This is a genomic window from Okeanomitos corallinicola TIOX110 (assembly GCF_038050375.1).
Classification (GTDB): domain Bacteria; phylum Cyanobacteriota; class Cyanobacteriia; order Cyanobacteriales; family Nostocaceae; genus Okeanomitos; species Okeanomitos corallinicola.
In genome coordinates this window covers 5074243-5131913 of the sequence record NZ_CP150886.1, presented here as the reverse complement: position 1 = coordinate 5131913, position 57671 = coordinate 5074243, and the positions used below count along the sequence as shown (strand labels likewise).

General features: G+C 37.1%; 53 protein-coding genes (2 of these 53 only partly in view). 31 read left to right on the top strand and 22 right to left on the bottom strand.

Annotation, left to right across the window (positions count from 1 at the left end):
• The 3 genes from WJM97_RS22755 to WJM97_RS22745 form a co-directional block, all read left to right on the top strand.
• A protein-coding gene (locus tag WJM97_RS22755) for a ribonuclease R family protein (RefSeq protein ID WP_353931025.1) crosses the window boundary here: on the top strand, positions 1–1782 show its 3' portion. 573 nt of this gene lie to the left of the window's left edge; the window shows 1782 of its 2355 coding nt (coding positions 574–2355); its start codon lies beyond the left edge, outside the window; the stop codon is at positions 1780–1782.
• Between the two features lie 14 nt (positions 1783–1796).
• A complete protein-coding gene (locus tag WJM97_RS22750) occupies positions 1797–2417 on the top strand; it encodes a flavin prenyltransferase UbiX (RefSeq protein WP_353931024.1) in 621 nt (206 codons plus the stop codon).
• Positions 2418–2563: 146 nt separating this feature from the next.
• Positions 2564–3250, top strand: a complete 687-nt coding sequence (locus WJM97_RS22745) for a LapA family protein (protein WP_353931023.1) — start codon at positions 2564–2566, stop codon at positions 3248–3250.
• A gap of 67 nt (positions 3251–3317) precedes the next feature.
• Here the strand turns inward: WJM97_RS22745 and WJM97_RS22740 are convergent, their stop codons facing one another.
• Together WJM97_RS22740 and WJM97_RS22735 are read right to left on the bottom strand one after the other, a co-directional pair.
• On the bottom strand, positions 3318–4556 hold the full coding sequence (locus WJM97_RS22740; RefSeq protein ID WP_353931022.1) for a transposase: 1239 nt from the start codon (positions 4554–4556) through the stop codon (positions 3318–3320).
• 140 nt (positions 4557–4696) lie between these two features.
• Complete coding sequence (locus tag WJM97_RS22735) at positions 4697–4951, bottom strand: hypothetical protein (RefSeq protein ID WP_353933255.1); 255 nt, start codon at positions 4949–4951, stop codon at positions 4697–4699.
• 402 nt (positions 4952–5353) lie between these two features.
• Here WJM97_RS22735 and WJM97_RS22730 point away from each other — a divergent pair, with 402 nt between their 5' ends.
• The 8 genes from WJM97_RS22730 (at position 5354) to WJM97_RS22695 (ending at position 17177) form a co-directional block, all read left to right on the top strand.
• Complete coding sequence (locus WJM97_RS22730; RefSeq protein WP_353931021.1) at positions 5354–6925, top strand: NB-ARC domain-containing protein; 1572 nt, start codon at positions 5354–5356, stop codon at positions 6923–6925.
• A 62-nt stretch (positions 6926–6987) separates the two neighbouring features.
• On the top strand, positions 6988–7542 hold the full coding sequence (locus WJM97_RS22725; RefSeq protein ID WP_353931020.1) for a shikimate kinase: 555 nt from the start codon (positions 6988–6990) through the stop codon (positions 7540–7542).
• 194 nt (positions 7543–7736) lie between these two features.
• Positions 7737–8627, top strand: a complete 891-nt coding sequence (argB, locus tag WJM97_RS22720; RefSeq protein WP_353931019.1) for an acetylglutamate kinase — start codon at positions 7737–7739, stop codon at positions 8625–8627.
• A gap of 77 nt (positions 8628–8704) precedes the next feature.
• The gene (locus tag WJM97_RS22715; protein ID WP_353931018.1) at positions 8705–9223 is read left to right on the top strand and encodes a hypothetical protein; all 519 of its coding nucleotides are present in this window, start codon (positions 8705–8707) and stop codon (positions 9221–9223) included.
• A 150-nt stretch (positions 9224–9373) separates the two neighbouring features.
• On the top strand, positions 9374–10123 hold the full coding sequence (locus WJM97_RS22710) for a DUF3153 domain-containing protein (RefSeq protein ID WP_353931017.1): 750 nt from the start codon (positions 9374–9376) through the stop codon (positions 10121–10123).
• Between the two features lie 170 nt (positions 10124–10293).
• On the top strand, positions 10294–11181 hold the full coding sequence (locus WJM97_RS22705; protein ID WP_353931016.1) for a lysophospholipase: 888 nt from the start codon (positions 10294–10296) through the stop codon (positions 11179–11181).
• Positions 11182–11739: 558 nt separating this feature from the next.
• On the top strand, positions 11740–11949 hold the full coding sequence (locus WJM97_RS22700; protein ID WP_353931015.1) for a PEP-CTERM sorting domain-containing protein: 210 nt from the start codon (positions 11740–11742) through the stop codon (positions 11947–11949).
• A gap of 242 nt (positions 11950–12191) precedes the next feature.
• Positions 12192–17177, top strand: a complete 4986-nt coding sequence (locus WJM97_RS22695) for an SdrD B-like domain-containing protein (RefSeq protein WP_353931014.1) — start codon at positions 12192–12194, stop codon at positions 17175–17177.
• Positions 17178–17635: 458 nt separating this feature from the next.
• Here the strand turns inward: WJM97_RS22695 and WJM97_RS22690 are convergent, their stop codons facing one another.
• Positions 17636–18007: a DUF2237 domain-containing protein gene (locus tag WJM97_RS22690; RefSeq protein WP_353931013.1), complete on the bottom strand. Its 372-nt coding sequence runs from the start codon at positions 18005–18007 to the stop codon at positions 17636–17638.
• 26 nt (positions 18008–18033) lie between these two features.
• On the bottom strand, positions 18034–19005 hold the full coding sequence (gene glsA, locus WJM97_RS22685; RefSeq protein WP_353933245.1) for a glutaminase A: 972 nt from the start codon (positions 19003–19005) through the stop codon (positions 18034–18036).
• A gap of 780 nt (positions 19006–19785) precedes the next feature.
• On the opposite strand from glsA, the gene WJM97_RS22680 reads away from it, so the two are divergent.
• From WJM97_RS22680 to WJM97_RS22665, 4 genes are all read left to right on the top strand, one after another.
• Entirely contained in the window at positions 19786–20859 is a 1074-nt protein-coding gene (locus WJM97_RS22680; protein ID WP_353931012.1) for a septal ring lytic transglycosylase RlpA family protein, read from the top strand.
• A 174-nt stretch (positions 20860–21033) separates the two neighbouring features.
• Positions 21034–22653 (top strand): bifunctional pantoate--beta-alanine ligase/(d)CMP kinase, encoded by a 1620-nt coding sequence (locus WJM97_RS22675; RefSeq protein WP_353931011.1) that lies wholly within the window; start codon positions 21034–21036, stop codon positions 22651–22653.
• A 675-nt stretch (positions 22654–23328) separates the two neighbouring features.
• Positions 23329–23928, top strand: coding sequence for a superoxide dismutase (locus WJM97_RS22670; protein ID WP_353931010.1), 600 nt, complete (start codon positions 23329–23331; stop codon positions 23926–23928).
• Positions 23929–24121: 193 nt separating this feature from the next.
• Positions 24122–25828: an ABC-F family ATP-binding cassette domain-containing protein gene (locus WJM97_RS22665; RefSeq protein ID WP_353931009.1), complete on the top strand. Its 1707-nt coding sequence runs from the start codon at positions 24122–24124 to the stop codon at positions 25826–25828.
• Positions 25829–26107: 279 nt separating this feature from the next.
• Here the strand turns inward: WJM97_RS22665 and WJM97_RS22660 are convergent, their stop codons facing one another.
• Together WJM97_RS22660 and WJM97_RS22655 are read right to left on the bottom strand one after the other, a co-directional pair.
• A complete protein-coding gene (locus tag WJM97_RS22660) occupies positions 26108–26500 on the bottom strand; it encodes a PIN domain nuclease (RefSeq protein WP_353931008.1) in 393 nt (130 codons plus the stop codon).
• The gene (locus tag WJM97_RS22655; protein WP_353931007.1) at positions 26500–26808 is read right to left on the bottom strand and encodes a hypothetical protein; all 309 of its coding nucleotides are present in this window, start codon (positions 26806–26808) and stop codon (positions 26500–26502) included. The genes WJM97_RS22660 and WJM97_RS22655 overlap by 1 nt, the downstream gene beginning before the upstream one ends.
• Before the next feature lie 285 nt (positions 26809–27093).
• Here WJM97_RS22655 and WJM97_RS22650 point away from each other — a divergent pair, with 285 nt between their 5' ends.
• From WJM97_RS22650 to WJM97_RS22615, 8 genes are all read left to right on the top strand, one after another.
• Positions 27094–27390 carry a hypothetical protein gene (locus WJM97_RS22650; RefSeq protein WP_353931006.1) on the top strand — a complete coding sequence of 99 codons (297 nt, stop codon included), beginning with the start codon at positions 27094–27096 and terminating at the stop codon, positions 27388–27390.
• 35 nt (positions 27391–27425) lie between these two features.
• Positions 27426–27827 (top strand): type II toxin-antitoxin system VapC family toxin, encoded by a 402-nt coding sequence (locus WJM97_RS22645; protein ID WP_353931005.1) that lies wholly within the window; start codon positions 27426–27428, stop codon positions 27825–27827.
• A 36-nt stretch (positions 27828–27863) separates the two neighbouring features.
• Positions 27864–28973: an ATP-binding protein gene (locus WJM97_RS22640; RefSeq protein ID WP_353931004.1), complete on the top strand. Its 1110-nt coding sequence runs from the start codon at positions 27864–27866 to the stop codon at positions 28971–28973.
• Positions 28970–29713: a hypothetical protein gene (locus tag WJM97_RS22635; protein ID WP_353931003.1), complete on the top strand. Its 744-nt coding sequence runs from the start codon at positions 28970–28972 to the stop codon at positions 29711–29713. The genes WJM97_RS22640 and WJM97_RS22635 overlap by 4 nt, the downstream gene beginning before the upstream one ends.
• Positions 29714–29861: 148 nt before the next feature.
• The gene (gpmI, locus tag WJM97_RS22630; RefSeq protein WP_353931002.1) at positions 29862–31460 is read left to right on the top strand and encodes a 2,3-bisphosphoglycerate-independent phosphoglycerate mutase; all 1599 of its coding nucleotides are present in this window, start codon (positions 29862–29864) and stop codon (positions 31458–31460) included.
• Between the two features lie 136 nt (positions 31461–31596).
• Positions 31597–31830 carry a preprotein translocase subunit SecG gene (gene secG, locus WJM97_RS22625; protein ID WP_353931001.1) on the top strand — a complete coding sequence of 78 codons (234 nt, stop codon included), beginning with the start codon at positions 31597–31599 and terminating at the stop codon, positions 31828–31830.
• Positions 31831–31836: 6 nt separating this feature from the next.
• Complete coding sequence (locus WJM97_RS22620) at positions 31837–32637, top strand: matrixin family metalloprotease (RefSeq protein ID WP_353931000.1); 801 nt, start codon at positions 31837–31839, stop codon at positions 32635–32637.
• A gap of 53 nt (positions 32638–32690) precedes the next feature.
• Entirely contained in the window at positions 32691–33371 is a 681-nt protein-coding gene (locus WJM97_RS22615; protein ID WP_353930999.1) for a Uma2 family endonuclease, read from the top strand.
• A gap of 272 nt (positions 33372–33643) precedes the next feature.
• Here WJM97_RS22615 and WJM97_RS22610 read toward each other — a convergent pair whose 3' ends face one another.
• From WJM97_RS22610 to WJM97_RS22580, 7 genes are all read right to left on the bottom strand, one after another.
• A complete protein-coding gene (locus WJM97_RS22610) occupies positions 33644–34798 on the bottom strand; it encodes a glycosyltransferase family 4 protein (protein WP_353930998.1) in 1155 nt (384 codons plus the stop codon).
• 339 nt (positions 34799–35137) lie between these two features.
• Entirely contained in the window at positions 35138–35263 is a 126-nt protein-coding gene (locus WJM97_RS22605) for a hypothetical protein (protein ID WP_353930997.1), read from the bottom strand.
• A complete protein-coding gene (locus WJM97_RS22600) occupies positions 35256–36887 on the bottom strand; it encodes an MFS transporter (protein ID WP_353930996.1) in 1632 nt (543 codons plus the stop codon). The genes WJM97_RS22605 and WJM97_RS22600 overlap by 8 nt, the downstream gene beginning before the upstream one ends.
• Positions 36871–37788, bottom strand: coding sequence for a DNA repair protein RecO (gene recO / locus WJM97_RS22595; protein WP_353930995.1), 918 nt, complete (start codon positions 37786–37788; stop codon positions 36871–36873). The genes WJM97_RS22600 and recO overlap by 17 nt, the downstream gene beginning before the upstream one ends.
• Before the next feature lie 59 nt (positions 37789–37847).
• Complete coding sequence (gene deoC / locus WJM97_RS22590; protein WP_353933244.1) at positions 37848–38540, bottom strand: deoxyribose-phosphate aldolase; 693 nt, start codon at positions 38538–38540, stop codon at positions 37848–37850.
• Between the two features lie 224 nt (positions 38541–38764).
• Positions 38765–39889: a DNA cytosine methyltransferase gene (locus WJM97_RS22585; RefSeq protein ID WP_353930994.1), complete on the bottom strand. Its 1125-nt coding sequence runs from the start codon at positions 39887–39889 to the stop codon at positions 38765–38767.
• Between the two features lie 222 nt (positions 39890–40111).
• A complete protein-coding gene (locus WJM97_RS22580; RefSeq protein ID WP_353930993.1) occupies positions 40112–40336 on the bottom strand; it encodes a hypothetical protein in 225 nt (74 codons plus the stop codon).
• Between the two features lie 362 nt (positions 40337–40698).
• Here WJM97_RS22580 and WJM97_RS22575 point away from each other — a divergent pair, with 362 nt between their 5' ends.
• The 3 genes from WJM97_RS22575 to WJM97_RS22565 all read left to right on the top strand — a co-directional run bounded on the left by WJM97_RS22575 (position 40699) and on the right by WJM97_RS22565 (position 43897).
• A complete protein-coding gene (locus tag WJM97_RS22575; protein ID WP_353930992.1) occupies positions 40699–41757 on the top strand; it encodes a hypothetical protein in 1059 nt (352 codons plus the stop codon).
• Positions 41754–42734: a MoxR family ATPase gene (locus tag WJM97_RS22570; RefSeq protein WP_353930991.1), complete on the top strand. Its 981-nt coding sequence runs from the start codon at positions 41754–41756 to the stop codon at positions 42732–42734. The genes WJM97_RS22575 and WJM97_RS22570 overlap by 4 nt, the downstream gene beginning before the upstream one ends.
• Positions 42735–42814: 80 nt before the next feature.
• The gene (locus WJM97_RS22565; protein ID WP_353930990.1) at positions 42815–43897 is read left to right on the top strand and encodes a hypothetical protein; all 1083 of its coding nucleotides are present in this window, start codon (positions 42815–42817) and stop codon (positions 43895–43897) included.
• A 197-nt stretch (positions 43898–44094) separates the two neighbouring features.
• On the opposite strand, the gene WJM97_RS22560 is transcribed toward WJM97_RS22565, so the two are convergent.
• The 4 genes from WJM97_RS22560 to WJM97_RS22545 all read right to left on the bottom strand — a co-directional run bounded on the left by WJM97_RS22560 (position 44095) and on the right by WJM97_RS22545 (position 47420).
• Positions 44095–44445 (bottom strand): hypothetical protein, encoded by a 351-nt coding sequence (locus WJM97_RS22560; RefSeq protein ID WP_353930989.1) that lies wholly within the window; start codon positions 44443–44445, stop codon positions 44095–44097.
• A 27-nt stretch (positions 44446–44472) separates the two neighbouring features.
• Positions 44473–44802, bottom strand: a complete 330-nt coding sequence (locus WJM97_RS22555) for a papain fold toxin domain-containing protein (protein ID WP_353933243.1) — start codon at positions 44800–44802, stop codon at positions 44473–44475.
• Positions 44803–44956: 154 nt separating this feature from the next.
• On the bottom strand, positions 44957–46000 hold the full coding sequence (locus tag WJM97_RS22550; RefSeq protein WP_353930988.1) for a GUN4 domain-containing protein: 1044 nt from the start codon (positions 45998–46000) through the stop codon (positions 44957–44959).
• A gap of 136 nt (positions 46001–46136) precedes the next feature.
• A complete protein-coding gene (locus WJM97_RS22545; RefSeq protein WP_353930987.1) occupies positions 46137–47420 on the bottom strand; it encodes an ankyrin repeat domain-containing protein in 1284 nt (427 codons plus the stop codon).
• A gap of 154 nt (positions 47421–47574) precedes the next feature.
• Here WJM97_RS22545 and WJM97_RS22540 point away from each other — a divergent pair, with 154 nt between their 5' ends.
• On the top strand, positions 47575–48045 hold the full coding sequence (locus tag WJM97_RS22540) for a DUF4079 domain-containing protein (protein ID WP_353930986.1): 471 nt from the start codon (positions 47575–47577) through the stop codon (positions 48043–48045).
• A 69-nt stretch (positions 48046–48114) separates the two neighbouring features.
• On the opposite strand, the gene WJM97_RS22535 is transcribed toward WJM97_RS22540, so the two are convergent.
• Positions 48115–48780 (bottom strand): DUF1997 domain-containing protein, encoded by a 666-nt coding sequence (locus WJM97_RS22535; protein ID WP_353930985.1) that lies wholly within the window; start codon positions 48778–48780, stop codon positions 48115–48117.
• Positions 48781–48960: 180 nt separating this feature from the next.
• Between WJM97_RS22535 and WJM97_RS22530 the strand changes: the two genes are divergently transcribed.
• The 3 genes from WJM97_RS22530 (at position 48961) to WJM97_RS22520 (ending at position 52924) form a co-directional block, all read left to right on the top strand.
• Complete coding sequence (locus WJM97_RS22530) at positions 48961–49620, top strand: NAD(P)H-binding protein (protein WP_353933242.1); 660 nt, start codon at positions 48961–48963, stop codon at positions 49618–49620.
• Between the two features lie 105 nt (positions 49621–49725).
• A complete protein-coding gene (locus tag WJM97_RS22525; RefSeq protein WP_353930984.1) occupies positions 49726–50403 on the top strand; it encodes a glycoside hydrolase family protein in 678 nt (225 codons plus the stop codon).
• Positions 50404–50563: 160 nt separating this feature from the next.
• Positions 50564–52924, top strand: coding sequence for a hypothetical protein (locus WJM97_RS22520; RefSeq protein WP_353930983.1), 2361 nt, complete (start codon positions 50564–50566; stop codon positions 52922–52924).
• Between the two features lie 14 nt (positions 52925–52938).
• On the opposite strand, the gene WJM97_RS22515 is transcribed toward WJM97_RS22520, so the two are convergent.
• Positions 52939–53130, bottom strand: coding sequence for a hypothetical protein (locus WJM97_RS22515; protein ID WP_353930982.1), 192 nt, complete (start codon positions 53128–53130; stop codon positions 52939–52941).
• Between the two features lie 274 nt (positions 53131–53404).
• Between WJM97_RS22515 and thrC the strand changes: the two genes are divergently transcribed.
• The gene (thrC, locus tag WJM97_RS22510) at positions 53405–54496 is read left to right on the top strand and encodes a threonine synthase (RefSeq protein WP_353930981.1); all 1092 of its coding nucleotides are present in this window, start codon (positions 53405–53407) and stop codon (positions 54494–54496) included.
• 5 nt (positions 54497–54501) lie between these two features.
• Here the strand turns inward: thrC and WJM97_RS22505 are convergent, their stop codons facing one another.
• The 3 genes in view from WJM97_RS22505 to WJM97_RS22495 are tightly spaced (at most 11 nt apart) and all read right to left on the bottom strand, a layout consistent with a single transcriptional unit that may run on beyond the window.
• A complete protein-coding gene (locus tag WJM97_RS22505) occupies positions 54502–55047 on the bottom strand; it encodes a hypothetical protein (RefSeq protein ID WP_353930980.1) in 546 nt (181 codons plus the stop codon).
• A 7-nt stretch (positions 55048–55054) separates the two neighbouring features.
• Entirely contained in the window at positions 55055–56263 is a 1209-nt protein-coding gene (locus WJM97_RS22500; RefSeq protein WP_353930979.1) for an XRE family transcriptional regulator, read from the bottom strand.
• Between the two features lie 11 nt (positions 56264–56274).
• Positions 56275–57671: the 3' portion of a 7-cyano-7-deazaguanine synthase gene (locus WJM97_RS22495; protein ID WP_353930978.1), read on the bottom strand. The gene runs 43 nt beyond the window's last position; 1397 of the gene's 1440 nt are visible here — the last part of the coding sequence; its start codon lies off the right edge, out of view; the stop codon is at positions 56275–56277.

The window sequence follows — 57671 nt, the reverse complement described above, 5'->3', positions numbered from 1 at the left end:
TTGGGGCAGGTAGTACAAATTCTGGGTAGTGATGCTGAAGCTGCGGCAGATATAGATTTGGTAACTTGTAAACATGATCTAGCTCGGACTTTCTCCGAAAATGTACTGGATGCCGCTGCTAAATTACCAAAAAGGTTACTGAAAGCAGATTTGAAAAGCCGCGAAGATTTACGGAATTTGTTTACCCTAACCATAGAAGGGGTAAATGGTGATGATCGAGTGGTGGAAAATGCTTTTAGCTTGGAAAAACACTCCAACCAACCTTGGCAACTCATTGTTCATGTTACAGATTTATCTCACTACATCCAAGCAGATGAGATATTAGATCGGGAAGCACTTAAACGGGGTAGATCAGTATATCTGGGGGATTTGATTCTACCTATGTTACCTGATGCTGTGGGAGAACGTTGTTCTTTAGTCCCAGGTAGCGATCGCCTAGCTTTATCCTTTGTCATTACCATTGATCCCAAACTCGGAGAAGTGATTGAGTGGGAAATTAAACCCAGTGTGATCAATGTAGACACAAGGGTTAGCAAAGATCAAGCAGAAGCAATTCTTAAAGGTGAATCTTCAAAAGCATCAGCCGAAACTATCGAAATATTAAATGATTTAGCTAGTTTATCCACAGCCGCTAAACAAGCCCGTCTATCCCGTGGTAGCTTGCAGTTAAATTTACCACCAAGCCAAAACCCTTACAATGACGAGGGAATTATGGGGGCTGTGGTACTAGATGACTCATCCGTGCGATCTTTCCTAACGGAATTTATTTTGTTAGTCAATGAGTTAATGGCTGATCATCTCAGCAGTTTGGGAATTCCTGCTATTTGGCGAGTTCAAGGTACACCCGATCCTGAAGACGTTCAGGAAATGCTGAAACTGGCAATTAATTTAGGTGTAGAGTTGACACTTGATCCAGAATTAGACATCCAACCCCTAGATTATCAACAACTCACCACTGTCTTTTCTGAATCATCATCTGAACAAGTTCTCACTTATCTTTTACAAGACACTCTTAAACCGGCTTTATACAGCACTGTTAAAGGATCTCACTTTGGATTAGCACTACCACAATACACTCACGGTAGTTCACCTTTACGCCGTTATCCAGATTTACTCATACAAAGGGTATATCATATTCTCCTAGAATACGGACGCGATCGCCGCACCACCCGTGTAAAAGAGCGTGTCAACCTGCGCCATTCTGCTTCTCATCTGGAAATTAACTGGAATGTTCTACCACCAGAACTACAACAGGAATTGCAAAGCGATTTAACTCGGATGCTCATTCAAATTAACGATAGAGAAAAAGAAGTTCAAGAAGCTGAAGCTGATTTAGCCGGATTGCAAAAAGCCCAACTAATGAAACAGCGGATCGGTCAAATCTTCCCTGGTGTCATTACAGGGGTTCAGTCCTACGGTTTCTTTGTGGAAATAGAAGTTCCGGCCACAGAATCAGAAATTGGCTCACAACTAACTACACCTTTACGGGTAGAAGGATTAGTACACGTTAGTTCCCTTAAAGATGACTGGTATGAATATCGTGCTAGACAGCAAGCTTTATTTGGGCGCAAAAATCGCGCTTCCTATCGTTTAGGCGATCGCGTATCTGTACAAGTAAAAAGCGTAGACTACTATCGTCAGCAAATTGACCTAGTAACTGTTGGCGCAGATGGCATGATGAAAGGCATGGGAGTGAATACAGAAAATGAAGATACCTCAGATATGTATTTATCAAATCGCATTCCATCTTTTGAAGTAGATTCATATAGTGAGGAAGAGTAAACCCAATTAATTTTGTGTCCAATAACAACAAACCACTTATTTTAGGCGTATCAGGCGCATCCGGCCTGATCTACGCCGTTCGCGCTCTTAAATTTCTTTTGGCAGCAGATTATAAAATAGAACTGGTGGCTTCTAAATCAACTTACATGGTTTGGCAAGCAGAACAAAATATCCGTATGCCATCAGAACCCTTAGCCCAAGAAGAATTTTGGCGCACTCAAGCAGCAGTACCCCAACTAGGCCAACTACGTTGTCATCCTTGGGGTGATGTCGGTGCTGGTATTGCCAGCGGTTCTTTTAAAACTTTGGGGATGATAATCATGCCCTGTAGTATGAGTACAGTCGCTAAACTAGCTGGAGGCTTGAGTTCAGACCTACTAGAACGGTCAGCAGATGTACAAATCAAAGAAGGGCGTAAATTAGTAATCGTTCCCAGAGAAACCCCTTTTAGCCTGATTCATCTCAGGAATTTAACCACCTTAGCCGAAACAGGAGTGAGAGTTGTTCCCGCTATCCCCGCTTGGTATCACAACCCCCAAACTATTGAAGACTTAGTGGATTTTGTCGTTGCTCGTGCTTTAGATCAATTAGATATTGACTGTATCCCAATCCAACGCTGGGAAGGACATATTTAAATCAGTTATAGCAATGGACAAGATGGTTAGGAAATTAAGCAGAACTAAAACTTAGACACTGAAAGACTTATAGCTCTGTCACCTGTCACCTGTTACCGTAGCGTAGCACCTGTCACCTGTTACCTGTTACCTATTCACTGATCAAAATGCCTGGAATTCGCTTAACTTTATTAGCAGTGGTGCTGGTAGGACTAATAATTTTATTAGTTCAAAACTTATCTCCTGCACTCCCGTTAGTATTTTTGGGGATGCGGACACGACCATTACCACTAGCTTTATGGATTTTACTGAGTATTACTGCTGGTGGTTTAACCTCTTTTTTGGTTTCTATCCTATTTAAACTTACTAATAATCTTTCTGTTCCTGCACAATCATCATCTACCTCATTTAAGTCAACCGCAAAACCACCCCGTGTTAACAGGAATACCAGAGCAGAAAATATCCCTAGTTCTTCCAGTTCACAAGCATCTGTGGGTAAAAATGATGATGGTGAAGATGATGATTTTGATGATTGGGATCTGGATGATAATCAAGCAGATGACTGGGATTTTGAGGAAACAAGACAGGTAACACAACCACAAACTACCCCAGACAAAACAACATCTAAAAATTCTGCCCGCTCGGACTCAGTTTATTCCTACAATTCCCAAACACCCAAAAATACGGGTGTGGGCAAAACTGAATCGGTTTATGATGCTGATTATCGAGTAATTATTCCTCCTTATCCGTCCTCTACTACCAATCAAAGTGATGATGATCAATATAGTGATGATGATTGGGATTTTTTTGAAGATGATGATTTAGAAGATGATCACAAAAATCCAAGTCGCTAAACTTTAAACCAAAAAAGGTTACATTTTGGTGTTAGCTACATAGTTCCAAAAAACATAGACAAATATCTCATGCCTTTCGTTTGCCGGGAATAACCCCGACAGGGCGAACTACAACGCCCTCTATCCCTAGACTAAATGCTGTCGGGACTACTTTTCGTAAAATATTCAAACTACCATTGACATCAGCATGAATCAATAAACCATTACCTGCTCTATAAAGTTTAGTTTTGATTCTGCGACCACTAAATTTAACTTCTTTCGAGTCAACTTTGCCATAAGTAGGAATCACATCTTGGTCTAAAAAAGAAGCTACACTAGTGTAAGACTCCTCAGAGACCAATACATTTATCCCCACTAATTTCGCTTTATAACTCAACTGATGTACAAATCGAGTATGGGGAATACAAACAAAGTTTTGATTATTTCTACTGCCCAAATTCACATTCTGTTTCCACAAGGAATTTTGACCTATTACTAAAGTTCCAATCCCACACTTTACTAAATGGTCAATAATTAAGCGACTGGCTTTATGCAGATAATCATCAACTTGAAAATTCCGTTTTTTAGTTAAACTTTGTAGTCGTTTAGATGTCTTTTGATGATTTGGTAGTAAAGATTGTAATTGAGCTTTTCTTTGATTGTAATAACGATTAATTGATTTGATAATCCGCCCGGAAACCAGAACTGGTGTAAATCCCGGCTGGTTTGATGTTAAAGTTGCTAGATTATCTATGCCTAAATCAATCGCTGCTATGGAATTAGGGTCTAAACCATAATCTGTTTCCTCTTTTTCATAGACAACTTCTACTACATAATGGTCAATCTTGGGGACAATTCTTACTTGATTTAGATAACAATAATCTACTTTTGTAGGAATGTGAATCTGTGTTTGTGACAGATGAATCAACCCAGATTTCATTTTGGGTTTACTCACTGCTTGGGCTGTATAAACTAATAAATGTCTACCTTTTTCTTTGTGTTTATATTTAGGTAATTTCGGTCTACCTAAAAATTTGGATTTATCTTCTGCATAAGCTTTAATTGCTGCAAAAAAACTTAACCAGTTGCGATGTAATCCTAATAATACTTGTTGGGCAACTTTGGCTGGTAAGGCCTGGTATGGTTCTGTCCCTTTTAATTGTTTTGCTAAACAATTGTAATCGAGGTATTTTTGAGCAAAGATGAAACTTTGGCGAATGTGAAAGTTAGCATAATTGTAGAGGTTTTTGGCAGCAAAACACAATTTATCAATCTCCTGATAATGGGGATGATTTCTTTGAATGATATGCCGCTCTACTACTTGCATACACTAACTGGTTTCTGGAAATATTCGCCCATATATACTATCATATCTTCGGGCTGATAATATACAAAATTCTTGCTCAGTTCCCTTTGCACAAGAAAGTCTATATGAGTTATTTTAGCTGACTTCTGTGTGATTAATGACTATAGATGACTATATTTGTCTATAAATTCGGCGAAGTTTACCAATACTAAAGTTTTCTCAGCCGACTTACCTTGAAATAATTCTCTTGATTCCTGCTTGACACTACCCATCATTGCCGCTTCTTGTAAGGACATAAAAGCATTTAAATCTTCAAAGTCGTATTGAGTTGCTAGAAGCTTTCTGAGTTGGTTTTCTGCTTGGATAGTTAAATAACCCGTTTTTAAAGCTGTTTCTACAACGTTTTTAATTCTCATTATCGGTGACACCCTTCACATATCCAGTGAGTTTTCAGAAAAGTTAGTTTTAAAAAAGTGGAAACTACATATACTCAGACTTGTTTGCGTGTATAACATTTTTAGGTTTGAGTTAACCAAAAAGTGGAATTTATCTATGAAATGTTGTCTTGGATACAGCGCAAACACTGTCTAAACAACAATTTCAAATCAACTTTCTGTTATTGACTGGGTTTTCTTTTTTAAAGTTTCCAAGAAGTTATATGAAATTTCTGTTAACTATTAGCATACCTAAGTAGTTACTGAAAAATCACCTAACAAGTGTTATAAAATTCGTTATAACTTTACTGTTAGTTTATTCGGACTTTACGGAAACAACGTTAGTATATCGTTAATAAAAATGTAAATACCTTACTAGCAATAATGTCAGTAGCAGATTTTCAACTTCAAGAAGAAGAATTTATAGAAGCTCAAAAAAATTGGGAGTTAGAAAAATTGTATCTAGACTTAGCTTCTGCAAAACGAAAAGCTTTGACACCTGTAGAAAAGAAATTACTCAGAGGTTTGCTTTGCGGTTGTAGTCCTGCGGAAATAGCTAAAAGGGTTTACCATAGCCGCAATAGTAGCACCGTCAGGGTTTATCTTTCTAATGGAATATATAAGTATATAGAAGAGATGCTGACTAACCAATTAGGATATTCAGTCAAGTTAAAAAATTGGAGTCATGTCACCCATTTATTAGAAAATGCAGGGTATAAGAAAAACTTTTTTTATGCACAGCAAGTAAATTCACTCATTAAAAATTCCACAAAGCTAGAACTGGACACTTTCCCAACTGAGTCAAAGAGGTTTCAAGACTGGGGTGAAGCAGTAGATGTGAGTAGCTTCCATGGACGGAATACGGAGTTAACCACAGTCTCAGAATGGATTTTACAACAGGACTGTAGATTAGTAGCAGTTTTAGGTATGGGAGGAATTGGAAAAACTACTTTTTCTATTAAATTAGCTCAGGAAATTCAAGATCAATTTGAATATGTAATTTGGCGATCGCTGCATCTATTTCCATCTATAGATATGTTGTTAACTGATCTGATGCAGATATTATCACCAACAGCAGAAATAGACGAGACAATCACATTAAATCATAGAATTTCCCAATTAATTGATAGCTTACGTCAAGTCCGCTGTCTGATAGTTTTAGATGATTTTAACGCAATTTTATATAATAATTCCCAGGTGCTTAAAACCAAAAAACTTGATCAACACTCACAAATTCAATATTGCACAGGTTATCAAGGTTATGGTGAGTTAATCACAAGAGTTGGGAATTGTCAACATCAAAGTTGTTTATTAATTACCAGTCGGGAAAAGCCACCAGAACTTGCAGAAATTGAAGGAGAAAAGCTACCAGTTAGATCATTAAATTTAGATGGTTTAAGTACAACAGAAAGTTTCCTGATACTAGAAAATAAAGGATTAACAACCTTAGATTATACAGATACGAATATATTAATTGATGCCTATAATGGACATCCATTATTTTTAAAATTAGTCGCCACCACAATTAAAAATTTATTTGGTGGTAATATTTATCAATTTTTAGAACAGGGAACTCTCATTTTTGGTGATATTCGCAGAATTTTAGAGCAACAGTTTAATTGCTTATCTGACTTGGAAAAGTATATTATGTATTGGTTGGTCTTGCATCCAGATTTAACTGCTGTATTGACTTTTACAAGTAATGTTTTACCAGGACATTTACCAAAAACAGGGTCAAGATTAATTTTAGAAAGTTTGGAATTGCTCCAGCAAAGATCATTTATAGATATCAAGTCAGCTAATATATCTCCTAGTAAAATTTGGAAAGAATATATTCTTGAAGGATTGCAAGAAAAAGATTTACAATTTACTACAGAAACAGAGAATAATTTATTGATAAATGATCCAGCTTTAATGTCACAATTAAAAAAAGACCTACAAAAAAAGAGTAATTAAGAACTCAATAAGTCTTAATTTAGAGTAAAGTTAGTTGTTGGTGATTAGAAAATTTAGTGGCAATGAACAACTTATTACAAGGGGTTAACCTGTATTTAATTGGCATGATGGGCGCGGGTAAAAGCACAGTAGGACGTTTACTTGCACAAGAGCTTGGTTATGGATTTGTAGATACTGATAATATTATAATTGAAGCCGCTGGTAAATCTATTAATCAAATATTTGCTGATGAAGGCGAAGCTGAATTTAGGCAGTTAGAAAGTAATATATTAGCTCAAGTTTGTGCTTATACTAAATTAACCATAGCTACTGGTGGTGGTATTGTCCTCAAACAAGAAAACTGGAGTTATTTACATCACGGGTTAATTGTTTGGCTTGATGTACCAGTAAAAATACTATTACAACGGTTAGCAGAAGATCAAACCAGACCACTTTTACAAGATCCTGATCCTGAAGCTAAATTGCGATCGCTTTTAGAACAACGTCAACCCCTCTACTCCCAAGCTGACCTACATATTCCGATTACTGAAGTAGAAACACCAGAGCAAATTGCAACACGGATAGTATCAAGAATTCCTACAGTTCTAAAAACTCAAGATACTCCATCACAAAACTGATCTGAAGTAATTTTACTAGAATTCAGTCAATGCTTGCAAGCTAACCGCTGAATGCTGGCAATTTTATGATACTAAGTTGCTATGGCAAGTGATAGTGTTAACAATCTTTAGGTGTCTCAGTTTTAAGATAATCTGAACCCAAAGTCCTGAAAACTCAAAAACTTAAAATTGGAAAATATTGGAAAATTTTGAAAATGATTAACGATACCGAATATATTAGACAAACAGAAGCTAATCGCGTAGAAATACTGAGTGAGGCACTACCATACATTCAGAAATTTGCAGGTCGTACTGTCGTGGTTAAATACGGAGGTGCAGCTATGAAAGATAGCAACCTCAAAGATAAAGTTATTCGTGACATCGTATTTTTATCCTGTGTAGGACTGCGACCAATTCTAGTACATGGTGGCGGACCAGAAATTAACAGTTGGTTGGGTAAACTAGGAATAGAAGCTCAATTTAAGAATGGTTTGCGCGTCACCGATGCCCCTACAATGGACGTAGTCGAAATGGTATTAGTTGGCCGGGTTAACAAAGAAATTGTTTCTCTGATTAACCAAGCTGGAGGTATGGCTGTAGGACTGTGCGGTAAAGATGGTAATTTAATTACCTCTCGTCCTCAAGGTGATGAAGGAATTGGCTTTGTGGGAGAAGTCAGTAATGTCAACATCAAAATTTTAGAAACCTTGTCTAGTAATGGTTATATTCCCGTAGTTTCCAGCGTTGCGGCTGATGAACAAGGACAGGCCTACAATATTAATGCTGATACCGTAGCTGGAGAAATAGCGGCTGCATTAGGAGCAGAAAAGCTCATTTTATTAACAGATACCAGGGGTATATTAAAAGATTATAAAGACCCGTCTACCTTAATTCCTAAAGTAGATATTCCCGAAGCACGTCAATTAATTAACGATGGTATAGTTAGTGGCGGTATGATTCCTAAAGTAACCTGTTGTGTGCGATCGCTTGCCCAAGGAGTCAAAGCCGCACATATCATTGATGGCCGCATTCCCCACGCCCTACTGTTAGAAATCTTTACAGATATCGGGATTGGTACAATGATTTTAGGTTCTCAGTTTAAATGATAACTTGGTAATTGGTGATTGGTAATTGAGCAAAAAGAACCAATGACCAATAACCAATGACTAATAACCAATGACCAATGACAGAAAGTTTAGAAATTGCTAAAAATCGTTACATAGCTGGTAAAACCGCCTTTGAAAATGGTAAATATCGAGAATCGGTAGATAATTTAGAAAAAGCCAGTGCATTATTAGCCAAAAATACGCGCTTTGCCGGAGAAGTAGATATTTGGTTAGTCAATGCTTACGAAGCTGCCGGACGTTCAGAAGATGCAATCACCCTTTGTCAACAACTCTCCCGTCATCCCCACTATGAAACCAGATTACAAGCAAAGCGGTTAGTTTATATTTTAAAAGCACCTAAACTGAAAAGACCAAAAGAGTGGATGACAGAAATTCCTGACTTTGGGGCAATGTCTGACAACAAATCAAAAACAATTATCACTGCCAAAACCGCAAAATCAACATCAAAACCCAAGCCAAAAGAACCAGAATATGTTGATTTGAGCCAAGTTAATACTAAAGATAATAGTTTTATTTGGTTAGCATTAATAGTTGTTACTGGCACAATTTCTTATCTAGTTTGGTTAAGTTTATAAAAAGATCATTGTTGATAGTAAATAAAATCATGGAGAATAAAATCAATGGGTATCAATTCATTTAATCTAGCAAAATTATTATCTCTAAAAAAAACTAATTTATATTTAAAAAAGATATTTATACACTATCTAAAAAAGCCAATATTGCTATTGTTTATCATCACAACATTAACACTATCTGGCTGCGTAAAATATGATTTAGGTATCAATTTTAATAATACAAATAGTGGTGAATTAATACAACATATTCAACTGTCGGAAAACCTATCAAGTTTTAGCGGTAACTACATTTCAGAATGGTTAAAAAGTATAGAACGCCAAAGCAAAAAATTACAAGGATCAGCACAGCGCATTTCCCCAACAGAAATTATCGTTAAAATTCCCTTTACTAACAGCAGAGAATTACAAGAAAAGTTTAATTTATTTTTTAACAACTATAGCCAAGATAAACAAGCTGAAAAAATTGAAAGTAACACAGAATTACAGCAAATTTCTTCAAAATTAATTGTCCAGGATAATAACTTTATATTTTTATCCAGACACCATTTAACTTATGACACAGATTTGCGTTCTCTTGCTGCACTCACCAGCAAAGAAAATAACTTATCCTCTAGTAAATCAGTTCTCAACTTAGACTTTAGTTTACAAACACCTTGGGGAATTAAGAACATTCAAAAAACAGAATATTCGATCCAACCAGAAAAAACCAGACAACAATGGATATGGAAACTAAAAGCAGGGAATTTAAATCATATAGAAGTAGTATTTTGGCTACCTAATATATTGGCTTTTGGGACATTAACAATTATCCTATTTGTCTGGGGTGGTTTTTATTTAAAAGGATATTTAGTTAAAACAGCAATACAAAATAATGATCAGGGAATAGCTAGTAATGAATAGTAATAAGCTGCTGTGCATTTAATTTGTATAAGTTTAGCGGGCAAGATGCCCGCTTGATATGTACTTCATAACACCGGAAACTGCTGTATTTTCACAATTAGAAGATATTTTCTTTACAATGTACCTTGATAAGATCATAGCTTGCTGGGAAATCACGTAAAAAAAGAATCATGACTACTTACCACAGCGTAGGCACACTTAAAGGTGTTGGGGGACTAGACTTATATTATCAAAACTGGAATCCAGACGGAAAAGTCAAAGGGATATTAGTTTTGATACACGGACTAGGAGGACATAGTGGACTATACGGAAATATAATTGAGCATTTATTACCACAAAAATATAGTGTGTATGCTTTAGATTTACGTGGTCATGGCAACTCACCAGGTCAAAGAGGTTACATAAATGCCTGGGCTGAATATCGGGATGATGTCCGAAACTTTGTGAAAATGATCAGACAACAAAACCCAGAATGTCCGATTTTTCTATTTGGACATAGTATGGGGGGAATGATTGTTTTAGAATATATTTTGCGTTATCCAGAAGATAACTCTGCATTACAAGGTGTAATTGCTGTTGCACCTAGTGTTGGAGAAGTAAAAGTATCTCTTGTACGTGTGTTGTTAGGAAAAATGCTCTCGCAAGTATGGCCGCGTTTTTCTTTAAACACTGGTTTAGATATGACGGCAGGTTCAAGAGATCCTCAAGTTATAGCTGCATACGTGCAAGATCCCTTACGTCATACCCGTGCTACAGCCCGGTTTTCTACAGAATTTTTTGCTACATTGAAGTGGATTCAAACTCATGCCCAAGAATGGCAAGCACCTTTATTAATTTTACATGGTGGTGCTGATAGAATTGTATTGCCAGAAGGCAGTAAAATTTTTTATCAACGCATAAATTATCCAGATAAGTTGCGTATTGAATATCCTGAAGCTTATCACGATCTACACTGTGATCTTAATTATCAAGAAGTTCTCATTGATTTAAGTAATTGGATGAATAAACATCTGATCACAGAAATGGCAACATTAGAACCTATCATGACCAATGAGTGATTAGTATACTTACTGGTTTATTACAGTTGATGAGAATCTATTTGAGCGGAAAAGTATTGATAAAACTTTAGCATAAGTAAATTACACATCCTCGTGTTCAATGCTTCAAGAAGTAGTAAAGGTTGGATATGGTAATAATGTTTGCCAAAATAAATAGTAGGAAAAGTGTAAAGTTTATATGAAGTTAATACAAAATTTGAAGATAGTTTTTCCCGTATTGAAATTCCATCTGATATAGAAATGAAAGATAGTAAGCTGCAACTAAACAGCTTGATCTCAAAACTTTCCTGAACAAGAAAACCGCAGATTAGGAGCTTAAATAAGCCTTAATAATCCAAATTTACCAACAGTAATCTTACTTATTAGATTAAAGATTTAGTAAAAATAATTTTTAGTAGTTTTCAGTAACAGTAATTTAACGTAGTATTTACTCAAGGTATAACTTAATCAGGTTTTAGGATTTCTGCTTTAAGAACTTGAGTAGATAAATTTACTGGCTTGAGAAGAGTTAAACTTTTAGTTCTGATAACACTTTGAAGTAAATTTTCTGGAGTATTTATGTTGAAAAAGACTTTATTTGTAGCCTCTGCTGCGATCGCTTTAGCTGCTACTTTATCTCTACCTGCTTTAGCTATTGTTGATAATGAGGACGATTTCACACCAGACGTAGTAACAGTACCTGAACCCATGACTGTTTTTGGTCTGATTGCATTTGCTGGTGGTGGACTGCTTGCTAAAAAGCGTGCAGATTCCCAAAAAGCTGAATAATCGAGGTTGAAACCAATGGCGGTGAGATATTTGGATCTGTCACCGTCATCAGTTTTTGGATAAATATCCTTTATCTATGCAGTGCAAATTTCATTTCACTCATTAAGCAACCAACCCTTGATTTTTTAAACCCCATAACACCTGAAATCAGTTGCTAGACTTTCTTACCCTCAATAAAGCTTACTCTTATATTTCATCTATTTCATCCAATTTTTCTTTTCACTCACTGTAAGGTATAACCAATGACTGACATTACACAAACTCTCAGTACAATTCAAGGACTAAGCAGCATTTTGCGTCGGCAAGTTACTGTGAAGGCTATCCAAAGAAACATTTCCAACGGTGGACCCCAAGATCCCAACCTGGAGATAGCATTAGGCAACCCCAGCTTTTTTGATATCAAAATTACTGATCCTACTGACGGGACTCTTACTGGTTCTTTTGATACCTATTGTATTGATTATGAAACATCTTTATCCACATCAATTGATTATAATGGTGATGGTGACACTAACGATACTGGTGTCAGATTACCAAGTGTTTCGGGGGGAACATTTACCGAGAGGACGAGGGGAGAGTTTACGGCTTCCGTATATTCCAGCTATGACACGGATATTCTCAATGATAATTTAGGTTTAGGTGCTTTCACAACAAACCCCCAGGATTTAGGCAAGGTTAATTGGCTAATTAACAACCAGCAAAATTTCCTTGATCAAGGATATAGTGCCTTTGATATCCAAGCCGCAATTTGGGTTCTAGTTGATGACAAGAGCATTTCTGCCGATGATTACATCAGCGCAACAAGACAGAGTATTTGGAAGGATATGTATGGTGGCTTCAGCACCACTCATGTACAGGAAATTGTTACACAAGCCGATCAGCATGGTGATTTTATCCCTCAAGTTGGTGACAAGATAGCCGTCATTATTGTACCCGATAATATTCCAACTGATGGTATACCAGATGGACAAATAACCATTGCTGCTGTCGAATTGACAAGTCTTTACCAACCAGCAAGTTTAGGAAACTTCGTATTTGAAGACAGCGATGGAGATGGAACTCAAGACGCAGGAGAAACAGGAATTGGTGGAGTCACCGTCAATCTCTTAGATACTAACGGTGATGTAGTCGCTACCACCACAACAGATGCTAACGGTGGTTATGAGTTCACAGGTTTAATCCCAGGAGATTATCAAGTACAGTTTGTACCTCCAGCAGGTTATGACTTCACAAAAGCCAACATTGGAGACGATGCAACTGATAGTGATGCAGTCGGTGGATTAACCCAAACAGTTACCCTGACAAGTGGAGAATTTAACGACACCCTAGATGCAGGATTAATCAGAACAGCATCATTAGGAGACAGAGTTTGGTTAGATAACAACGCCAACGGTGTTCAAGATGCAGGAGAAACAGGAGTAAGCGGTGTACAAGTCACCTTAACAGGTGGTGGTGCAGATGGAGTTATCGGTACTGGAGATGACACCACAGAAACCACAACCACCGATGCTAACGGGAACTATCAATTCACCAACCTCAATCCTGGAGAAGAATATCAAGTCACCTTCTCTCAACCAGCAGGTTTCAACTTCACTCAACAAAATGCAGGTAGTGATGATGGAGTTGATAGTGATGCGGATATTGCTACAGGTGAATCCCAAATAGTTACCCTTGCTTCCGGTGAGAATAACCCCACCATAGATGCAGGTATCTATCAACCAGCAAGTTTGGGAGACTTCGTATTTGAAGACAGCGATGGAGATGGAACTCAAGATGCAGGAGAACCAGGAATTGGTGGAGTCACCGTCAATCTCTTAGATAGCAACGGTGATGTAGTCGCTACCACCACAACAGATGCTAACGGTGGTTATGAGTTCACAGGTTTAATCCCAGGAGATTATCAAGTACAGTTTGTACCTCCAGCAGGTTATGACTTCACAAAAGCCAACATTGGAGACGATGCAACTGATAGTGATGCAGTCGGTGGATTAACCCAAACAGTTACCCTGACAAGTGGAGAATTTAACGACACCCTAGATGCAGGATTAATCAGAACAGCATCATTAGGAGACAGAGTTTGGTTAGATAACAACGCCAACGGTGTTCAAGATGCAGGAGAAACAGGAGTAAGCGGTGTACAAGTCACCTTAACAGGTGGTGGTGCAGATGGAGTTATCGGTACTGGAGATGACACCACAGAAACCACAACCACCGATGCTAACGGGAACTATCAATTCACCAACCTCAATCCTGGAGAAGAATATCAAGTCACCTTCTCTCAACCAGCAGGTTTCAACTTCACTCAACAAAATGCAGGTAGTGATGATGGAGTTGATAGTGATGCGGATATTGCTACAGGTGAATCACAAATAGTCACCCTTGCTAGTGGAGAAAACAATCTCACCATAGATGCAGGTTTGATTCAACTCAATCCTGGTATTGATATTGAGAAATTTGTCAATGGTGCAGACGCAGATACCGCTGCTGAAGCGGTTGAAATTGCCCCTGGTGATAATGCTGTATTTACATATCAGGTAACTAATACTGGTAACGTCTCATTTGCAGCGAATGAAGTAATTGTTGCTGATGATAATGGTACTCCTGGCGATACAAGTGACGATTTCACTCCTGACCAAGTGTTACTAAATGGCTTTAACACAGGCGATGCTAACCAAAATAATCAACTAGATAGTGGTGAAACTTGGAACTACACCAAAACAGTAGCTGCTGAGGATTTATCAGCCAGCACCACAACCACAACCAATCATGTGATTGACTTTGAAGGCTTCGCGGCTGGTACTGTGATTGATAATGAGTACGCAAGTCTCGGTGTAACCATTTCCGCGACTGGCGGTTCAAATCAAGCGATGATCTTTGATAGTGCTAATCCTACAGGTGGAGATCATGACCTGAGAACTCCTGGTTATGGTCCGAATAACACCACAGCACAAGGCAATATCTTGATCATTTCTGAAGATGGTGACAGTTCTGACCCTGACGACAATGCTGGTGGTGGGACTATAATCTTTACCTTTGATAACGCAGTTAATATCAACTCCCTCAGTTTTGTGGATATTGAGGAAAATGGCGGTAAAGTCTACACCACTGATGCTAATGGCAATGAAACCATTACCCATATTCCTGGAGTTGGTGATAACAGTTTCCAAACCTTAACCATTAATGATACCGATGTCGTTGAGTTAAAGGTTAAATTTACGGGCAGTGGTTCTGTCTCTAGCCTTGATTTTGATAGCATCGAGACAACGACAGAAACTGGTCTTTACACCAATATTGGTACTGTAACTGCTGGGAATGTCAGTGATGAGGACGCTGCAAATTACGTTAATCCTGAACCTCAAAATCCAGGCATTGACATCGAGAAGTTCACCAACGGTGTAGATGCTGATACTCCAGATTTAGCACCAGAAATCGCTGCGGGTCAAACAGTGACTTGGACTTATGAAGTGACCAACACAGGTAATGTTGCTTTTGCTAAAAGTGACATTGTGGTAACTGACGACCTAGAAGGCACAATTACCAACATCATTAACCAAGGAGATGGTGATAACATCTTAGCTCCTGGTGAGATGTGGACTTACCAACAGACAGGAATAGCTCAAAATTTAATTACTAGCACCAGTTCTCAAGACATCCTCTTCAACCTCACAGGTAATAGTTACACAACGGGTAGTTACGGAAATGTCCGTACCTTTACTCAAGATGGTGTCTCTGTTGATGTCAGCGCATTCAGCAGTAACCAGAGCGGAGGGGACTGGAAAACAGCTTACCTGGGAGCTTATGGTGGTGGTTTAGGTGTTACCAACCGGAATGAGGATGGTTCTCTTCACCGAGTGGATAATGGCGGTAGCCTTGACTATGTTCTGTTTGAATTTGACCAAGATGTCATAGTAGACAAAGCCTTCCTTGATTATGTTAGTGGTGATAGCGATATCTCAGTCTGGATTGGCGATCGCAATGGAACTGATATCTCACTGTTGAACAGCGATATCCTCAACAGCTTTACTAAGGAAAATAACAATGGCGGTAGTAGCGATCGCTGGGCTGACTTTAACGCTGGTAATTTAACTGGTGATACTCTGGTGATTGCTGCCAGAACAGATGGTAATGACCTTGATGATGCCTTTAAGTTGAGAAAGCTGGATATTTCTGTACCGGGTGAAACAACTATCGGTAATTACATCAATATTGGAACTGTAACCGCTGGTTCTGTCAGTGATCAAGACCAAAGTGGTTATACCAATCCAACTGTAAATCCTGAACCTCAAAATCCAGGTATTGACATTGAGAAGTTCGTGAACGGAATAGATGTCACGGATCTCAACAACCTACCAGAAATTGCGGCTGGTGCAAATGTGACCTTTACTTATACAGTAAGCAACACAGGTAACGTTGCTTTCACTGCTAATCAAGTTATCGTCACTGATGACAACGGTACTGCGGGTCATACTGGTGATGACTTTACACCTACTCTAGTTGCATCCAGTGATGTTAACTCAGATGGTATTCTCAGCGCTGGTGAAACTTGGACTTACACTTCTGCGACTGAAGCTGCTCAAGATTTGAGTGTAACTACGGCTTCAACCGATGCAGTATTTGTCTTCTCTGGTAACAGTTATACAACTGGTGCGAATGGTAACATCCGTACCTTCACTCAAGGTGGTATTTCAGTTGATGTGAGTGCTTTTAGCAGTAACAAAAACGGTGGTGATTGGAGAAGTGGTTATCTTGGTCTTTATGGTGGTGGTTTAGGTGTGACCAACACTTACGAAGGTGGTTCTTCCCACCGAGTAGATAATGGTGGTAGCCTTGATTACCTATTGTTTGAATTTGACCAGGATGTCACCGTAGACAAAGCATTACTCAAGTATGTTGAGTCTGATAGCGATATCTCCATCTGGATAGGCGATCGCAATGGTACTGATATCTCTGCTTTGAATAACAGCCTCTTGTCCAGTTTTGTCAAAGAAGATAACTTTGTCAATCATGGTAGCGATCGCTGGGCTGACTTCAATAGCGGCAATTTAAAAGGTGATACAATCGTTATTTCTGCTTACACTGGTGGTAGCAATGATTCATTCAAGTTGAATAAATTAAATATTTCCACTGCTGGAGAAACTACTATTGGAGATTACCAAAACGTGGCTACCGTCAGTGCTGGTAGTGTCTTCGATAGTGATATCAGTGGTTATACTAACCCAATCGTATAAGTCAAACTTCATGATTTGTCTTACCTGAATAAACACTAAAAAGATTGAGGGATATTCATTGTGATATTTCCTCAATTTTTTTATAGTCATTTAACTTTAGATTGAGACATTAAGCTAAACAATAACCACGGGAATTTAATCTTACAAACATTTGTACCGCCTTGGTTATCCTAGAATCATTATCTATAGAACCTATCACTTTTTGTCTCATTTTTAAGTTAAACAACTATATGACTGAACTTCATCCCAATTATTTATTTTGGTTGCAATTTACAGATAGGGTAGGTTGGAGTAATGAGAAAAATTTGGTATTTCTAACATACAAGATTGGGTTAAGCGACAGCGTAACCCACGAATCAATACTTTTTCGCATTTGGACAAGGTATTGACTTCTATTTTAGTTTTTATGTACTACTCAAGATGTATGACAATCGGAGTGGGGAATGTGAACTGTTAATCTACTTACGAATCACTCGGTGTTTTTGCAAATCTTCTAAATTACAAACTTCCAAAGCTCTAATATGAGTAGCTTCTAAAATTACTGGAGGTGCAACCCCCGCTTCTAAAGCTTCTTGCCATCTAGCAGCACACAAACACCAGCCATCACCAGGTTTTAAACCAGGAAAGTTAAACTGCGGCACTGGTGTACTTAAATCATTACCTTGTAATTTAGTATATTCTAAAAATTCCTCTGTCACTTGAGCGCAAACAACGTGCATCCCAAAATCCTGGCCACCCGTATTACAAAACCCATCCCGATAATATCCAGTCATGGGAGATGTACAGCAAACTTCTAATTTTGTACCCAATACGTTTTTAGCTTCTGTCATTTTTTAACTCTATCAACTGATAACGTTCACTTATTGTTCCCACACTCAAATAAGTGTAACCCCAAACGTTGGGATAGTCCCTCACATACTTTAACACCCCGTACGCTGTTACCCCGTGTATCTAGCAGAGGTGAGAAAACACCAATTCCCATCTGTCCAGGAACAACGGCAATAATTCCCCCGCAAACCCCACTTTTTGCCGGAATTCCCACTTTATAAGCCCATTCACCAGCAAAGTTATACATTCCACAGGTGTACATCACACTCAATATATCTTTTATATAGTTGCTATCTACTGCTTTTTCTTGAGTAATGGGGTTAACTCCTTTATTGGCTAGGGTTGCAGCCATTACCGCTAAATCTCGACAATTGACTAAAACAGAACATTGTTGAAAATATAAATCTAGTGCTTCTTCTATATTTTGATCAATCATGTCAAAATTAAGCATTAAATGAGCAGTAGCCCTGTTTCTATGTCCTGTACTGCGCTCGGAAGTAAATACAGAAATATCTACAAATACATCTCTTCCAATATAACGCTTGTACATTTCTAATAATCTATTAAGTTTTTCTGTTGCCCCATTACCTTTAATTAAACTGGTAGTCGCTATAGCACCAGCATTAACCATTGGGTTATATGGTCGTTTAGATTTTTCGTCAAGTATAATAGCGTTAAAGGCTTCTCCTGTTGGTTCTACTCCTACCCTAGTTAACACATAATCCCTATGATGATCTTCTAAAGCTTGTCCATAAACAAATACTTTCGATATAGACTGAATGGTAAATAATTGTTGATAATCACCTACTTCATAAATCTGACCATCAACAGTGGCAATACATATACTAAACAGATTAGGATTTACTTTTGCTAGTTCAGGAATGTAGTTAGCAACTTTACCTTCCTGCAAAGATTTGTATTGAGAGTGCAAATCTTGGATAACTTCTAAAAATGGTGATGCCGTTATTTCTAATTCTTGTGAATTTGCCATAGGGCCAATAGCTTGATGATAGCCTGTAAGGTAGGTGAGCGAGTACGTAATAGAGTTAAATTGTAAATTTTGCTACTTCATAAAACAATATTTACAAACTGACAACCGCTTTTTTATTCTCTCATTATGGCTATTTTTTGATCAGAAAAAATACCTATGAAGACGAAATTGATTTTTCCTAAATGCTATTACGTAATTAATTAAAACAAAAAAATACTAAAAATTTTACCCTAACAATATCAACTCATGTGTATTTTAATACATTCTGATAAAATAGCTAAAAAATACGAAAAATCATTACTGTTTGGATTTTTAACGTTTTTATCATCCCATTATTTTCCTAAGTGCTAATACTTAATTGACAACAGATAAAGTAAAATATGTATTACTTAATAAATTAGATTTTTAGTTAAAAATATTACTTATCATTTTCATTAGTATTTTATCATCAATGTATCAGCATACTATTTGATAGATATGTGTAAAACCCAGTTAATATATAGGCTCTATGAAAAATTATTTATATAACGAAAAAAAATGTTACATTACCAAAAAGCTTATTTTTCAAAGGTTTTGACGACAAAAACCCCAAAAGAAAAAGATAAGCCCCCTCAGACTTACGGTAAAACCCTGATCCCAAGCCCAAAACTTCATGTTACTGTGTTGCAGTCACAAACAAAAAGTGAAAGCGGAACGAGTTCAACTTTTAGGTTTGATTATTTTACAAATATTTCAAAACTCAAATTGGAAAACGTCAAAGTTCTAAGGTCGCTTTAAAAAATCGGACGCATGAATCAAAGATATTTGTTAACTATTGCCGCTGTGTTTCTGTCTGTTGTGGGTTCACCTTTAGAGGGTCGTACTCAAACAGCAAAGAACAACATTCCCACTGCCCAAGCATCTGCTGCGGTAGATGTAGTCAAGGTAGGAGAATACCAAACAGAAAAACAGAACACCACCCCTGATACTGCGAATACACAAATTTACGCTCACAGTGTTCAAGGTCGTCAAGCAGCAACTCTTTACATCCGCAGTATTCCTGTTCTGACTTTTCTCAGTTCTAGCCCAGTTACCGGCGCAGAAACCAAAGTAGGAACAGTTAGCACTACAAAAGATATGAGTTCCTACAATCAGACTGCTGGCAATTCAGAAAGGGTTGCCAGTGTGGGAAATGTGAAGGATGTGAGCAAATCTTCTAAATTTGCCGATAATCCAGTTCAGAGAGCCACCTTACTAGCAGCTAAAGTCAATAATCTGATCAGAGATAATGCAGACGCAAGTCAGATTACGGTTAGCTGGAAAGCAGAAAAAAAATCTCCTGTCAACAACAAAGCCCAAGATAAAGATGCTGCTGTTGATAAACAGCTAGAACGCTACACCATCAAAATCGGCGGTAAAGAATTGGTGGAGATAAACGATACCACCAAGTTGGCAGATACTACAAACAACCCCGCACGAGATGCCTTACAAGCTACAAATCGTTTACGGAGACTCATAGGTAACGCCGCTCCTATTAATACAATTGCCAATCTACCAAAGCTACCTCAAGATGTTGCTAGTAGAGTGAAGTTAAAGTTTAAGGGTGTGGCTTCTTGGTACGGTTATGATTGGGCTGGTAATAAAACCGCCAATGGTGAAAGATATAACCCCGAAGGAATGACAGCCGCTCACCGAACTTTACCATTGGGTACAAAGGTTCGTGTAACTAACACCCGTAATGGTAAATCTGTAGTCTTGCGAATTAATGATCGTGGCCCTTACATTGGTGGTCGAATTATTGATGTTTCTCTAGGTGCAGCCAGAATTTTAGGCATGATGAAAAGTGGACTTGCTCCTGTACGGGTTGAGGTACTGGGAAAATAAGTTTTCGGAAATTCAAAAGTCAGAAGTCAAAATTTTAAAATTCTGACTGTTGATTCCTGAATTCCTAACATCTGCCATTCCTGGAAATAATGACTCCTAGAAATCCTTAAACTCTAAAGTTGATTTCAGATATACACTAACGGGGTAGAGGATAAAAACTAGGGGTATTTTTTTGTGCGTCTGTTGACAACAGTTGCAGCTTTACGCTGTTATTTAAGAGAATGCCGTAAGATCAGCAAAGTTAAGCTTTCAGAAAATTTATTACTTGATGACCAGAGTACCTGGTATCCAACCGCAGTTGGTTTAGTTCCTACTATGGGTGGACTGCATCAAGGTCATCTGAGTTTGATTGAAAATGCTAGACAAGAAAATTCTACTGTGATTGTCAGTATTTTTGTCAATCCCCTACAATTTGGACCAAATGAGGATTATAGTCACTATCCTCGGACTTTTGAGCAAGATCAACAAATTTGTGAACAAGCTGGAGTTGATGCAATTTTTTTACCTACTCCGGAAGAAATGGGAATTCCTGAGAAGAATATACAAGAAACTCACGTGACACAGGTGATCCCTCCATCTGGTATGATAGAAGGCTTGTGTGGTAGATATCGGCCGGGTCATTTTCAAGGTGTGGCGACAATTGTCACCAAGCTTTTCAATTTGGTACAACCTGACCGAGCTTACTTTGGCCAAAAAGATGGTCAGCAACTAGCAATTATTAAACGCCTGGTGGCTGATTTGAATTTGCCTGTGGAAATTGTTGCCTGTCCAACGGTGCGAGAAGCTTCGGGTTTGGCTTTGAGTTCTCGTAATCAATATTTGACTGCAACAGAAAAAGAGCAAGCAACAGTGTTATTTAAAGGTTTGCAAAAAGCTGAGGCGGCGTTTCGTGCTGGCGTTCGCAACAGTAGTCAGCTGATAGCATTGGTGTGGGAAGAAATTGCACAAGTTAGCACTATCTCTGTCGAATATATTGAATTGGTTGAACCGACTACATTGATGTTTTTAAGGAAAGTTCAGGAGGAAGGAATGCTGGCGATCGCAGCCCGTCTAGGTTCTACACGCTTAATTGATAATACCATCTTGCGCGATGTTTATAACGGGCTACGCCAACCTATTATCGCTATTGATGGTCCGGCTGGGGCGGGTAAATCTACCGTTGCTCGCCAAGTGGCTAATCAGTTGGGTTTGGTGTATTTAGATACAGGTGCAATGTACCGGGCTATAACTTGGTTAGTGCTGGAAAAAGGTATTTCCATAGATGATGAATGTGCGATCGCTGAGTTAGTGAATGACTGTAGAATTGAACTAACTCCTAGTCAAAATATACAGTTTCCAGTGCAAGTATGGATTAATGATCACAATGTCACTCAAGTAATTCGCACTGTGGAAGTAACATCACAGGTATCTGCAATCGCTGCTCAAAGTGCTGTCCGTAAAGCCCTTGTTCAACAACAACAAAACTGGGGTCAAAAGGGTGGTTTGGTAGCAGAAGGTCGAGATATCGGTACTCATGTTTTCCCCGATGCAGAGGTCAAAATCTTCTTAACTGCTTCTGTCGCTGAACGCGCACGTCGTCGTCACCAGGACTTTAGTACACAAGGTCAAGCAGAAGTAAGTTTAGAACAGTTAGAACAGGATATTGCAGCACGAGACTATAAAGATAGCACTCGGACAATTTCCCCATTGAGAAAAGCCGCAGATGCTCTAGAAGTCGAAACTGACGGACTTACTCCTTCTCAAGTAGCAGCAAGAATTGTTAGTCATTACCAAGACCGTTTAGCGCAACGGTAATGGTCAAGTATAGCAGGTGACTGGTGATTGGGGACTGGGTTAAAAGTCTGTTTGTATCTAAGTTTTATCCGCTCTGTCCATTGCTATATCTAAACTGGCAACTTACCAAAGCTATACCAGGACTCTAATGTAGTGCATAAAGGGTTTAGCAATGCTAAACCCTCCCAAATTAAGTCCTAGAAGATTTTCTGATTAAGTAGGGCTTGCTGAATAAATCTCAAAACATTACAGGTAAACGATTTTAGCGATTTTGACTTTCAAAAAATGCAAGCTTTGATGAGGTGAGAACTGAAAAACCTTGCATTTAATTCCTGCTTCAAGGAAAAATAGTTCCCATCCAACTCTTGAAACTGTCACCTGTCACCTGTCACCTGTCACCTGTCTCCACGACAAGACTTTATCAGCAAACCCTAAGTAGGAATTGCTAAATAGCTGATCATGAAAAGCTTTTGAGGTTTTTCCACAAGTCTGGACTGCAAAATTGTTAATTCTCAGAATAATCCCCAGATATCTGCCAAAGTGACTGACTACTCTTTTGGTATAAGCTTCGTTTTGGTAGTAAGATAACTATGTTAAGTTTTATATCTGAAAAATTACTCAAACAGCAATTTTGGATGTGATTGAGTAATTTTGGATTTAAATGAAACGAAACAAAAAAAGAGAGGATTTCAAAACATGGCATTTACACAGCTTCCCTTACCCTTTGACTTTAACGCTCTAGAGTCTTACGGCATGAAAGGTGAAACCTTTGAATATCACTATGGTAAGCATCACAACGCTTATGTAAATAACCTCAATAAGCTTATTGATGGTACAGAACTTGCTGATAAGTCTCTGGAAGAAGTAATTCAAATTGCTTTTAAAGATTCTGCCAAAGCTGGTATTTTCAACAACGCGGCTCAAGTTTGGAATCATACCTTCTTTTGGAACTCCCTCAAACCCGCTGGTGGTGGCGCTCCTACCGGAGAACTAGCAGCTAAAATTAATAAAGATTTTGGTAGCTTCGACAAATTCAAAGAAGAATTTTCTGCTGCTGCTGCAACTCAGTTTGGTAGTGGTTGGGCTTGGTTGGTTGATGACGCTGGTACACTCAAAGTCATGAAAACCCCCAACGCAGAAAACCCCTTAGTACATGGTAAGAAGCCACTTCTCACCTTAGATGTTTGGGAACACGCTTATTACATTGACTACAGAAATGCACGTCCTGCATTCATCAAGAACTTCTTAGATCAATTGGTTAACTGGGAATTTGCCGCTGCAAACTTAGCTGCTTAATACATTTCCTAGTTTATTTTTAAATTTCCTCGTGCTTCGTCGCGGGGATTTTTAATTATTTGGTAATGGGTAATTGGGTTATTAATCTCCCCATCTCCCCACCTCGTAATGTTGGTTAAATTTTGTTAAGATAGTAAACGGCATTATTAGCCTTATCTCCCCAAAAACCTATCCCCTAAAAGAGAAATATTTCATGTTGAGACTTGAACATATCAGCAAAATTTACCCTACAGGCGAAGTTCTCAAAGATATCAACTGGGAAGTTAAACCGGGCGATCGCATTGGTTTAGTGGGCGTTAACGGTGCGGGAAAGTCAACCCAACTGAAAATCATTTCTGGGGAAACAGAACCCACTTCAGGGGAAATTATCCGTCCTTCCAGTTTACACATAGCTTATCTAAATCAAGAATTTGAAGTAGATCCAACCCGCACTGTCAATGAAGAATTCTGGACAGTTTTTAAAGAAGCAAACGCGGTACAACTAGCTTTGCACGAAGTACAGCGGGAAATGGAAACCGCGACCCCAGAGGAACTAGATCAACTAATTAATAAACTAGACAAATTACAACGTCAGTTTGAAGCCTTAGACGGTTATAGCTTAGATACTCGGATTGGTAAAATTTTACCAGAAATGGGCTTTCAAGTTGAAGATGGCGATCGCCTAGTCAGTGCCTTTTCTGGTGGTTGGCAAATGCGGATGAGTTTAGGTAAAATTCTCCTCCAAGCACCGGATTTATTACTACTGGACGAACCGACAAACCACTTAGACTTAGAAACCATTGAATGGTTAGAAAATTACCTCAGAGGTTTAGTCACACCAATGGTGATAGTTTCCCATGACCGGGAATTTTTAGACAGACTTTGCACACAAATTGTTGAAACTGAAAGAGGCGTTTCTACTACATATTTGGGTAATTATTCTGCTTATCTGCAACAAAAAGCCGAAAATCAATCAGCACAAATGAGTGCTTTTGAAAGGCAACAAAAAGAATTAGAAAAACAACAAGCATTTGTAGAGAAATTCCGAGCTAGTGCCACCCGTAGTACCCAAGCGAAAAGCCGAGAAAAACTATTAGATAAAGTTGAAAGAATAGAAGCACCAACCGGATCAGTTAGAACCTTACATTTCCGTTTTCCTCCCGCACCCCGCAGTGGTAGAGAAGTAGTAGAAATTAAAAATCTCACCCATACCTATGGTGATAAAATCCTCTTTTTAGGTGCAGAATTATTAATAGAAAGAGGTGACAGAATCGCTTTCTTGGGACCCAATGGTGCAGGGAAATCTACCCTATTAAAAATAATCATGGGGACAGAAAAACCCACAGAAGGAACTGTAAAACTAGGAGATCATAATGTTATTCCTGGTTATTTTGAACAGAACCAAGCCGAAGCATTAGACTTGAATAAAACAGTCATGCAAACCATCCATGATGAAGTTCCCGACTGGACAAACGAAGAAGTCCGCACGCTGTTAGGTAGATTTTTATTTACAGGTGATACCGTTTTTAAAAAAGTTGGGGCTTTAAGTGGGGGAGAAAAAGCCCGGTTAGCATTAGCAAAGATGTTGCTAGAACCAGTTAATTTAATCATCTTAGATGAGCCTACTAACCATTTAGATATTCCAGCTAAGGAAATGATGGAAGAGGCATTGCAAAACTATGATGGTACTGCTATTGTAGTTTCCCACGACCGTTATTTTATCTCCCAAGTTGCGAATAAAATTGTGGAAATTCGGGATGGAGAATTTAGGGTTTATTTGGGAGATTATCACTATTATTTGAGTAAGATTGAGGAAGAAAAAGAACAGGCAAAATTAGCCGCAATAGAAGCAGAGAAAGCAGCAGAGAAAGCAGCAAAGAAAGCAGCTAAAGCCGCAAAAGCAGCAGGAAAGAAGAAGTAAGTTAGTTTTTAAAAACAAATATTTGTAATTCCCTGACTTTTTTAGTTGGGGATTTTTTTTGTCTGAATCAGGATGTCTAGGATTTGAGGATTAACAGGATTGTTATTGATTAATTTTCTGTTGTTATCAGGATTTAAAGATAAGAGAAAATTTCACGTAATATCCGTCAGGATATCCCGCAGGGTAGACGCAAAGACGCAAAGTAAAAGCAGAAATTTAAAAATCACATCCTGTAAATCCTTTAATCCTGGTTATCCTGATTCTGACAACATCATTAGATTATTGAATACGAATTAAACCCAAATGATTTACAAAAGGTAGAAAATCTTTATCACTAAATAAAAGTGAGTTTTGGGTTTCAATACAGAACGTTGCTATAATCACATCAGCAGTTTTTCTAATAGTGATACCTTGTTTACGCAAAAATCTATAATTATCAGCACTTTTAATAGCAATATCTAATCCTAACATCTCGAAAATATGCAGAGAAGTTAATAATTCTTTTGCTGTTTGATATCCATTATCTGAACGAAATCCCTGCAAAACTTCAGTTAAAATTAAATCACCGATAGCTATTAGTTCTACTCCTAAAAGCTGATCTAGTTTGTTAGTTTCTGGTGTTTCTATCCCATTAAAATAATCTACCCAGACACTTGAATCTACAATAATCATCAGTTGGTTCTCTTTTCTTCTAAATTATCTTCCCATTGCAGTTTTCCTCTATACGATTTGATTCTTTCTTGTTGTTTGAGTATTTTTAATTGGTGTATTTCTTGTTGAAAATTATGCCAATAATTAAACTGTTCATTGGGTGAATTTTGATGATGATATTCAGCTTTTTCACTACAAACTCTTTCTAGTAAAGTTAGTAAATTATTGATACTATTAGTAAAATCATCGTCATTAGGTAATCTATCTAAGAGTGTTTGATATATTTTTTGTTCTAGTTCATTTGCAGAAAGATTTTTCATATTGTTCATAGGTTTGTTTTTATGTCCATCATTATCATTCATTTGTCTGAATCAGAATATCCAGGATTTGATGATTAACACGATCTTATTGATTAATTTTCTGTTAGCATCACGATTTTAATAATATTATATCATCACCAAATACCTAAATCAGACATATTTATTATATCATTATTTTTCTGAATACCGAGTTACAGAATAGTAATTCATTAATTGACACCTAATATCTAAAATGATAAAATTATAATATACTTATCAGCTTATATTTTAAATTTATTGCAGGAGGTAAATATTATGTTATCAACAAATATACAGCAAGAATCCGTGATTCAGAGAATTGAAAGAGTAGTAGCGATTTTAATGGAAGAAAATCCAATTTTCAAGGAAGACCTGAATTACACAGAAATTGTGAAACATATATTTAAGATAGTACAAGAACATTTGACACCGGATAAATTTAATAATATGTCTGATGAGAAGTTAAAGGAGAATTGTGATTTTGTGATGTCAACAGAAATATTATCTAAAATAGGGGATGATTTTACATCTGAACAAATGGCAATTTTTGATGAAGCAATCAAACGAAAGTAGATAGATAAATTGTAATTAAATTATAGATAAATAAGATGAGTTATTTGTTAGATACTAATATTGTTTCTTTAGCGATTAAAAATGATTTTCGCATCAAGCAAAAGCTACAAATCAGCAAATTTGAGGGCATAGATATTTACATTAGCTGTATTACTTATTTTGAAATTAGGAGAGGATTTTTAGCGGTTGATGCTCCTAAAAAAAGAGAAAGGTTTAACATATTCTGTCAACAATATCCAATCATTTTTTTAGATGATTTAGATATTTTAGAAAAAGCCGCAGAAATTCACGCTGATTTGAGATTAAAAGGTTTACCGATTCAAAGTGAAGATGTTTTAATTGCTGCTACGGCAATGATTAAAGGTTTAACTGTGGTTTCTAATGATAGTGATTTGGCAAGGGTTGAAGGTTTAAGTTTAGAAAATTGGGTGGTGTGATAAAATTAATAGATTGAGATTTGAAGGGTTTAATCAATGTTATCTAAACTCAAAGTTCAACATTATAAGAGTTTGTTTGATACGGAAATAGATTTAGAACCATTGACTGTATTTATCGGTCCTAATGGTTCTGGTAAATCTAATATTTGTGAAGCTTTGGCTGTATTGTCTGATTTTTTGAATAGACTTATAGATAATACAGTAAATATGAGTGTTGTCAGTTTTTTGTCTCAGTCATTAACAACTTTAAATACAAATCCACAAAGTCTAGAATCTAAATTTTGGCATGGAAATACAGATTTTATTTTATTGGAAGTTAACACACTAACTGAAAATACTCATCCTTTTTCAAGGATATCAGTTTATCTTGATTATCCTGCAAGAACAGTTAGGATAGGAAACAATGAAATTAAATGGAATCCACAACCTTCCACAAATTCACTAAGAACTTTCCTGGTAAATAATCAATATTCAAATTCTCCAGTTTCCAAATCTTTAAAAAAAGTCAGCATTTATGATTTTTCTCCAGGTGATATTTCTAGACAAACTTCAACAACTCCAATAATGAAAAGAACTGGAGAAGGAATAGCTTATACTTTGCTAGATATTTTATTAGCTAATCGGGAAGGTTTTGATGAATTAGAAGCAAGATTAACACTGCTTGTTCCTAATATTAAAAAAATTGTTTTACCGCGTGGAGAAAATAACACATTTTCCCTAGAATTGGTTGATAAATATTCAGATCATCATATTCCTGCTGCTGATATTTCAGATGGTACATTAAGACTTTTGGCTTTTTTAACTGCACTTTATCAAGAAGATACTCCCAGTATTATTTGTTTTGAAGAAATAGAAAATGGTGTGCATCCTTGGTTACTGCATAAAATGATGGAGTTGCTAAAAATTGTTTCTACTGAAGGAATAACTGGAAATCCTGTACAAGTTTTAATTACAACTCATTCTCCTGTTTTATTAAACTACGTCGAACCTCATCAAGTGCGTGCTGTGGAATTGGATCAAGAAGGTAAAACCCAAGTTCATAAATTACCTGTTGAGTCTGTGAGATTTCAAAAAGCTTTAGAAGCTTATGATGGTGCTTTAGGTGAACTTTGGTTTACTAATGTGTTTGGAGGAAATCCCGCATGAGTCGGCGAATTCGTATAGGTTTGATAGCTGAAGGGGAAGCAGAATTAGGCGCGAGTGTTCCTTATATTAAACCAGAAGATGGGGGAAAAGTAATTCCTAGAGAAAATGAAGGTGCATTGCATACTTTAATTAGGAGAGAAATACAAAATGCTGGTTTTCCAGATTGTGATTTTATCCAAAGACATCCATCAACGAAAGAAAAGCCAAAACTGACTTTAACAACTGGACACTCTATTTTAAAACCAAAATATTTAGCCCAAATTGTGAGTACATGGGAATATTATGAAGTAGATATGATTCTGATTGTGGTTGATGCAGATGATAACATCAATCAAAGAAAAATTGATTTAGAAAGGGCTGTAAATAAAATTCGGGATTACCATTTAGATGTTAATGAACAACCTATAAATGATCGATCTGCGGGAGGTTTAGCAATTAGGAATTTTGAAAATTGGTTACTTGCTGACATTCAAACTGTAGAGAAGGTTTTAGGTGTGGAATTGCCAAATTTAGAAAATTTAGAGGATTTAAACAACACAAAAGAGATTTTAGAGAAAGCGATCGCATCATCAATGTATCTTACAGAAAATATTGGTAATCAACGTCCGCTACAAATTCGCTGGAATTTGGCTTTTCAGGTAGATTTAGCGATAATGAAAATGAATTGTCCAGATGGATATGCAGGTTTTGTAGAAAATTTACTGATGGCAACAAAAGCCGTTTTGCCAATCTTGGGATAACTTGGTATAAATTGAAATAGAAAGATACGCGATCGCATATCTGAAGCTAAAAACCTTCTGAACAGAGTAATAAGCAGAAATTAACTGATCATCCGCAGTTAGCAATGGTATCATTCGAGTATTACAAAAAGTAAAGGGCAATTTTACTATGACCAAAGCACCTGTTGCTCCTGTGGTGCTAGTCATTTTAGACGGATGGGGCTACTGTGAGGACAAACGCGGAAACGCGATCGCTGCTGCCAAAACTCCCATAATGGACAGTTTATGGTCAGCCTATCCCCACACCCTCATTCGCACATCAGGAAAAGCCGTAGGGTTGCCAGAAGGTCAAATGGGTAACTCGGAAGTTGGTCATTTGAATATTGGCGCTGGGCGTGTAGTTCCCCAAGAACTGGTACGCATCTCCGATGCAGTTGAAGACGGTTCTCTAGCCTCTAACCCAGCATTGGTGAAAATTTGTCAGGAAGTTCGCTCTCGAAATGGCAAGTTACATTTAATAGGTCTTTGTTCTGACGGAGGGGTACATTCCCACATCACCCATCTGTTTGGATTACTTGACTTAGCCAAATCACAGCAGCTTTCACAAGTATGTATTCACGCTATTACGGACGGGCGTGATACACCGCCAAAAAGTGGCACTAAAGCCATCAAGCAATTGCAAGAATATGTAGACCGCTTAGGTGTAGGACAAATTGCCACCATTAGCGGTCGTTATTATGCGATGGATCGTGATAACCGCTGGGATCGAGTCCAACGTGCTTACGATGTGATGACACAAGATAACGCTGGTAATGGACTTACAGCGTTGGAAGTCTTGGAAGCATCCTATTCTGAAGGCGTAACTGACGAATTTATTGTTCCTGTGAGAATTGCTCCTGGCGCAGTTGCACCTGGAGATGGGGTAATATTTTTCAATTTCCGTCCCGACCGCGCCAGACAATTAACTCAAGCTTTTGTAAGTCCCAATTTTCAGGGTTTTGAAAGACAGCAAATTACGCCACTGTCTTTTGTCACATTTACTCAATACGACCCAGATTTACCTGTATCTGTGGCCTTTACTCCTCAGAACTTGACGAATATTCTGGGTGAAGTTATTGCAAATCATGGTCTGAAACAGTTTCGGACTGCGGAAACTGAAAAATATGCTCATGTCACCTATTTCTTTAATGGGGGACTAGAAGATCCCTGCGAAGGTGAAGACCGGGAACTGGTCAGCAGTCCCATGGTGGCTACCTACGATAAAGACCCAGCAATGTCAGCCAAAGCTGTAACAGATGTGGCGATCGCCGCCATTGAAAAAAACATCTACTCCCTAGTAGTCATGAACTACGCTAACCCTGACATGGTAGGGCATACAGGCAAAGTAGAAGCTACAGTTACAGCCATTGAAACCGTTGATAAATGTCTAGGAAAACTTGTGGAAACTGTCGGTAAATCCGGCGGCACAATGTTAATTACCGCTGATCACGGTAATGCCGAATATATGCTAGACCAAGAAGGCAATCCTTGGACTGCCCATACCACTAACCCAGTTCCTTTCATTTTAGTAGAAGGGGAAAGGGTGAAAATACCCGGATATGGGACAGATGTGGATTTAAGGAATGATGGCAAATTAGCCGACATTGCCCCCACAATTTTGGATATTTTACAGCTACCTCAGCCAGAAGAAATGACTGGTCAATCTCTACTTAGGGTAGCAGAGTACGACTTACAAATATCTCGGACTCCAACCACAGTAGGTTTGTAAGATATAATCCCTTCTAGCGAACAGTTAACTAACTATGGTTAACTGTTTTCTTATCTTCAACCAATAAACAAATTGTTAATCAGGCGTGTTACGTTTAAATAATATTCATTGTCATCTTTAGGAAGTTTTTTTGCGTATGACAGTTACTAGTATCGTACAAGGAATTTGGGCTTTCTCGGCTTTAGGTTTAATTATCCTAGTTTTACTACATAGCCCTAAAGGTGATGGTATTGGTGCTATTGGTGGACAAGCTCAACTTTTTAGCAGTACCAAAAGCGCAGAAAATACACTTAATCGGATTACTTGGGCGCTAGTAGTTATTTTCCTGGGTTTGACAGTAGTTTTAAGTGCTAACTGGCTACCTAAATAAATAACAATGGGGAAAATCACCCAAAAGCCAATCTACAAAGCCAAAACTAAATTATTTTGGCGAAAATTATTAACAGTTCTGATCTTATTCATAAGTGCAGGACTGTTAGTTATTTGTAGCAACTTTCCAGTTACTGCTAAAAAACCTCAAATTCAATATCCTGAATCTGTATTTATAGGGCAGAAATTAACAGAAAATTCATACTCACAAAAAAGCCATCCTTTACCACCAAGCTTGGAAAATTGGCAAGATAAAAATAATAGTGGTGACTATTTTGATCAGGTTAAACCGACAAAATTTGGTTATTTAATTTGGTCAAAGTTCCCAATTAAAGTAAACATAGAAACCCCTATAGACATTAATGAAAAACTAGCACAAATATGGATAAATCAAGTTTTACAAGCAGTGGAAGAATGGAATAAATATTTACCTCTAGAATTAGTAGAAAATCCCGAACTTGCTGATATTAAAATTCTTCGTAAACGTCCACCATTACAAATAGATTCAGTTACTAAAATTCCCCGTGCGCGTTCAGCTTTAACAACATATCAAATATCTACCCAAAATAATATTTTATCTCATGGATTTACTATTTTATTAAGTCCTAGTCAGACCGGCAAATATTTACAAGCAGCAGCACGTCATGAAATTGGTCATGCTTTAGGAATTTGGGGTCATAGTTCCCTAGAAACCGATGCACTTTATTTTTCCCAAGTTCGTGAACCTGTATCTATTTCCACTAGAGATGTGAATACTTTAAAAAAGATTTATCAACAGTCTACAAGTTTGGGGTGGGAGATTAATTAGAAATTAAAAATGTTATAATCAGAAAATTACAACTTGATGCCATATCAAATTTTATGATCATTGCACAAGAATTAGAAATTCAAGAGAACATCTCCCAAGATGTAATATTTCCTCCTGGTGATTTATATAGTGACGAACCTCCCGTGGAAACAGAACTATATCTAGAGCAAATTATGCTCTTAATCAAATGTATCAAATGGTTATGGAAAAACAGAAATGATTTCTATGCTGCTGGAAATCTGACTATTTATTATAGTCCAAATCAGAAAAAATCAGAATATTTCCGAGGTCCTGATTTCTTTGTTGTCTTAGGAACTGAACGTAAAACTCGGAAAAGTTGGGTAGTTTGGGAAGAAGACGGTAAATATCCTAATTTCATTTTAGAAATTCTTTCACCTAGTACAGCAAATACAGATAGAGAATTTAAAAAACAACTTTATCAAGATACATTTAGAACACCGGATTATTTTTGGTTTGATCCTTATACATTGGAATTTGCAGGTTTTCATTTATTAGATGGAGAATATCAACCTTTAGTAGCAAATGAAAAAGGACATCTTTGGAGTCATCAATTAGGTTTATATTTAGGAATATATGATGGTTTATTGCGGTATTTCACCGCACAAGGAAATTTAGTTCCTACACCGGAAGAAAGTGCAGAACAGGAAGCTAAAAAATCTGAACGGTTAGCAGCAAAGTTGAGGGAATTAAATATTGATCCAGATACAGTTTAAAATTTAATGTAGTAATTTTTCTTGGTTTAGGGGTGAGTGCAATCAAGCCAAATTTTTTATCTGAATCAGTTAATTTATGCAAAAATAAGAGATTATTTGAAAAGTCATCATTTATATAATCCTGTACATTGCGGTGTGATGGTTGAGAAAGATAGCTGAGTATGAACAGAAATAACAACGTGAAAATACCCAATAAGTTTTAAAGCTTGAGTAAATAACAACTCTAGCGGACAAGATGTCCGCACCACAAGATTTTATTATTACTATGCAACTTAACCATAACCAAAACTACCTAATGTCAAAGGTCTTGGTGCTAAAACTTGGGTATAAAGACCTTCCAATTGAGTAACATTATCATTGAGAGTATAACGTTCTAAAACTCGATTTCTAGCTTTTTGACCTAACAGAGTAGTTAATTCTGAATGATCTCTAAATAAAGGTAAAAGGGTTCGTAGTTGCGAAGTTATATCTTTTGTATTCAGAACTACCCCAGCACCTTTTTCTAATACTTCTCCGTCTGCACCGACATCTGTAGCTAAACAAGCTAAACCACAGGACATTGCTTCTAACAAAGATAAAGATAAACCCTCAACTAAAGATGGCAAAATAAAGACATCTGCACCTCTTAAAATTTCTATTCTGCGTTCTTCATTAGCTACAAATCCTAACCAAATAATCCCATATTCTGATCCATAAAATGGTTCTAAAGATGATCTCAAGACACCATCACCAACTATCAATAACTTACTATTCGCTCCCATATCTGACTGTTTCCAGGCCTTGAGTAGAGATTCTATATTTTTTTCGGGAGCTATGCGACCTTGGTAAACAAATAAACGTTCTGCTTTAAATTCTTTTTTGATATCAGAAGTACCAGGAGAATATTTAACAGTATCCACACCGTTAGGAATAACAGCTATTTTGCTTTCTCTAACTCCCATTTTAGCTAATAATTCTTTTTGAATTTGAGAAAAAATAATTACTTGATGATAATTATCTAAAAAAGGTGCATATAGCTGATAGGCTAAAATTTGAGTACCAGATATTAGTTTTGCTCCTTTTCCTGCAAAAGCAGGGTGAAAAGTAGCAACCAAAGGTAGATTTAATTCTTCACAAATTTCTGGTAAAGCAAAATCCAAAGTAGATAGAGTTAGGGAAGCATGAACTATATCTGGTTTTATTTCCCGTAGGGAATCACTCAAAAGCTTGGTAGCTTTGAAAGTGGGGATAGTGTAAACTTGGGACTTATAAATAAAAGGTAAAGAAACTTCCTTAAAGTTAGAGGATTTATCTGATTCTGATTCCTCTTGAGCAAAGTGGAGAAAACTTACTTCATGTCCCCTATCTAATAATCTGTTTGTAATTTCTCGTCCGTAGGTGACATTGCCGCAAAAGGGTGTTTTTTTTCCAATCCAGGCTATACGCATTCTTTAATTAGTTGTGAAAAAAAGCGGGTTTATATCTAAAAATTCAGGAGTCAGGAGTCAGAATATTTTATAAATCAGTTTTTAATTATCTACTGATTTCTGACATAACCTTTAAAAAAGCTGACTACTAAAGGCTAATAGCTGAATACTTAAGTTTATATTTTTATAGTTAGCTGTTTTTATCCTGTCATATTTGCTGATTTTCGATGATCCTCAAAACTTATCATATTAACCATTTTCTAGTGGCAAAGGTTTAGTGAATAACTAAGCTAACTAGAAAGTTAATTATGGTTGTATTTAGGAATTTTATAAGTTGTAAATTACTTGAATAATGACAACTTAAATCACGATCATATTGGGTTGATCCCCAGCAAGTATTTCCTGAATTTTGGCTGGTCTAAGTTTAGCATGAAAACGAATTACCGTCTTAACTAATTGATAATCTCTAATTTGATAACTACTCATGGGAATTATACCAGGTGAGGATACCTGCTAAGAAAACTATGATAGCTAACCCAAAAAATACTGACTGTAGACCTATAAAAGTTTCTGCTAAACCTGCTAATGCCAGGGGTAGAGATAAGGCAATGTTGACAACATTGTTTTGTAATCCAAAGACTTTACCACGCATTTCTGGAGGGGTTTCTGTTTGGATGGCTGTTTGCATGGGGATACCCACTAAAGCCCCAAATACACCGACTAGGGTAATGAGGGGTAGAACTAACCAGAGTTGGGTGTTAAAGAAGGAAATAGAGACTAATGATGCTGCCATCCCTAGACAACCCCATAAACTTAGCTGTCTGTAGGCGAAACGTTGCCCAAATTGACCAAGTATTGCTGCACCAACGGCGATACCCACACCAGCGGCTGCGAGTAAAAACCCAAATTGGGATGCTTTTAAATTGGGGATAATTTCTGCCATGCGAACGGCAAGGACAGTTAAAGCGGCGAAGATAGAAAATAAGATAGTTAGTTGTAATAAGGCGTTGCGGACGCGACGATTTTCTTTGAGGTAACGTAACCCATCGCGGAGATCCTCAAAAACGTGGGGAAATTCTGTTTCTGGGGGGTGGGGTTTTTCGTTGGTTTTAAGTAGTAATAGGATCATACCTGCGATCGCATAACTACCACCGACTAAAATTTCTTTACCTAGTCCACCACTACCACCTAATCCTTTCCAGATGCTATCTGCTAATACTAACACTGGTTCTCCTACGGCAAACCCCACAATTACTGATGCCATCATTGTGGTTGTGTACAAGGAATTAGCTGAAAGTAAATGCTGTTCTTCGACTATTAAAGGAATTACTGCTTGTTCGGCTGGGGCAAAAAACTGAGTTAGTGTAGAAACTAAAAAAGTTACTGCTAATATCATTAAAAATCCCACAGGCAAAACTCCCACAGGTTGCCAATCATGGGTTAACCACAGTAAGAAAGGAATTATTAAAACTAAAATACCCCGCCAAATATTTGATGCTACTAATACGGCTTTCTTTGACCAACGATCTACAAATACACCTGCTAATGAACCAAATAAAACTGCGGGAATTGTGAAGATCATCATCAGGGCTGATACCCAACCACTAATACTCTGACCACTATGTTGAAATTCGCTGTTAATTAAAGCAATCATCAAGACGAGATATACTTTATCTGACAATTGACAAAAAACCTGTCCACCCCAAAGGGCGATAAAGTTGGGATTTTTTAAGACTGGGAAAAATCCTGTAGTTTCCTCTACTCCTGATGTATTTTCTCCACCAGAACCTGAACCATTATTTTGTGATATTTCTGTTGTGTCTACTTGTAAATGATCTTTTTTTTCATTTAAATCATTACTTTGTAAAAGTTGTTCTTCCTGGGGCAGTATTTGTTCTTGGGGATCGCCCTGGTTCGTTTTTGTATCCAAATTCGGTGTTTTAGAAATATCATTGACAGACATTTCTGAGCAGTTATTTTGACTGGATTTAGGTTGGGTAGCAGAACGTAAATGATTGGGTCTTTTAGTTTCTGATCCCTTATTCTTGTTTTTAGCTTGGCTTGGTGATGAGGGTTGGACTTTTCGATCTAAATCAGACGATTGCATCATGGTTCGCGGCAAAGTAAGAATCAATCAATGTGGCAGAGCGAATAGGGCGACCCAGATGATACTGAGTGTACTGGCGCAAAATCTGCTCAACGGTTAACCAGCCATAATTTGTGGCTGCTTCTATTTGCATTATCTCTGGTTGGGACAACTGTTGGAACATTTCTAGTTCTTTACTTCCCAAGCGACGGGAGATTTTGGGCAGGTCTTGGTGATGGAAAACCTTTTCATAGGCTGGTTTTGGGGAATTTTGACCATCTAAAGAATTTTCTGCCGCTTTTTTTGGCTGTTCTCGTTGTTTCCTTAACTGTTCCCAGGCTTGTAAACAAACTGCTCCCCCTGCTGTAATGCTAAAGCCTACTTGCCAGTTGGGGTTAGTTGGATCTGGAATTAAAGGACGCTGGGTTAAACAGCAAAATTGGACTTGAGGAGCTAATCCTCCTAAAGCTAGGAGATGAAAGACTCCATGAGCTAAATGTGCAACTACATCAGATCCCTTGGGTAATGCTTCTAAACGCTGGAGATGCTCGTTCAGTAACTCATACATTTCTTCTTGGGGATGCTCACTTAAAGCTTGACATAAAACGATTTCGGCTAAATATTGACTAGCTGCTAATTTTCCTAAGTCTTTGCTTAAACCAGGATAGGTGGTGATGGTTTCTGCTTGGGAAATTCTATCTAGTCCTGGTGTTCCTGGTTGTGACGAGCGTCCTTGGGAAATTAGTAATTGATTAACTACAAACATTCCAGTTCTACCACCTAAGCTGGAATTATGCTTACGTGACCCTGTGGCGATCGCCCGAATTAGTCCAAATTCCTTGGTTAATATGGTAATTATCTTATCTGTCTCTCCTAATGCCTGGTTTTTCAGATTAATTCCTGTTGCTTGATAAGTTTTACTCATTATTCATTAGTTATTGGGAATTAGTAAAAATCTTTTCACCCCATCTCCCACTCTCCCACTCACCCACTCACCCCCTCATCTACTTCGGGGCGATCGCGTTGACGGAGTAATTCTATACCGCGAGATGTACCTAATCTGGTAGCACCAGCCATGATTAAATCTAAAGCGTCATTATGGGTGCGAATTCCTCCTGATGCTTTTATTCCCACCCTTTCTTTGGCTATTTCCTTTAATAAGCGTACATCCGCTACAGTCGCGCCACCATTCCAACCCGTACTGGTTTTTAAGAATGCTGCACCCGCATCCATCGCTAATTCAGCCGCGATTTTTTTCTCAGCATCTGTCAGTAAACTTGTTTCTAAAATTACCTTGACGCATTGCCCAGCTACTTCACAAATTGTAGCTATTTCCCGGTGTACTTCTTCGGTTTTACCCGCTTTTAACCAGCCCAAGTTAATCATTACATCTAACTCTGAAGCACCATTTTCTAAGGCTTCTTGCGCTTCGTATAACTTCACCGCTGAAGTTGTTCCACCAGTGGGAAAACCGATTACTGTACAGACTTTGGGGTTTTTGTTGTGGAGAAGTTCAACTGCTTGCTTAACGTAGCAAGGATTTATACAAACCGATGCAAAATTAAACCGATACGCTTCGTCACACCACTTTTCTATCTGCTCTGGGGTGGTAGTTGGTAACAGCAGAGAATGGTCTATAAATGGTGCAATATCAATATTGGGATAGTTTGCTGACATCATTTATGTTACCAGTTTTAATTTATTAAACTTGATGAAACAATAAAACATTATCTATCTATTAATACCTTGTCCATTTTCTGTAGGTTGGGTTAAGCGACAGCGCAACCCAACGCATTTGTTGAGTTTCATGCTTCAACCCAAACTACAAATCAAGCCTTTTTCTAATTTGGACAAGGTATTGATCTATTAAATCATATATATCTACAAGTCTATCTTGAAAATTAGAGGATAGTTTCAACTCCTAAAAAATCAATAACACTTTCAGCTAATGCTTGCGCTGCTAAATACGGTACACCATTACCCACTGTTTTAAACATATTCGTAAGTGACATATTTTCCGGTAGTGAAAAATTTGCGGGTAAAGATTGAATAGCTAAAGCTTCAGCTACAGAAATACGGCGAATTTTGTAAGGATGCAAATGTACCTCATTATTTCCATAACAAGCTGTAGGAGAATAACGCCATCTGTGTAAACGTTTAAATGATTTTCTGGAATCATCTCCCTCATCAATAATTGCCATTTTATTGATACCTGATCTGGGTTGAAAATAATGTTTTGAATTGGGATGGTGCAGCACATTATTTTTTAAAAACCAATATTCAACTGTTAATTCTTGAGGAATATTCTCAGGACAATAAGTAAAAGAATTTTCTTTAAATGGTTCATTTTTAATCCAAGGATAGGCAAAAACTTGATTTTGAGGATATCTAATATATTTTTCCCAAGGAAAGATAAAATCATTTTTTATTCCTATATCTTGGAGAAAATTATTTTTAAAACCAATCAAAATAATTCTGTCTCTATCTTGCGGTACACCATATTCAATCGCATTAATTAACCGTTCTGTTAAAATATAACCGATTTCTTGTAATTGTCTTTTCAAACATTCGTAAAATAAACGATGTTTTTTAGTTCTCCATAAACCTTTAACATTTTCAAATAAAAATAAATCGGGTAAATTTTGACAAATTAATTCAATATAAGCAGATGAAAGTTGACCATTTTCACCTAAATAACCTTTATTTTTACCACCAATAGAAAAATCAGGACAAGGTGGACCACCAATAAAGCCTATTATATTATTTTTACGTGCATCTTTAATAAATTCATTTAATTTTTGGGCGGCATTTCCTTGAGTTAATTTACTCACATCTGCATCTTCCCCTTGATGATATCCATATTCAGGTTCTGGTAGTTTCAGTATTTCCCGTGAATAGCGATAAGCAGACATAAAAGGAGGGAAGATTTCGTTGATGTAAGCGATTTTATAACCTGTATTTTCAAACCCTAAATCTAGAAAACCTGAACCAGAGAAAAAGGAAAAGATGATTGGATGCTGCATCATTAAACTTAATATAAAATATCTGATATTCTATTCATTGTGATAATTATTGAACTTAACTCAGTTTTTGATTTCTCCGTCTTAACCTCTTTACAATAGTTATGACGGAGTTTTGCTTTATAAATACAGGACTTACGCAAAACCTACTTTAAATACTGTCATTGCGACGTAAGGAAGCAATCTCACCTCCGATGTTTTGTTAAAATGCGTAAGTCCTAGAATAAATCAATCTAGCATTTCTTTGACTCCTGTAGTGGTTTCATTTTGTGGGGGTAGAGGTTTTGTTTGAATAGGATTGATAACTCTAATCAAACTAGTGTAAGAAAACAACAGAGGTAAAGAGACGCTGAAAAATCCAATTAAGCATCTTTTGTAAAGTGTGACTTCTTCACTAGACAACTCCAAATAGATACGGAGTTTTTGATTATTGTTCTCTACAGTGAGTTTCATAATTGTTTCTTTTTTGTTTAACTCCCTCACCATAAACCAGTAATTTTTCGTATTAGCGGATCATCCGCAGAGAAGATCCGCAATTTTGAAAATAATTTTTGTAAGTTCTATAACCCAGTGATAGCAGGGTTTTTACCATCATTCATGGTATGATTTTAGTGTTGCGGATGATCCGCAGGGATTTTCAAGAAGATCCGCAAAGAGTAAACTAGATTGAGATTAAATCTTGATAATTTTTACCCATATCCCCGACTTCTGTTAACAATTCAAAATTTATTGATATGATCATCAAAGAAGTCGGGGATCTTATCATTCCGAATACTGACAATTAAATTTTTATAGTTTTTCAGGTATATCAGTTTGTGAAAAATCAAAAAAGTTGTATTTTAACTAAAAATGGTAGAGATAAATTAATCTTTGCTTTAAATGAAAAATATAAAGATGATTATGAATATGATCAAATAGGAATGGATACAGGTATTGATCGTGAGGTGATATCAGAAATAATTAATAACCCTAATAAATCATCTCTTTATAAAACATTGTTTAGTTTTTTTAGTTTTTTAAATTTAGATTTAGAGGAAGATGATTATGATAACCCTCCCAAAAAACAGCAACCTAAAACCGTAAAAAATGTTGTTATAAATGTATCTGAACCAGAGAATATTATTAAAAATGCTCTCGAAGATTTGAATTATAAAAATCAAATTCAAGATTTTACTGATTTTTTAGAACAACCATTAAAACTAGGAATATATCTCATATATGGAAAAGAAAAACATGGTCAACGTTGGGTATTAAATAGATTATGCTATGAAGAACCCTATTTTTCCAACTCCGTTAAACATAAAATTTCTTTAAAACGTTATCGTCATAATATTACATATTTATGGGATAATTTGGCTCAAGAATTTGGTAGTAAATCTAACCAATTAAATGATATAATTGATTCAGTTTATCAGCAATGGCAAAAAAACACAGTTATCTTATGTTTTGATCATGTGAGTGAAGATAAAATCAAAGGACAATATATCAATACAATAATATCTCAGCTTTGGATACCTTTAATGAGGAAAATTGAAAATGATCAGATAGCATCCCATAAATATTCTCTGTCATTATTTCTTGTGGATTATAAAGAGTGTTGTTTACAAGATTTAGGTTGTTCTAATTCTACTCAAGAATTAATTGAATTAGAAAAATTATCTATTTTTAAACAAGGACATTTAGAAAGATGGGTGAGAAAACAACAAGATATTTTTGCAGATGTCTTAAAAGAACAATTTAATTTAGATTCTATTGTGGAAGAGGTTGTGAATTGTAACCAAACTTCTGAAAAAACACCGGAAGATACATTAGATATAATTTGTAGTTACTTCCAATTAGAATGGAAAGATATAGAAAAAACATTACAATTATGAACACCAAAAACACCGACCTTAATTATCAATACACAGGTGAAGAACAATACCAACCTGAACCAGACAGAAGCAAAAAACTATATCCCTATTACCCAGATAAAAACCTCATTCAAGCGGTAAATTTAGCAATTGTTTTAGAACGTCCGCTGTTATTACAAGGTGAACCAGGATGTGGTAAAACCTTATTAGCTAAAGCAATTGCTTATGAGTTTCAACAACAATTAAATATAGAAAAATATCCTTTCTTTTCCTGGTCAATTAAATCTACTACCCGTGCAAAAGAAGGATTCTATACCTATGATACTTTAGCTAGGTTACGAGATGCTCAATTAGTTAGTAATACTGGTTTAAATCAAACAGAATTAGCAAAAGTTGCTGCTAGAGTTAATGATGAAAAGCACACAGAATATATTAAATATGGTGCTTTAGGTAAAGCTTTTCAAACAGAAGATTATCGTCCAATTTTGTTAATTGATGAAATAGACAAAGCTGATATTGATTTTCCTAATGATTTATTGGAGGTGTTGGAAGAATCAAAATTTGATATTCCAGAAATTAGTGAAACTATTACATCCAAACAAACACCAATTATTATTATCACTAGCAATGATGAAAAAGAATTACCCGATGCGTTTTTAAGACGTTGCATTTATTATTATATTGAATTTCCTAAACCAGAAAGATTAATTAAAATTGTCAATAGTCATTTGGGTAAACCTTTAGATGATAAAAATCAATTGGTTAAAAAAGCTGTAGATAAATTTATTGAAGTTCGTGAAGAAGGAACTCGCAGAAAAGATAGTAAAAAACCTAGTACAAGTGAGTTATTAGATTGGGTACTGTGGTTAAAGCGTTATTCTCAAGAAGAAGCTTTAGAGTTTGTTGAAAATCTAGAACAACATCCCCATTTATTAGGAGTTTTATTGAAAAATAAAGATGACCAAGAATATTACAGGAATCAATTTAATGATGATTAAATTCATAAGATTGTCATTGCGACCGAAACGAAGTGTAGAGAAGCAATCTCATTATCCAATATTTATCAAAATATCAAAATATGAGTAACCCACCATTATTTGATTTATTCTGTTACCTGCGAGATACGGGGGATTTTCCCCTAACTATTGAACAATATAATTTATTATTAACAGCGTTAGATAATGGGTTTGGTTTAAACAGTCGAGAAGATTTGAAAAATCTCTGTTCGATGTTATGGGTAAAAGCAAAACCTAATTCAGAAATAGCAAAGAAATTTAGTCAATATTTTGATAATTATCTTACTACGTTGGAAATAAAAGTAAATCAAGATTTAAGAAAAACGAAAGAAAATAAGAATAAAACATCTGAAAATCAAAACCCTGAAAAACAAAACCCTGAAAATCCAGAAACAGAAGTCTCTGAACCTGAACCCATACCAGAATTTTTACAACCACCTATTGCTTTACAAGGTGGAATGTTACCCCAAAATAAATTTAACCCTAAACCTAAATCTAAATTTCAATTTAATATTAGAGACTTTCCCGTAACGGAACGAAAAATAAAACGTACTTGGAATGATTTACGTCTCCCGGTGAAACAGGGACATTTAACAAAAATTGATACAGATGCAACAGTTGAAAAATTCGGTAAGGAAGGTTTTTTATTAGATATAAAATTTCAACCACAACGTATTAATAGAGCGGAAGTTGTGTTATTAATAGATGTATCTAATTCTATGATTCCTTTTTTCCAGCTTTCCCAAAAATTAGTAAATAATTTACAAGGAAGTAAGTTAGGTAAATCTGAAGTTTATTATTTTAGAAATCATCCAGGAGAATATTTATTTTCCCATCCCCAAAGTCCAGAAGGTAAACTCACATCGGAGGTTTTATCACAATTACATCAACAACGAACTATAGTTTTAATTATTAGTGATGGGGGTGCTGCGCGGGGTGGTGTGAATTATAAGAGAATCGAGTTTACCGAGGATTTTTTACAAGAATTAAATAGTTGTGTTCGTCAGGTTGCATGGTTAAACCCTGTACCGGAAATTCGTTGGGGTGGTACTTCTGCACAGGGTATTTCTGAGTTGGTTAATATGTATGAGTTGGATAATTCGGGTTTGCTTACTGCTGTACGGAGAAAAAGTAGGTTGGGTTGACGTGAGGAAACCCAACATTTACATATTTTAATTATCAAACAAATTCAATTTTTATAGATTATTGTTGGGTTGCATTTCACTTAACCTAACCTACAAAAAATTATCTCATAATCCTGTAAATCCTTAAATCCTGGATATCCTGATTCAGACAATTTTTTTGTTGCGTTGCGTTTCAATTAACCCAACCTACAAATGAGTTAAATTCCAGATATTTTCTCAGTTTCATGGGAAAATACATCTGATTCATTTTCCTGATTGATAAACTTTTCAAACAAATCAAAAAATTTATTTAAAGCGTCAGATTCATCAACAGAATAAAATAAAATTATATCAGCCCAAGATTGAGAAGAAGTAATTTTATATTTTGATTGAATCCATTTTTGAAACTGATTAAAAGTTTCTTCCTGTTCTGGGAGAGGAAAACCTAAATCTTTCCTTGCACCAATATAACCATCTAAAAATGCCTTGAACCTAGTAATGTAGGGTTTTCCTAAATACATTCCTGGACGGGATTTAATTCTTTTCATTAATTCATAAATATCAGTCATAGCTTACCTCTTTTATTTAACAATTCACTAAAAGTATTCTTCTGTAATTTCAAATTCTTTACCTAAGTAAAGTTTACTATCAAACTGTAGATTATTCAACCATTGTTCTTTTGTGAGTCCTTCTGGGTGAAGATTATCATAAACAATTTCTATTCCATTTATTATAATAGCAATTCCTTCATGACGACCATTAACTGAAATAGCATATCCTAACAAATCATCATAAATATTTGCATCCCATCCCATAGCAGTACCAGTATAAATTTTAATTCTTTTGCCTTTAATTCCCTGACGAATTAAGTATTCTTGAATAGCAATAGCAGATTCAACACATTGAAAGTTATCATAATTACTAATAATTCTCTGAATTTGTTTAATCTGTGCTGGACTAATTAAAATAACATTTACTCCTGAAAATTAAAAATATGTAATAATCCTGTAAATCCTTAAATCCTGGATATCCTGATTCAGACAATCTTAATAATTTTTTGTAACCTTTACAGACTACAATCTACAAGTCTCGACGCGAGAGAAGGAGAGAAGAGACAAAACCATGCCCCTCATGCAATAAACTGCAATTTGCTTGTGTAGGTAGATGTGCTTTTGGTGCTTCTATATTAAAAGTAATATCGCCGTAATACAACCACTCCTCCTTTTCCCTCCATCCTACTGTATCTCCAAACTTCTCCCACACTTCCTGATTATATTTTCTCGTTCCCTCCAAACTTTGATAAATTTCCTTTTGGACACTAAAACCAAAATGTCCATTGCTGTATTTTACCCACAATTGGTCAATAATGCGGAGGTCTTCACAGGGAAAATTATCAAAATCTTCTGACCATAAAAAATCATCTTCTCCTTTATTCATAACCGCTAACATTACTCTGTCTGTTTCTTTATCTGCTTCCCTCCATTCACCTTTCGCTAACATTTCCCGTAGAGGTCTGTAGTCCATTCCCCCCTTTGCTAACATTTCCGCTATTAAAACATCTACATCCAACCCCTGGACAACTTTTAATAAAGGTTCTAAACCTGCTGCAATTAAAGGGTGAGAGTCTGCATAAATTTCTAACACCGAAGCATATTTAAGTTTTAAATTTGGATTTGTTTTTAACTTTGCTTCTAACTCTTTTCTAATTTCCTCAACTGCTGTATCTGGTTTTGCATAACTTAAAGCTGTCCAGTGGGGTGCAGCACCTAAATCTTCATCTGCACGATAATTATCTTTTAATTGTTCGCGGATATATGCCACCATAAAATCCGATAATTCGTATAATCTATTGATGTTTTGATGTTTTAATTCTGTTAATAATTCGTGACGTATTTCTGGGTCAATTTCATATAATTGAAAACCCACAGAATCACATAAAAATAATAAAATATCGGATACAGCTATCCAAGGTGTACGAGGTGTAAAGTTTTCCCGTAAACAATATAATAAATCTGGTGTAAGTGCAAGGGGAAAAGCAGCATGAAGCAACAATTCCTCATGGGTGGGGTAGCGTTTGAGGAATGATTTTATTTGGGGATGGGTAAATGTGGTGTCAGTTTTCATATTAATAATGATAGCTGATTTTGGGGATTGTCTAAATCAGGATTTTTAGAGAAATTATGTCATTACGAGTGATAGCGAAGTAATCCCCTCAATTTTGAGATTGCTTCCAAAATCTAAAATCTAAAATCTAAAATCATTATTCTTCCGCTCCAGCTTGTCTTAAAATCTGGGCAGTTGTGCGATAATTATTAAACTCAGCAATCATTAATGCTGTATAACCACCTTGATTTTTTAAGTTTAAATCCGCACCTGCTGTAATTAACATTTCCACAGCTTGAGTATAACCTTCGGAAGCAGCATACATTAACACCGTTGCACCTGCGGAATCTTGAAAATTTACATCTGCACCTGTTTCTAACAGTAGTTTAAATATGAAAGGATAGTTATTTACTAAAGCTTTAACTAAAGGTGTTTTCCCATCATCAGCTAAAACATTAACATCAGCACCATTATCTAATAAAATTTTAACTGTTTCTATCTGTCCCTGGGATATTGCTAAAGTTAGTGCAACTTCCCCAAAATTCCTTTTATCTTTATCTGCTCCCGCATTTAATAAAACTGCTACTATTTCGCTATATCCTTGAAATGCTGCTATTAATAAAGGTGTGTCTCCTAGATGATTTCTAAGTTCTACATTTGCACCCCTTTGAATTAAGATTTTGACTGTCTCTAAATAATCTTCCACCACTGCAAAATGCAAAGCGGTTTCCCCTTCTTTATCTTGATAATTAATTTCTGCACCTGCATCTAACAAGGCTACAACTATATTACTATGTCCTGCGGCTGCTGCTGCTAACAGTCCTGTACTTCCATCGGGGTTTTTGATGTTGGTATCTGCATTTTCTAACAATAATGTTTGCACTATGTCTAAATATCCCAAGTCTGCGGCCATCATTAAGGGTGTTTCACCTTCTGTATCTGCGGTATTGACAATTTGACTATTTTGTAGTAATGCCTTGACTATTGCTGTAGCGCCTTGTGTGATGGCGATTTTTAAAGCGGTGTCATTATCTTGATCTGTAATGCTGACATCTGCACCAGCATTTAATAATATTTGTACAATTTCTAAATTACCTTTTTGCACTGCTGCCATTAGTGCTGTGCTACCATCTTCATTAACTGCGTTGATATCCGCACCTCTGGAAATTAACACTTTGACAACATCAACTTGGTTATTAGTTGCAGCGAGCATTAATGCTGTTAAACCGTAGATTTTTCTAGGTAAGTTGATGTTAGCACCAAAATCTAAGAGCGATCGCACGATTTCCGTATATCCCAAATTAGCAGCAAACATTAACGCTGTTGTACCATTGCGATCGCCCGCATTCACGTTAGTACCAATTTCTAGTATTTCTCTAACACGTTCAATATCGCCTTTTTTAGCTGCATTGAGCAGTAAATCATTATTATTTGCAGTCATGGATATAAAATGCCCTGATAAAATTTTTTGTATTGATTCTGAAAACCTATTCTGACATTAATTCCTAACCTGTAGTTACAACAGAAAAAGAATACAGACTTGAATCAATTTATGCTAAGTTTTATGAAGATTTAATAATTTGGATAACCAGGCGATGAGTTTAGAACTTTCTCCAGATATCAAATTTGGGTTAAACTTCCTTCACCCAACAATGATGTGGGTATTATTAGCACTCTCCTTATATGCAGCATATTCAGGGCTACAAGTACAGCGTACCAGAAATGCTCAAGGAGAAGAAAAGAAACAACTAATTAAAGGTAAATTTACAATTAAACATCACCAAATTGGCTCTATCATCCTAGCCCTAATGGTAGCTGGTTCAATAGGTGGGATGGCAGTTACTTACATCAATAACGGTAAATTATTTGTCGGACCCCATCTATTAGCAGGTTTAGGGATGACAGGTTTAATTGCATTTTCCGCGTCCTTATCTCCCTTCATGCAAAAAGGAGCAAATTGGGCGCGTGCAACTCATATTTTATTAAATTTCGGGATTTTAGGACTATTTGTTTGGCAAGCTGTTTCTGGTGTAGAAATAGTCTTGAGAATTATTAGTAAGGCCTAGTCAGAACTCAGACTCAGTAGGGGTTTAGCAGTGCTAAACCCATGCAGTCAGGACAAATATGACCAATGACTAATGACCAAAAAACTTTTTCCGAGACTGAACAGGAAAAGGAATATTAAAAGACTGGTGGAAATCTGCTTGAACCTTGCGAGTTAAACGACGGGAGACTTGACGGACAATTTGATTAAGTAGGCGATCGCCAGTAGACTGAATTAAAGAATGAGGTAAACGTTGAATAAACTTGGGAAAATGCAAATCCACGATTAAATTTAACTGCCATTCTACCCTAGTTAACCCAGACGCGCTTTCTACCAATTCCATCGAAGCATTATAGTCAACATCATAACCAGGAGCTTGGTAGTCAGGAATAGGAATAGTGCGAATATGGTATTTATCATCCTGTGGTGCTAACAATTCCAGACCTATTTTTGGTTCTACCTCATAACCAAAAGCGCCAAACTGACCAATTACCAAAGCATAGCCATTTTCACCCAAAGGTTGAACCCTCATAGGGTCAGCACAGCGGACAAACCATAAAGAATGAGAATTTAAATATTCAGCCACCTGTTCCCTAGAAGCAAACATTTCCATACAGTCTTGATAATAACTGTGGAATTTACTAGGACATACATGAGTTTCTTGTACTAAAGTTTCTTCTGAATTTACGCTTGAATCTGCTTGTAAAACTGAATCAGTTTTCTTCAAGGTTTGAAATTCCCAGTTATTTGCTACCATAAATCCATTTTCTGTATAGTTAAAAGTTTGTCTATGCTAATGATTCCCCACGGAGGAGATTTTTTAACACCAGATATATTAATTTCATCAAAACATCAAAAAACTCCAATCACCTCCATAGAATTACTACAATTAAAGAACGAAACCAACACACATTAGTTTCTTAACATAGCATCCATGATAAAAGCATTTGTAGCAGGTGCGACAGGTGAAACAGGCCGTCGCATAGTTCAAGAGTTAGTAGCCAAGAATATACCCGTTCGCGCCTTAGTACGGGATCAAGAAAAAGCCAAAACTATTCTCCCTCCTGAAGTTGAGTTAGTTGTGGGGGATGTGTTATCACCTGAAAGCCTGACGACTGCATTAGGTGATAGTACCGTGGTTATATGTGCCACAGGTGCAAAGCCGAGTTTTAATCCTACTGATCCCTATCAAGTAGATTTTGAAGGGACAAAAAACCTAGTTAATACAGCTAAAGCCAAACAAATTCAGCATTTTGTCTTAGTTTCTTCTTTATGTGTTTCCCAGTTTTTCCATCCCCTCAACTTGTTTTGGTTAATTTTAGTTTGGAAAAAGCAAGCTGAGGAATATATTCAGAAAAGCGGACTCACTTATACAATAGTGCGACCTGGCGGATTAAAAAATGAAGACAACTCCGACGCTATTGTTATGCAAGGTGCTGATACTTTATTCGATGGTAGCATCCCCAGACAAAAAGTAGCTCAAGTTTGTGTTGAATCCTTGTTTGAACCTGCTGCACATAATAAAGTTGTGGAAATTGTCGCTAAATCAGAAGCTGCACCTAAAAGTTTTCAGGAATTATTTCAAGGGATTAGGTAATAGGTGACAGGTGACAGGTTACAGGTGCTACGCTATGGTGACAGTGAAGAAGAGGGTGTAGGGAAGCAGGGGGGATAATCACTAATCACTAATCACTAATCACGAATGAAACTCCAACTCAAAGGTTTAGAAAAACTAATTGGTCCGATTGCCGCATTACTGGGGTTTGTATATCTTTTTCAATGGTACGTTTTTGGTGACTTACAATCAACAACTGATCCAGTTTTTGAAAGAAAAAATCCTCCCCTGGTAATGAAAGAAGGAGATCCTTACATCCGTGCTTTGATGCGGACTATTTCTTTTAGTGAATCTAATAGTAAGCAACCTTATTCTTTGTTATATGGTGGTCAAAGAGTGAATGATCTCAGTCGTCATCCTCAGATATGTGTAACCATTGTCAATGGACCAAATAAAGGTAATTGTTCTACTGCTGCGGGTAGATATCAAATTATTAATACTACTTGGTACGACATTGCACCACGTTATCATCCCCGTCCTTCCCAGATGATGTTCTGGGTGAGTTATAGTTTTGAAGCTGAAGATCAAGATATAGTAGTTTACCGTTGGTTAAATGACACCAAAGTTTGGGGATTTGATCTTGCGGAAAAGTTACGTAAAAACAAGTTAGATGAAGTTTTAAAGCGACTTTCTCCAACTTGGACAAGTCTAGGATATGGTATAGAAACTAATTCTAATACTCGATTTTTACCTGAAGTCTATCAGAAATTTTTACAAGAAGAATTAGCAACTGCTAATAAATCAAAAACAGATATTGCTGAGTAATACAAATCTTGTGAGATGAGATCCCCTGATCCCATCTTTTGGTAAGATGTAAAAATTTAAACCTAGTTAAACCTAAAAATGATAGACAACTCCTCAAAGCAGGAGTATAACAGCAAAAATAAGCAATCCCCAAAAGTTGCTGCATTGACTCAAAACTGAAATGGCCAACGAATATCGTAAGCTGAAACAGAAAACATCTAGAACTCGTCAGTCTCGTGCTGCTGCGAGGAAAAGACTATTGGGACAAAATCCACAACAGTCTGGATGGCGGAGTAGATTTTTATCAGCTTTAGCCTTGATGGTTTTATTTAGCAGTGCGGGTTTAATTATCACTTGTGGTTGGATTAGTATTCTCTTTATACTTGATCCAAAACAGGTAGTCTGGCTGAATGACTTTTTACCAACAGGTGCAAAAATTAATGTTAGTAAAACAGAGATACCTAAAACTCTGGCAGAAATTCAAAATAGTTTAAAGAAACAAAACCGCATCACTGGGGAAAGTTTATCTTTAGAATCTACAAAAACGAAAAATAATCAACAACTAAATTTATTTTTACTACCAATTTTCCAAAGGCGTAATAATTGCCGTTCTAATTGCCAAGAATTAGTAGAATTGCGGGTTTATCAACGCTCCAGGGAGATAGAATTTAGACTGCATCCAGAACCCCATTATCATCAGGTTAAACAACTAGAAATTAATGGTCTGACTAAGTTTTTTGTAGAATCTCCCTTGGGCAAAAATGTTTCTAATGCAGATAGTCAGGACAAGGAAGTTTACTTACCTTTAACAGAAATTAAAGCTTTTGATCATACTAAATCATTACCTGGATTCTGGTTTTATTTACGGGGTGAACATCAAAAAGATAATCAGACAATCGCCTATGGGCAGATTATTCACTATAACCCTCAACTCCGTAGTTTAGAGCAGATGTTATCTTGGAAAAACCCCAATGGTCAATTACCTAAATGGCAGCAAATAATGGGTAGTGACACAGAAGAATTAGTCATAGATCAAACTGTCGGTTTAGAACCTAGATTTCAACTTCATCAAATTAAACCAGGTGAGTTAGTTAGTAATTCTCTATTTTTAGAACCTATTAATCTCAAACCAGTTATAAAAGGTTTTGGTTATGAAAGTTCTTTATTATTAGCTAGAAATGGACTGTGGACACCTGCGGAGGCTTGGTTAACATCTCTGCAAAAGGAACTAGGAAAGTCTTTTCCTGAATATGTGCAAGCACAAATAAATTTAATTAGGCTACATTCTCAATTCACCAAAGTTCAAGCTAATAAAAATTGGGCTAGTCCCAGTCAAAAAGTGCTAACAAACTTAATAGACGGTAGGTGGGAACAAGGTTTAGATGTTCTGATTTCTTCTCCTGATAGTGGCCGGGAAATTTTTAACTTACTACAAGCTGATCGAGGTATGTTGTGGAATCGTGCAACGGTGGCTCTACGGCTTAACCCAGACAGAAAAGCTGTTTTGGCATGGTCTTATTTAATTTTAACAGTACAAAGAGGAGAAAAACGCGCCAATGATTGGCTAGAAGCACAACCAAAGGTAAACCGAGAAACTTTTACCTATCTTCAAGATTTGCTGGTAAAACTCAATGATGAAATTAAAAATACCCATCCTAGCCAGATTATTGGTGGGGTTCAAAAAATTACTACTGTTAAATATGCTGATTGGTTGCCAGTGGATGGAAAAGCAGAGATGGTAGTGGAAGATGACAAAGTTTTGTATCAGGTAGATGTCAGTGCTTTCCAGGATGGTAAAAATTGGATAAGTTACCCATTTACTAATTTTGCCTTGCCCAAAATTCAAACTAGCCTATTTTGGATTAAAACCTTGGGTATTAGTAGTGATGGCAATATTCAAATAGCTGTGTGGCTACCCAATGGTGAACAACAAGTTAACACTGCCACCATTAAAGCAGTTCAGATGCGAGATGGAGAGTTGAAACTTTTAGTAGTGGGTGATCCCATAGTTGAAAACCAAGACAGTTCGGTTCAACATAAACCATTGGCTTTTACCACGGCTGCGTTGGAGTGGTTGCAACCGTCGCCTATTAGTCTGGAAGCCTTAGCACAGGTAAATATGGAAGCTGTTGAAGCTGCTTTACCAAAGTTTTGGAATGCTTTACAAGAGTCTGGGGATATTTCCACAGATCAACTTTTGAGCTTGGCAGAAATTTGGGAAAAAATGAGAGAATGGCCTGTGCAGATGATTGATGTCACTCAAGATGGTAAACCCGATTTAGTCTTGACAATTTCCAACTCTGCGATCGCCTCTTTAACCGAGTCCAGGAATGAAACAAGTAACAAAAAACTGGAAGAACGGCCCCGGACAATGATTGTTTCTGCTACTGGGGAAGTGATTTACAATGACTTTACTACTTCTAAGCAAACCCTAACGGCGATCGCCAAACTCAACAGCGATCAATCCATAGCCTTGTTAGTGGAAAATGGTGATCAATACAAGATTAGGCGCTGGTCAGAAACAAATCAGCGCCTGGAATAACCAACGCTTGAGGTTTATTCTTCGTGATTAGATGATTCTAACTTTTGGCTTTTTAGGTTCTGTAACTGTTCCAGGAGGGAATCTACTTCTGCTTGCAAACCGATAAACTTTTCTTGCTGTTCATCTTGATAATAAGCTTTGGTCAGCTTTTTGACTAATTCACTATGAGATTCGCAACTGGCAACACTGGATGACAAAGTGGACATAGTTATACTCATTTGCTAATTTGGCTCACACCATCTGACATATTATAATAGTTCCATGTTAAGCTTTTTTAAAACATTGTGTAAATTATCATCATATACTCTGATGGTTAAACCGTTTAGCGATAAGAGACTGCGATATAAGAGACTATGTTCCTCAGATACATCGCCCTTGGCATGGTAAAGTGATTAATACTATAGAAAAGATCCAATAAAAAAAGATCAGATTTCTCAATTTTTCCTATTCCCCATCTTTAGTTAAGAAGTTAATAATCCTGTGACTTTGAGCTTGTCTGTTGCTAAATCCCATCGCCAACCTTGGCCTGGACTGATAGAAGCCTATCGTGAATACTTGCCTGTCAGTGAAAGTACCCCAGTGGTGACATTGTTGGAAGGTAACACACCTTTGATACCCGTGCCGGCGATCGCTGAACGTATTGGTAAGCAGGTGAAGGTATTTGTTAAATATGACGGTCTGAACCCTACAGGTAGCTTCAAAGACCGGGGTATGACCATGGCTATTACCAAGGCAAAGGAAGCTGGTGCTAAGGCGGTGATTTGTGCCAGTACAGGTAATACTTCCGCCGCTGCTGCTGCCTATGCTAAACGCGGAGGAATGCGTCCGTTTGTATTAATTCCTGATGGTTATGTGGCTTTGGGTAAGTTGGCACAAGCTTTACTTTATGGGGCAGAAGTATTAGCCATTAAAGGTAATTTTGACCGAGCCTTAGAAATTGTCCGGGAAATGGCGGATCATTATCCTATTACTTTGGTCAATTCTGTCAATCCCTACCGTTTGGAAGGTCAAAAAACCGGAGCTTTTGAAGTGGTTGATGCTCTGGGTAATGCTCCTGACTGGTTGTGTATTCCTGTGGGAAATGCGGGAAACATCACAGCATATTGGATGGGTTTTTGTCAATACCATCAAGATGGAAAATGCGATCGCTTGCCGAAAATGATGGGTTTTCAAGCCGCTGGTTCTGCACCTCTAGTAAATGGTCAACCGGTAGCAAATCCTGAAACCTTAGCCACAGCCATTAGAATTGGTAATCCTGCGAGTTGGGATAAAGCGATCGCCGCCCAAACTGCGAGTCAGGGTTGTTTTAATGCTGTGACAGATGAAGAAATTCTTGACGCTTATCGCTTGTTAGCTTCCTCAGAAGGGATTTTCTGTGAACCTGCGAGTGCGGCTTCTGTAGCTGGTTTGTTAAAGGTAAAAGATCAAGTACCCACAGGAGCTACAGTAGTTTGTGTCTTAACTGGTAATGGTTTAAAAGACCCAGACACAGCAATTAAACACAGTCATGCTCAGTTTAAGCAGGGCATACCAGCAGAATTAAAAGCAGTAGCCGAGGTAATGGGATTTTAAATCAGTCAAGAATATGTCTGCCACCAAAGTCTCAAAGGAGAATTTTTTGGTGGTTCAAACCGTCCTTTAATCCTAATTGCATTGAGTACATTGCTTAATATTGAAGCATCGGTACTTTCTTCTTCTGACCAATGTTTAATTATTTCTGGGGTTGATAGTATTTGAAGATAGGGAGCTTCTTTTTGAAGAAACTTGATAGCCTTGTCGTCATCAGTGGCTACTGCCCATTTTCGATGAACAGCGATCGCAAAAGTTGCAGATTCCCCATCATCAAGAATAGCCGCGTAGTTTACAAAAGATTCCTTCTCTTCTTCTGATTCAAAATCCACAACTTTTAATAAACCTTGTTGAATAGCTTCTTCAAATTCTAATACAGCATCATTCTCTTCTTCCTTGAGACTTTGGAGTGTGTTTAATTCCCGTTGTTGGACAACTGTAGTCACCACAATTTCCGCAGGAAGAGATTTCAAAATTGCCAGAAATTGACCAGATGCACAAAAGTTGAGAACACAACAAGCATCAAGCAAAATATGGGAGTGAGTAATTTGCATATTTTCCTCACTTCCCAGCAGTTTGGATTTGACGCAAATCAAAATCCGTATCTTCTTCCATCATTCCGCTTGAATATTCCCTTAATGCCTCAGCAATACGACGGGATTCTAAGCGGTTAACATGGAGAAATTCAGCAAAACGCCCTTCAGTAATCAAACCTTGATCTAATGCCTCAATTGCTAGGTGTTGGTAGTGCAAAGGCATCATATCAATTCTTTGCGGGATTTGTTCTAAGCCAAGTTCCTCCTGTACCTTTCTGACTTTTAAACCTCTATCTCGCAATTTATCCCAAGTTCCTGTAGGCAAAAGTTCCATTTTTTCTAACCGATAAACTAGAGCTTCTACAGAAACACCGTAGTAATGAGCTAGTGTAAATAAATTAGTTGGAGTGAATTTGCCATGTGTACGGTACATATCATTAAAACGCTTCAGCAATCCACTGGTAGGCATGAGGAAATATTCGGGGAAGGTTTCCGCTAATTGCTCACTTTCAGGAAATCGCTGATACTGTCCGTCAAAATGAAACTCTGGTTTTTGCCGATGTGCTAAAAAGTGCAGATATCCATGCGCCATTGACCAGCGTCGGCGCTCTTCTGGATGATTGGCATTGATAGCCATGCAACCGCCAACTTCTTCGTTATAACTGTACACTTCTGAGTATTTTTGTGGCATCTGCAAATAAAAGATCCGTAAACCCACATCTTGTTCTAGGATGTCTCGCAAGTGAGATATAGGTGCATCGCCTAAACCCAGCCGTTGACGTTCTGCCACTGCTATACTCTCCGCAGCAGATTTGATGGGCATATTTGCTACCTGATACTCAAGAGGATAGTTTCGCGGTATTGGCGAATCCATAATCTGTTCAAGTTCTAGGTAATTCTGGCACAATTCCTCTAAATGCAGGATAAATGGTTCAATTTCTGCCTGTTGTTCCTGACTACGTTGATAAACTGCTCGAAACTGTACTTCAAAAGGTTGGACAATAGGACGTTGCCGAACAAAGTCACTCACAGAACATCCGTAAGCACGGGCAAGTTTAATTAGTTCATTGGCCTTGAGACGGCGTTCTCCTTTTTCAATTGCAATTACAGTGGTGCGTGCAGCATCAATAATCTTGGCTGCGTCAGCTTGAGTCATGCGGCATTTTTTACGGGCTTGTTGTAGGAGTTCACCTAATATCCGCAGGTCAATGTTATCCAGAATGTTGGTAGTCATGATATTTTTCCTCAACTTTGTTGAGATGGGACTACGTATCTACTAGATGCTTTCTGATCACTTAATAGTCCGTTCGCAATCTGTGATTCCACAGAATTCCATTCGGAAATATAATTTTGATAAAGTTGAATTAAACGACTTCGCATATCAGCAGGTAATAAATTTTCTGCCATAGCAGTTCGATCAACAATATCATCTAACACTGGAAACTTTTTAGTTAGAGTAATCCAAGGTTCATTTGAGACAGCAAATAAAGAGTCAAGGGTACGAACTTGTGCCTGCATATTCAGGAAACATAAACTCGGCTCTTTAACTGGGCGCTCTCCATGCAAAACTACATAGCGAGTTCTATCTTTTATGCTACTGGCTGCAAGTGATTGTCTCCTTAAAAGACAAGAGGAGCAATAACCACATTGAGGTGATACCTTTTGGCGATGTGGACTGTCACAAGACATAGTTAAAGTTGGTAAGTTGTCTTGGCCATTTTTAGCCAATGCCTTGCACATTTCGGCTTTAGTCCAAAACAGAAACGGATTTTTTACCTGGAACTCTTCTCCTACAAGTTCAGAAATAAGATCACTTACCATCAGCAAAGTCAGAGGATGAACAGAACGAGAGTGATCTAACCCTACAGCAGATTCACGATATGGAAGGTTAATTGCACCGATTCCGTTTTCATACAGATAAAGAACTTTTTCTCCCATAAGATATGCACACGCAGAACCAAGAAGAGTAAAGACAACACCTCTCGCACGGGAAAGCTTGTTTTTTGGTTGTTCACTACTATCATCAAATCGGATTGGGAGGCGGAAAAGATGGCAGCGACCGGGAAAGATAGATTGAATTTCCTGATATACTCTTTTTTGGCGGGCAAATACACTATTGTTACTGCCAGTTCCAAATAAGATAAACTGTTTTTCTGGATACATTAAAAGGCGAGTGTACAAACCAGCCAGGGCATCTAGTCCACCACTCCATAAGGTCACTTCACACCCTTGGGGTGCTATGGGAAGAGATTGATGTTCAACAAGACGATCCGGTGCAATCCGTTTTTGGAAGTCGAAAACCCATTTGCTATCAGTTGTCCATTCAAGCAGGTCATCTAGTTTTGCTAGAAATGGTTCAGAACTTAATAATTCTGGATTACGTACTGGCAGTATGACATGAAAGCGACGCTGTTTGCCTGTCAGACTTTGAGAGGCAAGACGATCTGAAGTATATATGGCAACAGCAAGGTCAATAAGATCGGCAACAATAGGGGGAAACTCTGCCTTAACACGATATTTGAATTCTATATCGTCTACATTAATTCCAATAGTTAGCTTCTTATTCTGAGAGTGATCAAAAAACTGTACAGAGCCATTACTATTCGATATAGGTTGAAAGTCTAAAGTGTAATCCTTATAGT

Bases quoted from the DNA above. Each gene is read 5' to 3' on its own strand.
- WJM97_RS22745 (WP_353931023.1), top strand. From the start codon at position 2,564: ATGCCTGGAATTCGCTTAACTTTATTAGCAGTGGTGCTGGTAGGACTA.
- WJM97_RS22740 (WP_353931022.1), bottom strand. From the start codon at position 4,556: ATGCAAGTAGTAGAGCGGCATATCATTCAAAGAAATCATCCCCATTAT.
- WJM97_RS22735 (WP_353933255.1), bottom strand. From the start codon at position 4,951: ATGAGAATTAAAAACGTTGTAGAAACAGCTTTAAAAACGGGTTATTTA.
- WJM97_RS22730 (WP_353931021.1), top strand. From the start codon at position 5,354: ATGTCAGTAGCAGATTTTCAACTTCAAGAAGAAGAATTTATAGAAGCT.
- WJM97_RS22725 (WP_353931020.1), top strand. From the start codon at position 6,988: ATGAACAACTTATTACAAGGGGTTAACCTGTATTTAATTGGCATGATG.
- argB (WP_353931019.1), top strand. From the start codon at position 7,737: ATGATTAACGATACCGAATATATTAGACAAACAGAAGCTAATCGCGTA.
- WJM97_RS22715 (WP_353931018.1), top strand. From the start codon at position 8,705: ATGACAGAAAGTTTAGAAATTGCTAAAAATCGTTACATAGCTGGTAAA.
- WJM97_RS22705 (WP_353931016.1), top strand. From the start codon at position 10,294: ATGACTACTTACCACAGCGTAGGCACACTTAAAGGTGTTGGGGGACTA.
- WJM97_RS22700 (WP_353931015.1), top strand. From the start codon at position 11,740: ATGTTGAAAAAGACTTTATTTGTAGCCTCTGCTGCGATCGCTTTAGCT.
- WJM97_RS22695 (WP_353931014.1), top strand. From the start codon at position 12,192: ATGACTGACATTACACAAACTCTCAGTACAATTCAAGGACTAAGCAGC.
- WJM97_RS22690 (WP_353931013.1), bottom strand. From the start codon at position 18,007: ATGACAGAAGCTAAAAACGTATTGGGTACAAAATTAGAAGTTTGCTGT.
- WJM97_RS22680 (WP_353931012.1), top strand. From the start codon at position 19,786: ATGAATCAAAGATATTTGTTAACTATTGCCGCTGTGTTTCTGTCTGTT.
- WJM97_RS22670 (WP_353931010.1), top strand. From the start codon at position 23,329: ATGGCATTTACACAGCTTCCCTTACCCTTTGACTTTAACGCTCTAGAG.
- WJM97_RS22665 (WP_353931009.1), top strand. From the start codon at position 24,122: ATGTTGAGACTTGAACATATCAGCAAAATTTACCCTACAGGCGAAGTT.
- WJM97_RS22660 (WP_353931008.1), bottom strand. From the start codon at position 26,500: ATGATTATTGTAGATTCAAGTGTCTGGGTAGATTATTTTAATGGGATA.
- WJM97_RS22655 (WP_353931007.1), bottom strand. From the start codon at position 26,808: ATGAACAATATGAAAAATCTTTCTGCAAATGAACTAGAACAAAAAATA.
- WJM97_RS22650 (WP_353931006.1), top strand. From the start codon at position 27,094: ATGTTATCAACAAATATACAGCAAGAATCCGTGATTCAGAGAATTGAA.
- WJM97_RS22645 (WP_353931005.1), top strand. From the start codon at position 27,426: ATGAGTTATTTGTTAGATACTAATATTGTTTCTTTAGCGATTAAAAAT.
- WJM97_RS22640 (WP_353931004.1), top strand. From the start codon at position 27,864: ATGTTATCTAAACTCAAAGTTCAACATTATAAGAGTTTGTTTGATACG.
- WJM97_RS22635 (WP_353931003.1), top strand. From the start codon at position 28,970: ATGAGTCGGCGAATTCGTATAGGTTTGATAGCTGAAGGGGAAGCAGAA.
- gpmI (WP_353931002.1), top strand. From the start codon at position 29,862: ATGACCAAAGCACCTGTTGCTCCTGTGGTGCTAGTCATTTTAGACGGA.
- secG (WP_353931001.1), top strand. From the start codon at position 31,597: ATGACAGTTACTAGTATCGTACAAGGAATTTGGGCTTTCTCGGCTTTA.
- WJM97_RS22620 (WP_353931000.1), top strand. From the start codon at position 31,837: ATGGGGAAAATCACCCAAAAGCCAATCTACAAAGCCAAAACTAAATTA.
- WJM97_RS22615 (WP_353930999.1), top strand. From the start codon at position 32,691: ATGATCATTGCACAAGAATTAGAAATTCAAGAGAACATCTCCCAAGAT.
- WJM97_RS22610 (WP_353930998.1), bottom strand. From the start codon at position 34,798: ATGCGTATAGCCTGGATTGGAAAAAAAACACCCTTTTGCGGCAATGTC.
- WJM97_RS22605 (WP_353930997.1), bottom strand. From the start codon at position 35,263: ATGAGTAGTTATCAAATTAGAGATTATCAATTAGTTAAGACGGTAATT.
- WJM97_RS22600 (WP_353930996.1), bottom strand. From the start codon at position 36,887: ATGATGCAATCGTCTGATTTAGATCGAAAAGTCCAACCCTCATCACCA.
- recO (WP_353930995.1), bottom strand. From the start codon at position 37,788: ATGAGTAAAACTTATCAAGCAACAGGAATTAATCTGAAAAACCAGGCA.
- deoC (WP_353933244.1), bottom strand. From the start codon at position 38,540: ATGTCAGCAAACTATCCCAATATTGATATTGCACCATTTATAGACCAT.
- WJM97_RS22585 (WP_353930994.1), bottom strand. From the start codon at position 39,889: ATGATGCAGCATCCAATCATCTTTTCCTTTTTCTCTGGTTCAGGTTTT.
- WJM97_RS22580 (WP_353930993.1), bottom strand. From the start codon at position 40,336: ATGAAACTCACTGTAGAGAACAATAATCAAAAACTCCGTATCTATTTG.
- WJM97_RS22570 (WP_353930991.1), top strand. From the start codon at position 41,754: ATGAACACCAAAAACACCGACCTTAATTATCAATACACAGGTGAAGAA.
- WJM97_RS22565 (WP_353930990.1), top strand. From the start codon at position 42,815: ATGAGTAACCCACCATTATTTGATTTATTCTGTTACCTGCGAGATACG.
- WJM97_RS22560 (WP_353930989.1), bottom strand. From the start codon at position 44,445: ATGACTGATATTTATGAATTAATGAAAAGAATTAAATCCCGTCCAGGA.
- WJM97_RS22550 (WP_353930988.1), bottom strand. From the start codon at position 46,000: ATGAAAACTGACACCACATTTACCCATCCCCAAATAAAATCATTCCTC.
- WJM97_RS22545 (WP_353930987.1), bottom strand. From the start codon at position 47,420: ATGACTGCAAATAATAATGATTTACTGCTCAATGCAGCTAAAAAAGGC.
- WJM97_RS22540 (WP_353930986.1), top strand. From the start codon at position 47,575: ATGAGTTTAGAACTTTCTCCAGATATCAAATTTGGGTTAAACTTCCTT.
- WJM97_RS22535 (WP_353930985.1), bottom strand. From the start codon at position 48,780: ATGGTAGCAAATAACTGGGAATTTCAAACCTTGAAGAAAACTGATTCA.
- WJM97_RS22525 (WP_353930984.1), top strand. From the start codon at position 49,726: ATGAAACTCCAACTCAAAGGTTTAGAAAAACTAATTGGTCCGATTGCC.
- WJM97_RS22520 (WP_353930983.1), top strand. From the start codon at position 50,564: ATGGCCAACGAATATCGTAAGCTGAAACAGAAAACATCTAGAACTCGT.
- WJM97_RS22515 (WP_353930982.1), bottom strand. From the start codon at position 53,130: ATGTCCACTTTGTCATCCAGTGTTGCCAGTTGCGAATCTCATAGTGAA.
- WJM97_RS22505 (WP_353930980.1), bottom strand. From the start codon at position 55,047: ATGCAAATTACTCACTCCCATATTTTGCTTGATGCTTGTTGTGTTCTC.
- WJM97_RS22500 (WP_353930979.1), bottom strand. From the start codon at position 56,263: ATGACTACCAACATTCTGGATAACATTGACCTGCGGATATTAGGTGAA.